Annotated in this window: 57 protein-coding genes and 1 riboswitch (2 of these 58 only partly in view); of the genes, 22 read left to right on the forward strand and 35 right to left on the reverse strand. The window is 59.3% G+C overall.

Annotation, left to right across the window (positions count from 1 at the left end):
• From rseP to rpsB, 7 genes are all read right to left on the reverse strand, one after another.
• Positions 1-819, reverse strand: the 5' portion of a protein-coding gene (rseP, locus tag C4S72_RS14095; protein ID WP_104003774.1) for a sigma E protease regulator RseP. 537 nt of this gene lie to the left of the window's left edge; 819 of the gene's 1356 nt are visible here — the first part of the coding sequence; it begins with the start codon at positions 817-819; its stop codon lies off the left edge, out of view.
• 16 nt (positions 820-835) lie between these two features.
• A complete protein-coding gene (locus C4S72_RS14100) occupies positions 836-1639 on the reverse strand; it encodes a phosphatidate cytidylyltransferase (RefSeq protein ID WP_104003775.1) in 804 nt (267 codons plus the stop codon).
• Complete coding sequence (gene uppS, locus C4S72_RS14105; protein WP_104003776.1) at positions 1632-2396, reverse strand: polyprenyl diphosphate synthase; 765 nt, start codon at positions 2394-2396, stop codon at positions 1632-1634. The genes C4S72_RS14100 and uppS overlap by 8 nt, the downstream gene beginning before the upstream one ends.
• A gap of 48 nt (positions 2397-2444) precedes the next feature.
• Positions 2445-3002: a ribosome recycling factor gene (gene frr, locus C4S72_RS14110; protein WP_104003777.1), complete on the reverse strand. Its 558-nt coding sequence runs from the start codon at positions 3000-3002 to the stop codon at positions 2445-2447.
• A 1-nt stretch (position 3003) separates the two neighbouring features.
• On the reverse strand, positions 3004-3750 hold the full coding sequence (gene pyrH / locus C4S72_RS14115; protein ID WP_104003778.1) for a UMP kinase: 747 nt from the start codon (positions 3748-3750) through the stop codon (positions 3004-3006).
• 86 nt (positions 3751-3836) lie between these two features.
• Positions 3837-4697 (reverse strand): translation elongation factor Ts, encoded by an 861-nt coding sequence (gene tsf / locus C4S72_RS14120; RefSeq protein ID WP_104003779.1) that lies wholly within the window; start codon positions 4695-4697, stop codon positions 3837-3839.
• Positions 4698-4804: 107 nt separating this feature from the next.
• Positions 4805-5542 carry a 30S ribosomal protein S2 gene (rpsB, locus tag C4S72_RS14125; RefSeq protein WP_104003780.1) on the reverse strand — a complete coding sequence of 246 codons (738 nt, stop codon included), beginning with the start codon at positions 5540-5542 and terminating at the stop codon, positions 4805-4807.
• Positions 5543-5800: 258 nt separating this feature from the next.
• Here rpsB and map point away from each other — a divergent pair, with 258 nt between their 5' ends.
• From map to C4S72_RS14140, 3 genes are read left to right on the forward strand one after another with little or no spacing between them, the layout of a single operon-like run.
• On the forward strand, positions 5801-6571 hold the full coding sequence (gene map / locus C4S72_RS14130) for a type I methionyl aminopeptidase (protein ID WP_104003781.1): 771 nt from the start codon (positions 5801-5803) through the stop codon (positions 6569-6571).
• A gap of 34 nt (positions 6572-6605) precedes the next feature.
• Positions 6606-9302 (forward strand): [protein-PII] uridylyltransferase, encoded by a 2697-nt coding sequence (locus C4S72_RS14135; protein ID WP_104003782.1) that lies wholly within the window; start codon positions 6606-6608, stop codon positions 9300-9302.
• A gap of 41 nt (positions 9303-9343) precedes the next feature.
• Entirely contained in the window at positions 9344-9637 is a 294-nt protein-coding gene (locus C4S72_RS14140; protein WP_104003783.1) for a DUF1244 domain-containing protein, read from the forward strand.
• Positions 9638-9654: 17 nt separating this feature from the next.
• On the opposite strand, the gene C4S72_RS14145 is transcribed toward C4S72_RS14140, so the two are convergent.
• Together C4S72_RS14145 and C4S72_RS14150 are read right to left on the reverse strand one after the other, a co-directional pair.
• Positions 9655-10122, reverse strand: a complete 468-nt coding sequence (locus C4S72_RS14145) for an LPP20 family lipoprotein (RefSeq protein ID WP_104003784.1) — start codon at positions 10120-10122, stop codon at positions 9655-9657.
• 19 nt (positions 10123-10141) lie between these two features.
• Entirely contained in the window at positions 10142-10822 is a 681-nt protein-coding gene (locus C4S72_RS14150) for a FlgO family outer membrane protein (RefSeq protein ID WP_235009148.1), read from the reverse strand.
• A gap of 194 nt (positions 10823-11016) precedes the next feature.
• Here C4S72_RS14150 and C4S72_RS14155 point away from each other — a divergent pair, with 194 nt between their 5' ends.
• The 3 genes from C4S72_RS14155 (at position 11017) to C4S72_RS14165 (ending at position 13352) form a co-directional block, all read left to right on the forward strand.
• Positions 11017-12231 (forward strand): flagellar assembly protein T N-terminal domain-containing protein, encoded by a 1215-nt coding sequence (locus C4S72_RS14155; protein WP_104003786.1) that lies wholly within the window; start codon positions 11017-11019, stop codon positions 12229-12231.
• Between the two features lie 157 nt (positions 12232-12388).
• On the forward strand, positions 12389-12583 hold the full coding sequence (zapB, locus tag C4S72_RS14160) for a cell division protein ZapB (RefSeq protein WP_104003787.1): 195 nt from the start codon (positions 12389-12391) through the stop codon (positions 12581-12583).
• 43 nt (positions 12584-12626) lie between these two features.
• Positions 12627-13352, forward strand: coding sequence for a hypothetical protein (locus tag C4S72_RS14165; protein WP_104003788.1), 726 nt, complete (start codon positions 12627-12629; stop codon positions 13350-13352).
• Positions 13353-13423: 71 nt separating this feature from the next.
• On the opposite strand, the gene C4S72_RS14170 is transcribed toward C4S72_RS14165, so the two are convergent.
• The gene (locus C4S72_RS14170; protein WP_104003789.1) at positions 13424-14077 is read right to left on the reverse strand and encodes an OmpA family protein; all 654 of its coding nucleotides are present in this window, start codon (positions 14075-14077) and stop codon (positions 13424-13426) included.
• 314 nt (positions 14078-14391) lie between these two features.
• Between C4S72_RS14170 and C4S72_RS14175 the strand changes: the two genes are divergently transcribed.
• Entirely contained in the window at positions 14392-16302 is a 1911-nt protein-coding gene (locus C4S72_RS14175; protein WP_104003790.1) for a beta-ketoacyl synthase, read from the forward strand.
• Entirely contained in the window at positions 16302-16715 is a 414-nt protein-coding gene (locus C4S72_RS14180; protein ID WP_104003791.1) for a hypothetical protein, read from the forward strand. The genes C4S72_RS14175 and C4S72_RS14180 overlap by 1 nt, the downstream gene beginning before the upstream one ends.
• A gap of 18 nt (positions 16716-16733) precedes the next feature.
• Here the strand turns inward: C4S72_RS14180 and C4S72_RS14185 are convergent, their stop codons facing one another.
• From C4S72_RS14185 to C4S72_RS14195, 3 genes are all read right to left on the reverse strand, one after another.
• A complete protein-coding gene (locus C4S72_RS14185; protein ID WP_104003792.1) occupies positions 16734-17525 on the reverse strand; it encodes a TatD family hydrolase in 792 nt (263 codons plus the stop codon).
• A 73-nt stretch (positions 17526-17598) separates the two neighbouring features.
• Entirely contained in the window at positions 17599-19182 is a 1584-nt protein-coding gene (locus C4S72_RS14190; RefSeq protein WP_104003793.1) for a peptide chain release factor 3, read from the reverse strand.
• A gap of 101 nt (positions 19183-19283) precedes the next feature.
• Entirely contained in the window at positions 19284-20900 is a 1617-nt protein-coding gene (locus tag C4S72_RS14195; RefSeq protein ID WP_104003794.1) for a methyl-accepting chemotaxis protein, read from the reverse strand.
• 254 nt (positions 20901-21154) lie between these two features.
• Here C4S72_RS14195 and C4S72_RS14200 point away from each other — a divergent pair, with 254 nt between their 5' ends.
• A complete protein-coding gene (locus C4S72_RS14200) occupies positions 21155-22444 on the forward strand; it encodes an ATP-binding protein (RefSeq protein ID WP_104003795.1) in 1290 nt (429 codons plus the stop codon).
• On the forward strand, positions 22441-22971 hold the full coding sequence (locus C4S72_RS14205) for a response regulator transcription factor (protein ID WP_104003796.1): 531 nt from the start codon (positions 22441-22443) through the stop codon (positions 22969-22971). The genes C4S72_RS14200 and C4S72_RS14205 overlap by 4 nt, the downstream gene beginning before the upstream one ends.
• Before the next feature lie 10 nt (positions 22972-22981).
• Here the strand turns inward: C4S72_RS14205 and C4S72_RS14210 are convergent, their stop codons facing one another.
• The 13 genes from C4S72_RS14210 to C4S72_RS14270 all read right to left on the reverse strand — a co-directional run bounded on the left by C4S72_RS14210 (position 22982) and on the right by C4S72_RS14270 (position 35999).
• A complete protein-coding gene (locus C4S72_RS14210; protein WP_104003797.1) occupies positions 22982-23902 on the reverse strand; it encodes a LysR family transcriptional regulator in 921 nt (306 codons plus the stop codon).
• Positions 23903-23906: 4 nt separating this feature from the next.
• Positions 23907-25325, reverse strand: a complete 1419-nt coding sequence (locus C4S72_RS14215) for an amidase (RefSeq protein WP_104003798.1) — start codon at positions 25323-25325, stop codon at positions 23907-23909.
• Positions 25322-26596, reverse strand: coding sequence for a Zn-dependent hydrolase (locus C4S72_RS14220; protein WP_235009149.1), 1275 nt, complete (start codon positions 26594-26596; stop codon positions 25322-25324). The genes C4S72_RS14215 and C4S72_RS14220 overlap by 4 nt, the downstream gene beginning before the upstream one ends.
• 21 nt (positions 26597-26617) lie before the next feature.
• The gene (locus C4S72_RS14225) at positions 26618-27310 is read right to left on the reverse strand and encodes an ABC transporter ATP-binding protein (protein WP_104003799.1); all 693 of its coding nucleotides are present in this window, start codon (positions 27308-27310) and stop codon (positions 26618-26620) included.
• Positions 27307-28062: an ABC transporter ATP-binding protein gene (locus C4S72_RS14230; protein ID WP_104003800.1), complete on the reverse strand. Its 756-nt coding sequence runs from the start codon at positions 28060-28062 to the stop codon at positions 27307-27309. The genes C4S72_RS14225 and C4S72_RS14230 overlap by 4 nt, the downstream gene beginning before the upstream one ends.
• Positions 28062-29072, reverse strand: a complete 1011-nt coding sequence (locus C4S72_RS14235) for a branched-chain amino acid ABC transporter permease (protein WP_104003801.1) — start codon at positions 29070-29072, stop codon at positions 28062-28064. The genes C4S72_RS14230 and C4S72_RS14235 overlap by 1 nt, the downstream gene beginning before the upstream one ends.
• Entirely contained in the window at positions 29072-29929 is an 858-nt protein-coding gene (locus tag C4S72_RS14240; protein ID WP_104003802.1) for a branched-chain amino acid ABC transporter permease, read from the reverse strand. The genes C4S72_RS14235 and C4S72_RS14240 overlap by 1 nt, the downstream gene beginning before the upstream one ends.
• A 63-nt stretch (positions 29930-29992) precedes the next feature.
• The gene (locus C4S72_RS14245) at positions 29993-31180 is read right to left on the reverse strand and encodes an ABC transporter substrate-binding protein (RefSeq protein ID WP_104003803.1); all 1188 of its coding nucleotides are present in this window, start codon (positions 31178-31180) and stop codon (positions 29993-29995) included.
• Between the two features lie 98 nt (positions 31181-31278).
• Positions 31279-32025: a FadR/GntR family transcriptional regulator gene (locus C4S72_RS14250; protein ID WP_104003804.1), complete on the reverse strand. Its 747-nt coding sequence runs from the start codon at positions 32023-32025 to the stop codon at positions 31279-31281.
• A 259-nt stretch (positions 32026-32284) separates the two neighbouring features.
• Entirely contained in the window at positions 32285-32953 is a 669-nt protein-coding gene (locus tag C4S72_RS14255; protein WP_104003805.1) for an energy-coupling factor ABC transporter permease, read from the reverse strand.
• 86 nt (positions 32954-33039) lie between these two features.
• Positions 33040-33489 (reverse strand): ribosomal protein S18-alanine N-acetyltransferase, encoded by a 450-nt coding sequence (gene rimI, locus C4S72_RS14260; RefSeq protein WP_104003806.1) that lies wholly within the window; start codon positions 33487-33489, stop codon positions 33040-33042.
• Complete coding sequence (locus tag C4S72_RS14265; RefSeq protein ID WP_146071910.1) at positions 33482-34444, reverse strand: uracil-DNA glycosylase family protein; 963 nt, start codon at positions 34442-34444, stop codon at positions 33482-33484. Before C4S72_RS14265 ends, rimI begins: the two co-directional genes overlap by 8 nt.
• A 13-nt stretch (positions 34445-34457) precedes the next feature.
• The gene (locus tag C4S72_RS14270) at positions 34458-35999 is read right to left on the reverse strand and encodes a 2-isopropylmalate synthase (RefSeq protein ID WP_104003808.1); all 1542 of its coding nucleotides are present in this window, start codon (positions 35997-35999) and stop codon (positions 34458-34460) included.
• Between the two features lie 181 nt (positions 36000-36180).
• On the opposite strand from C4S72_RS14270, the gene C4S72_RS14275 reads away from it, so the two are divergent.
• On the forward strand, positions 36181-37335 hold the full coding sequence (locus tag C4S72_RS14275) for a MalY/PatB family protein (protein WP_104003809.1): 1155 nt from the start codon (positions 36181-36183) through the stop codon (positions 37333-37335).
• 46 nt (positions 37336-37381) lie between these two features.
• Here the strand turns inward: C4S72_RS14275 and epmA are convergent, their stop codons facing one another.
• Complete coding sequence (gene epmA, locus C4S72_RS14280) at positions 37382-38353, reverse strand: EF-P lysine aminoacylase EpmA (protein ID WP_104003810.1); 972 nt, start codon at positions 38351-38353, stop codon at positions 37382-37384.
• A gap of 62 nt (positions 38354-38415) precedes the next feature.
• Positions 38416-38492: riboswitch (cyclic di-GMP riboswitch) on the reverse strand.
• 212 nt (positions 38493-38704) lie between these two features.
• Entirely contained in the window at positions 38705-39268 is a 564-nt protein-coding gene (gene efp / locus C4S72_RS14285) for an elongation factor P (protein ID WP_104003811.1), read from the reverse strand.
• Positions 39269-39496: 228 nt separating this feature from the next.
• Between efp and epmB the strand changes: the two genes are divergently transcribed.
• Positions 39497-40498: an EF-P beta-lysylation protein EpmB gene (gene epmB / locus C4S72_RS14290; protein ID WP_104003812.1), complete on the forward strand. Its 1002-nt coding sequence runs from the start codon at positions 39497-39499 to the stop codon at positions 40496-40498.
• Positions 40499-40629: 131 nt separating this feature from the next.
• Positions 40630-41181 carry a hypothetical protein gene (locus C4S72_RS14295; protein ID WP_104003813.1) on the forward strand — a complete coding sequence of 184 codons (552 nt, stop codon included), beginning with the start codon at positions 40630-40632 and terminating at the stop codon, positions 41179-41181.
• A gap of 5 nt (positions 41182-41186) precedes the next feature.
• Here C4S72_RS14295 and C4S72_RS14300 read toward each other — a convergent pair whose 3' ends face one another.
• On the reverse strand, positions 41187-41507 hold the full coding sequence (locus C4S72_RS14300; protein WP_104003814.1) for a DUF1820 family protein: 321 nt from the start codon (positions 41505-41507) through the stop codon (positions 41187-41189).
• 173 nt (positions 41508-41680) lie between these two features.
• On the opposite strand from C4S72_RS14300, the gene miaB reads away from it, so the two are divergent.
• The 5 genes from miaB to lnt are packed head-to-tail and all read left to right on the forward strand — an operon-like array spanning position 41681 to position 46897.
• Positions 41681-43024 carry a tRNA (N6-isopentenyl adenosine(37)-C2)-methylthiotransferase MiaB gene (gene miaB / locus C4S72_RS14305; RefSeq protein WP_104003815.1) on the forward strand — a complete coding sequence of 448 codons (1344 nt, stop codon included), beginning with the start codon at positions 41681-41683 and terminating at the stop codon, positions 43022-43024.
• Between the two features lie 49 nt (positions 43025-43073).
• Positions 43074-44084 carry a PhoH family protein gene (locus C4S72_RS14310; protein WP_104003816.1) on the forward strand — a complete coding sequence of 337 codons (1011 nt, stop codon included), beginning with the start codon at positions 43074-43076 and terminating at the stop codon, positions 44082-44084.
• Complete coding sequence (gene ybeY / locus C4S72_RS14315; RefSeq protein WP_104003817.1) at positions 44084-44542, forward strand: rRNA maturation RNase YbeY; 459 nt, start codon at positions 44084-44086, stop codon at positions 44540-44542. The genes C4S72_RS14310 and ybeY overlap by 1 nt, the downstream gene beginning before the upstream one ends.
• 19 nt (positions 44543-44561) lie before the next feature.
• The gene (locus C4S72_RS14320) at positions 44562-45404 is read left to right on the forward strand and encodes an HlyC/CorC family transporter (RefSeq protein WP_104003818.1); all 843 of its coding nucleotides are present in this window, start codon (positions 44562-44564) and stop codon (positions 45402-45404) included.
• A 2-nt stretch (positions 45405-45406) separates the two neighbouring features.
• A complete protein-coding gene (gene lnt, locus C4S72_RS14325; RefSeq protein WP_104003819.1) occupies positions 45407-46897 on the forward strand; it encodes an apolipoprotein N-acyltransferase in 1491 nt (496 codons plus the stop codon).
• Here the strand turns inward: lnt and C4S72_RS14330 are convergent.
• Together C4S72_RS14330 and C4S72_RS14335 are read right to left on the reverse strand one after the other, a co-directional pair.
• A complete protein-coding gene (locus C4S72_RS14330; protein ID WP_104003820.1) occupies positions 46838-47395 on the reverse strand; it encodes a zinc ribbon-containing protein in 558 nt (185 codons plus the stop codon). The genes lnt and C4S72_RS14330 overlap by 60 nt on opposite strands.
• Positions 47396-47513: 118 nt before the next feature.
• Positions 47514-49295, reverse strand: coding sequence for a substrate-binding domain-containing protein (locus tag C4S72_RS14335; protein ID WP_104003821.1), 1782 nt, complete (start codon positions 49293-49295; stop codon positions 47514-47516).
• Between the two features lie 275 nt (positions 49296-49570).
• Here C4S72_RS14335 and leuS point away from each other — a divergent pair, with 275 nt between their 5' ends.
• Genes leuS through C4S72_RS14355 form a run of 4 tightly spaced genes read left to right on the forward strand, consistent with a single transcriptional unit; the run spans position 49571 to position 54044 of the window.
• Entirely contained in the window at positions 49571-52168 is a 2598-nt protein-coding gene (gene leuS, locus C4S72_RS14340) for a leucine--tRNA ligase (protein ID WP_104003822.1), read from the forward strand.
• 13 nt (positions 52169-52181) lie between these two features.
• Positions 52182-52667, forward strand: a complete 486-nt coding sequence (locus tag C4S72_RS14345; RefSeq protein WP_104003823.1) for an LPS-assembly lipoprotein LptE — start codon at positions 52182-52184, stop codon at positions 52665-52667.
• Positions 52668-52674: 7 nt separating this feature from the next.
• Positions 52675-53712 (forward strand): DNA polymerase III subunit delta, encoded by a 1038-nt coding sequence (gene holA, locus C4S72_RS14350; RefSeq protein ID WP_104003824.1) that lies wholly within the window; start codon positions 52675-52677, stop codon positions 53710-53712.
• Between the two features lie 8 nt (positions 53713-53720).
• Complete coding sequence (locus tag C4S72_RS14355) at positions 53721-54044, forward strand: c-type cytochrome (RefSeq protein WP_104003825.1); 324 nt, start codon at positions 53721-53723, stop codon at positions 54042-54044.
• Here C4S72_RS14355 and C4S72_RS14360 read toward each other — a convergent pair.
• The 4 genes in view from C4S72_RS14360 to glnL are tightly spaced (at most 49 nt apart) and all read right to left on the reverse strand, a layout consistent with a single transcriptional unit that may run on beyond the window.
• Positions 54014-54361 (reverse strand): hypothetical protein, encoded by a 348-nt coding sequence (locus tag C4S72_RS14360; protein WP_146071911.1) that lies wholly within the window; start codon positions 54359-54361, stop codon positions 54014-54016. The two genes, C4S72_RS14355 and C4S72_RS14360, sit on opposite strands and share 31 nt — an antisense overlap.
• 17 nt (positions 54362-54378) lie before the next feature.
• On the reverse strand, positions 54379-54849 hold the full coding sequence (gene trmL / locus C4S72_RS14365; RefSeq protein ID WP_104003827.1) for a tRNA (uridine(34)/cytosine(34)/5-carboxymethylaminomethyluridine(34)-2'-O)-methyltransferase TrmL: 471 nt from the start codon (positions 54847-54849) through the stop codon (positions 54379-54381).
• Between the two features lie 49 nt (positions 54850-54898).
• The gene (glnG, locus tag C4S72_RS14370) at positions 54899-56335 is read right to left on the reverse strand and encodes a nitrogen regulation protein NR(I) (RefSeq protein ID WP_104003828.1); all 1437 of its coding nucleotides are present in this window, start codon (positions 56333-56335) and stop codon (positions 54899-54901) included.
• A protein-coding gene (gene glnL / locus C4S72_RS14375; protein ID WP_104003829.1) for a nitrogen regulation protein NR(II) crosses the window boundary here: on the reverse strand, positions 56319-56735 show its end. Its footprint extends 657 nt past the window's final position; only the last 417 of its 1074 coding nucleotides appear in the window; the start codon falls outside the window, past its right edge; it ends in the stop codon at positions 56319-56321. The genes glnG and glnL overlap by 17 nt, the downstream gene beginning before the upstream one ends.

Here is a 56735-nt window from a genome sequence, read left to right on the forward strand (position 1 = left end):
CCGCAGCAACTGACCTGGAGAAGAGCGCACTGTCTCAACCAGTGCACGCCAGTCTTCTACTGCTGCGCCGTTCACCGCGAGCACTTTGTCGCCGACCTGCAAACCCGCACTCTGTGCTGCACCGCCGTCGGTCAGCGCACCGATCACTGCAGGAATTTCCGGCTGATATGGCCGCAGCCCCAAGGCACCTATGGGCGACTCTTTCTCGAGATCCACACGCCAGTCAGACAGCTGAACGCTGTAATCCCGGGCTACGCCACGATCCGGCTCACCTGCGCGCAGCAGGATCGAGCCCGTTTCACCCACTCGCGCCGCAAGCCGCAGGTTAACTTCGTCCCAGGATTGGACTTCGTGACCATCCACGGCCATCAGCTCAACGCCCGGTGTAATTCCCGCCCGCGCCGCCAGGGAGTCGGTCTGAACACCCCCTACTACCGGGATAACAACGGTACTGCCCCAGAGAAACAGGAACCAGTACGCCAGCACCGCAAAAACCAGGTTAACAATCGGCCCTGCGGCGACAATCGCCATACGCTGCAGTACGGGCTTGTTGTTGAACGCCTGCGATCTAAGCGCCTCGGGGACATCGCCCTCACGCTCATCAAGCATACGTACATAGCCACCCAGGGGTATCATCGCCACCGAATACTCGGTGCCGTCACGACCTTTGCGCAGCCAGAGCGGTTTACCAAACCCCACAGAGAAACGCAGCACCTTGACGCCACAGCGGCGCGCCACCCAAAAGTGCCCCCACTCATGGATGGTAACCAATATTCCTAGGGTGACGAGCGTGGCAAGCAGCGTCTGCACAATACTCATTTAAATCTCCGGGGAGTTAAAACATCGGCGCCCAGTGCAGCCCCAGCATAAAGATCGGCGCCGCCGCGGTGAGACTGTCGATTCGGTCCAGTATGCCGCCATGCCCAGGCAGAATACGACCACTATCCTTAATGCCCCGCTCTCGCTTGAACAGACTTTCAAACAGATCACCCAGCACCGATGCCAGACAGGTCACCACTGAAAGCGCCACGAGGTAGACCAGAGCCGTCGCCGGAAGTTCGCGCCACAGCCCGATTACCAGACCGATAACAACACTGGTGGCCAAACCACCAAGCAAGCCTTCGACCGTTTTTCCAGGACTTACACTCGGAATCAGCTTGCGCTTACCCAATAGCTTACCGGCACAGTAAGCCCCCGTATCCGCACCCCAGACCAACAGCATAAGCATCACCAGGGCCAGCGTGCCCTGATCCATCGATTTGAGCAGCACCAGCGCCAGCCAAGCCGGCACGATCACCACCAACCCTACCAGCAGCTTCAGCTTCTGACAGTTCAGCTTTTTGGCGGGATAACTCACCACCAGGTAGCAGGCAAAGAGCCAGAAAAGGAACGCAAACACCAACACCGGGGTATAGATGGCCGACGCCGCGAAGTGCAGCAACGCCACCGCGGCCAGACATACCAGCATGTATAACCAGCGACCGGCAACTCCCAGGGAAGCGAAGTTACCCCATTCATGGGCTGCCAAGGCCACAACCCCAGCGGCACAGAGCGCAAAAGCAAGAGGAGAAAGATAGAAGACACCCAGCAGCACCAGAGCGGCAAGAATGACTCCGGTGATCAACCGCTGTTTAATCATGTTGTTCGGCCTTTAGCTGTTCGCTGGTTTTGCCAAATCGACGCTCTCTGGTACAAAAATCCAGGATCGCTTCGCGAATCTGCTCTTTACCAAAGTCGGGCCAGTAAAGCGGTGAGAAATAGAACTCGGTATAGGCAAACTGCCAGATAAGGAAGTTGCTGACGCGCTGCTCTCCCCCGGTGCGAATGCAAAGATCCGGTTTGGGAAGATCCGCCAGGCAGGTATGACGATCAAGCAGCTCCGCATCAATCTGATCCGGACTCAACTCGCCACGCACACAGGCTTCGGCCAGCTGTTTCGCGGCGTTACAGATATCCCACTGGCCGCCGTAGTTAGCCGCCACATTCAGCTGAAAGCCCGTACAGCCGGCGGTATCCTCTTCAGCCTGGGCGATCCGCTTTTGCAGATCCTTACTGAAGCGGCTGCGATCACCGATGATGCGCAGGCGAATATTATTCTTCACCAGCTTCGGTACTTCGCGAATCAGGGCGATACGGAACAGCTCCATCAGCCCGCGCACTTCCAGCGCTGGCCGCCGCCAGTTCTCGCTGCTGAAAGCAAACAGCGTCAGTGCTTCAACACCGTTCTCGATACAGCCCTCGATGACGCGTTTTACGCTGTTCACGCCGGCACGATGCCCCGCCAGCACACCCTTACGATGCAGCTTGGCCCAGCGATTGTTGCCATCCATGATGATTGCGATGTGACGCGGAGGCGCTTTCCCGTGCGGGAGATTTTTATTCGTTGCGTCGGACATGGTCACTCAACAAACAAATGGGGCGGCCAGGCCGCCCCATTTGTTGCATCAGATTTCCATCAGGTCAGTTTCTTTCTGCGCCAGCAGCGCATCGACTTCGCCGACGTATTTGTCGGTAATCTTCTGAACCTGGTCTTCACCACGACGGTTTTCGTCTTCGGTGATCTCTTTTTCTTTCAGCAGATCCTTGAAGTCGCCGTTGGCATCGCGACGGATGTTACGGATCGCCACGCGAGCGTTTTCCGCTTCCACACGCGCCTGACGGATGTAGCCCTTACGGGTCTCTTCGGTCAGCGCCGGCATCGGCACGCGGATCACGTCACCGCTGGTGGCCGGGTTGAGGCCCAGGTCGGATTTCATGATCGCTTTTTCGATCTCCGGCACCATTTTCTTTTCCCAGGGGTTGATCATCAACGTACGCGCATCTTCGACGGTAACGTTGGCCACCTGCTGAATCGGCATCATGGAGCCGTAGTAAGAGACCTGAACTGAATCCAGAATCGCCGGAGTAGCACGTCCCGTGCGGATCTTTTTGAAATGCTCGGTCAGAGACTCGATACTTTTCTTCATACGCGCTTCGGCGTCTGACATTATCTCACTGATCATCTTATTCTCCAGCGGTTGTGCCGCAGTCTATCAGGGTGCCTTCGTCACCGCCGACAACCAGGTTGACGAGCGCACCGTGCTTATTCATGTTGAACACGCGTACCGGCATATTGTGGTCGCGCGTCAGGCAGATGGCTGTCATATCCATGACGCCCAGCTGCTTTTCCAAAACCTCATCAAAGCTCAGACGGGTGTAACGCTCAGCCTTGGGATCCTTCATCGGATCGGCGGTGAACACACCATCCACTTTGGTTGCCTTCAGCACCACGTCGGCCTCGATCTCGATACCGCGCAGACAGGCTGCCGAGTCGGTGGTAAAGAACGGATTACCGGTTCCGGCGGCAAAGATTACCACATCTCCCTGATTCAGGTAGCGCATGGCGTTACGGCGATCATAGTGATCAACCACACCGCTCATCGGAATCGCGGACATGACGCGGGTAGCGATATTGCAGCGCTCCAGCGCTTCACGCATCGCCAGGGCATTCATCACTGTCGCCAGCATCCCCATATGGTCGCCTGTGACCCGATCCAGACCGGCCGCGCTCAGCGCTGCGCCACGGAAAAGGTTACCGCCACCAATCACCATACCAATCTGCACGCCAATCCCGACCAACTGCCCGATCTCCAGCGCGACACGATTGAGCACCTTCGGATCGATACCGAAATTCTCATCGCCCATCAGCGCTTCGCCGCTCAGCTTCAGCAGGATACGTTTATATTTTGCGTGTTTATCGGTAGGAGGCATGAGTGGATTCTCCAAAGAGGGTGGGGACAGAGAGAGTGTAAAGCATCAACACGGGCCAGGCGAAGCCCAGCCCGCGGTGTTACCGATCAGCCTTTCAGCTGTTCAGCAACCTCTGCAGCGAAGTCTTTAACTTCAACTTCGATACCTTCACCGACTTCAACGCGCACGAAGGACACGAGCTCGGCACCAGCTGCTTTAACCAGCTGACCAACGGTCTGGTCCGGGTTCTTAACGAACGGCTGCTCAACCAGGCTGTTTTCGGACAGGAATTTCTTCAGACGGCCACCAGCCATCTTTTCCTTGATCTCTTCCGGCTTGCCTTCCATATCCGGCTGAGCCTTGATGATCTCTTTTTCGCGATCCAGCTCTTCCTGCGGCATATCTTCCGGCTTGGCTACACGCGGGTTAACCGCTGCAACGTGCATAGCAACGTCACGAGCCAGTTCAGCGTCACCAGCGGTCAGAACAACCAGGGAAGCGATGCGGTTGTTGCTGTGAACGTAGCCATCAACAACAGCGCCTTCAACAACCATGATGCGACGTACGGTGATGTTTTCGCCGATCTTCTGTACCAGCGCTTCACGAGCGGATTCCAGGTCGCCAGCCATCAGGGCAGCAACGTCGTCCTGCTTGTCAGCGAAAGCCTTGTCGACAACCTTGGCAACGAAGCCCAGGAAGTTGTCGTCGCGGGCAACGAAGTCGGTTTCGGAGTTAACTTCAACCACAACAGCGTAGCTGTTGTCGTCTGCAACCTTGACAGATACCACACCATCAGCGGCAACACGGCTGGCTTTTTTAGCCGCCTTCATACCGGAGGATTTACGCAGATCGTCGATCGCTTTATCGATATCGCCTTCAGCCTCGACCAGTGCTTTCTTGCACTCCATCATGCCCAGACCAGTACGTTCGCGCAGTTCTTTAACCATCGCTGCGGAGATGTTCGCCATGTCGGTTACCCCTATAAATATTTCGCGTTAATTCTGAATCCAAAAAAGGGGAGCCAGGCTCCCCTTTACGAATCGCTCAAGCTTAGCAGTCGCCTTTGACAGCCCGATTACTCGGCAGCGTTCTGCTCTTCAACTTCTACGAATTCGCTTTTATCTCCAGCGTTTTCGCCAGCGCCTTCGACACAGGCATCAGCAACAGACTGCGCGTAGATCTGGATCGCACGCAGCGCATCGTCGTTACCCGGGATAACGTGATCGATGCCGTCCGGGTTGCTGTTGGTGTCGACGATACCGATAACCGGGATACCCAGTTTGTTGGCTTCGTTGATAGCGATACGCTCGTGATCAACGTCGATGACGAACAGCGCGTCAGGCAGACCGCCCATGTCTTTGATACCGCCGATAGACAGTTCCAGCTTTTCCATTTCGCGAGTACGCATCAGCGCCTCTTTCTTGGTCAGCTTGTCGAAAGTACCATCCTGAGACTGAGCTTCGAGCTCGCGCAGACGACGGATAGACTGACGGATAGTCTTGTAGTTGGTCAGCATACCGCCGAGCCAGCGGTGGTTGACGTAAGGCATGCCAGCGCGGGTAGCTTCTTCTTTCACGACCTTAGCGGCAGCGCGCTTGGTACCGACGAAAAGAACCTTGTTCTTGTTGGCAGCCATACCTTTGACCACGTCCAGCGCAGAGTTCAGCGCCGGCAGAGTGTGCTCAAGGTTGATGATATGGATTTTGTTGCGTGCGCCAAAGATGAACTGAGACATCTTCGGGTTCCAGTAACGGGTCTGGTGACCGAAATGAACGCCTGCCTTGAGCAGGTCACGCATGCTTACTTTAGCCATTCTGATATTTCCTCTGAACGGGTTAAAACCTCCACATATCCCACCGTCCAACCGCGTCAGCGGCACCCAGGAGCGGCGTGTCGACATGTGTGTGTTTTGTAATGTGCCAGGGGCACGGGATTTTGGGAGCGCTTTTATACCACAAAGCACCGCCCGATTGAAGCCGCCTTTCTATGCGACGGCGTTTTTCGCTACAATTTGGGTTTCTCGCCTACCTGATAATCAGGCCACCCAACTCCACCCAACACCCGGAGCCCTATGAGCATCATCATTAAAACCCCGGAAGAGATCGAAAAAATGCGCGTCGCCGGCCGTCTGGCCGCTGAAGTTCTCGAGATGATCGAACCGCACATCCAGCCGGGCGTCACCACCGAGGAACTCGACCGCATCTGCCACGACTACATCGTCAATGAGCAGAAGGCGATCCCGGCGCCGCTCAACTACCACGGTTTTCCCAAATCAATCTGCACCTCGGTCAACCAGGTGGTTTGCCACGGCATCCCCGGACCGAAAAAACTCAAGCAGGGCGACATCCTTAATATAGACATTACCGTCATCAAGGATGGCTACCACGGCGATACCAGCAAGATGTTTTTTGTCGGTGAAGTCGCTCAGCACGCCGAGCGCCTGTGCCAGGTAACTCAGGAGTGCATGAACCTGGGTATCGCACTGGTCAAACCGGGCGTACACCTGGGCGATATCGGCGCGGTGATCCAGAAGCACGCCGAAAGCCACCACTACTCTGTCGTACGTGAGTACTGCGGCCACGGCATCGGCGCCGGCTTCCACGAAGATCCGCAGGTGCTGCACTACGGCCGCGCCGGCACCGGTGAAGTACTCGAAGCAGGCATGTGCCTGACCATCGAGCCGATGATCAACGCCGGTAAGCGCCACGTAAAACTGAATAAGCGCGATGGCTGGACAGTGGAAACCGCGGATCGCCGCCTCACCGCCCAGTACGAGCACACGATTCTGGTCACCCCAGAGGGTCACGAGATTCTGACCCTGCGCACCGAAGAGAAGCTCTGATCGCCCTGTCCGCAGTAACGGAGTAAACCGCGTTATGACAACCCGTACCCAGCCAACCGAGCAGTTCGCCCGCTATCTGGACGTCGCTTCGCTATCCCAGGAGCTTGAACAGAAACCACCGTTCAAGGTTCTCAAAAAGGCACTGCACGACTCCCAGGAGACGATGAACGAGGCCTTCCGCCAGGGCGAGGATATTCGCCACCTGGTGTATGGCCGCGCCTGGGTACTGGATCAGATTCTGACGCTGGCCTGGCACCGTTTCGAATGGCCCGACGCCAACAGCGTCGCCCTGGTCGCCGTGGGTGGATACGGCCGGGGCGAGCTGCACCCGTTTTCGGATGTGGACATCCTGATTCTGGTCGACGGTGTCGAGGCGGAGAGTTTCGAAGAGAGCATCAGCAGCTTCCTGACACTGCTCTGGGATATCGGCCTGGAGATCGGCTCCAGCGTGCGCACCATCGACGACTGTTACCAGGAGTCGCGCAACGATATCACCATCGCCACCAACCTGATCGAATCACGCACCATCGTCGGTAGCGAAAAGCTGCAGCAGCAGATGTACGAACGGGTGACCTCCGAAGGCGCCTGGACCGACAAGGAGTTCTTCCGCGCCAAGTATGCCGAGCAGAAAGAGCGTCATGAGAAGACCAACAACACCGAGTACAACCTTGAGCCAAACCTGAAAAACTCACCGGGAGGCCTGCGCGATCTGCAGACCATCGGCTGGGTCGCAAAACGCCACTTCGGTGCCACTTATATCCGTGACCTGGTAGCCCACGGTTTCCTGACCGAGTCGGAGCTGGATACGCTGAACAGCGGCGAACTCTATCTCTGGACTGTGCGTTACGCCCTGCACATGATCAGCGGCCGTCGTGAAGACCGCCTGCTGTTCGATCATCAGCGCTCCCTGGCGGACTTTTTCAAATACCAGGATGACGACAGCGCCCTCGCCGTCGAACAGTTCATGAGCAAGTACTACCGTGTCGCCAAGGCGATGTCGGAGTTTAATGACATGCTGCTGCAGTACTTCGACGAGGTGATCCTGCGCGCCGAGGAAGAGCAGCATATCCGTCCGCTCAACAACCGCTTCCAGGTGCATAACGACTACCTCGAAGTCACCTATGACAAGGTGTTCGAGCACCATCCCTTTGCGCTGATGGAGCTGTTCGTGCTGATGGCGCAGCACGAAGAGATCAAGGGCGTGCGCGCCTCCACCATCCGCCTGATCCGTAACCATCGCCACCTGGTGGACGACACCTTCCGCAACGATATCCGCAACACCTCCCTGTTCATGGAGCTGCTGCGCTCACCCGAAGGCGTTTCCACCGAACTCAAGCGGATGAACCGTTACGGCATCCTGGGTCGCTACCTGCCCGAGTTCGGCCGCATCGTCGGCCAGATGCAGCACGACCTGTTCCATATCTACACCGTGGATGCGCACACACTGAAAGTGATTCAGATGATGCGCCAGTTCCGCCACCGCGATCACCGCGACAGCCTGCCGGTAGCGCACCGGGTGGTAAACCAGCTGCCGAAGATCGAGCTGCTCTACATCGCCGGCCTCTACCACGATATCGCCAAGGGGCGCGGCGGCGACCACTCGGAACTGGGCGCCGATGACGTGATCGCCTTCTGCCGTCGTCACCATATTGCCCAGTGGGACACCCAGCTGATCGCCTGGCTGGTGCGCAACCACCTGAAGATGTCGATGACCGCCCAGCGCCGCGATCTGTCAGACCCTCAGGTGATCCATACCTTCGCCGAGCAGGTCTGCGACAGCATCCATCTGGACTATCTCTACGTGCTCACCGTGGCCGATATCAACGCCACCAACCACACGCTCTGGAACAGCTGGCGAGCCAGCCTGCTGCGCCAGCTCTACATGGAAACCAAGCGTGCCCTGCGTCGCGGTCTGGAAAATCCGGTCAACAAGACCGAGCGTATCGCCCAGGTGCAGCACGAAGCGCTGCAGGCGCTGTCACGCATGGGGGTCACCTCCAAGGCCGCCCGCGAGCTGTGGGAAACCCTCGGTGACGACTACTTCCTGCGTGAGGAGCCGAAAGCGATCGCCCATCACACCCAGGCGATCCTTGAGCACCCCCACACCGACATTCCGCTGGTTACGCTGGAGAAAACCTCCTACCGCAGCCACGAGGGCGCCACCGAGATCTTTATCTACACCCAGGACGCGCCGAACCTGTTCGCGGCCACGGTATCCACTCTGGACCAGCTGCAGCTCAGCGTTCAGGACGCACGCATCATCGTCAGTGAAAATGGCTACGCGCTGAACAACTACACCGTTCTGACCGATGATGACCAGCCGCTGTCGGACAACCCTGATTACCTCAACGCGATCCGCCAGCGCCTGATCGAGGAACTGGACGATCCGGATGACTACCCGGATATCGTGCAGCGTCGGGTACCGCGCCAGCTCAAGGCGTTTGCCACCAAGACCCGCGTCCTGGTCAGCAACGACCCCAACCTGCAGCAGACCGTGCTTGAAGTGATTACCGCCGACCGTCCAGGGCTGCTGGCCCGTATCGGCCATATCTTCGTCGAGTTCGGCATCACCCTGCGCAAGGCGAAGATCGCCAATGTGGGCGAGCGCGTAGAGGACTTCTTCTTCATCACCGATATGAATGATCAGCCGATCAGCGATCCGGTGCTTTGCGAACGCCTGCAAAAGGCGATCTGCGAACAGCTGGACGAACACGTCCAGCACAGCCAGTAACCCACTATAAGAAACAAGCTAGCCAGTAACGGGATAACAGAATGAACGAAGCAAAACGTACCGAAATCGAAGCCGCCGTATTCCGCCGCCTGCTGCAGCACCTGGATGAGCGCAAGGATGTACAGAACATCGACCTGATGAACCTGGCCGGATTCTGCCGCAACTGCCTGTCCAAGTGGTACTCCGCCGCTGCCGAGGAGCGCGGTGAATCAGTGGACTACGAGCAGGCCCGCGAACTGGTGTATGGCGAGCCGTACAGCGACTGGAAGAAGAAATATCAGCAGGAGGCAACCGCAGAACAGCTGGCTGCCTTCGAGAAAAGCCAGGAGAAATGAATCAGGAAAGGTAAGCCTTACTCGGCGGCGCGTACCCAGGCGCGCTGCACCTGGTTCATATCCACCTCAAGCACCGTGGCGTAGGTATCATCCTGTACCGGGTAGGATTTCACCACCCGGGCGCCACGCACGATGCCCGCCACCGCGGTTTTAAAGCGGTCATTACTCACCACCATGTCGTTCACCTGGGTAGTGCCGTACAGGTACTGGCCATGAATCACGCCAGCCAGCTCCTGATAAGCGCGCAGCTTTGATGCCCGCATCGCCATCAGTACTTTCTGCTGTGGCGTTTGCCCTGGCTGCAGGCTGATCGGTGCGTAGCCGGTGGCACTGACCCAGTGTGGCTGGGCCGCCTTTTCGATCCGCGGCGTATGATCCACATCCGGCATCGCATCCACCGTATCGGAGAAGCCCTGGGCGATGGTTTCGCAGCCACTCAGCAGCACCACGGTGCACAGAGCGAATAGGATATTGAGTCTCTTCACGGTTCGGTTCCTGCCTGGCTCAGCGGTCTAGGCCCACCGGGCCCTGTCTGTTTTCGATAATCATACCGGATTGCAACGCCTGCAGCGGGTCATAGCCGGGCCACTGCCCTTCCAGCCGTTCGTTGGAGATATGGGTCTGCCCCGAGGCGAGCACCTGCCGCGTCGTGGTATCCAGAACCCTCGCGTTGATGACCAGACCATTTGGCTGGCGCGCATAGGTGCCTGTGAGTACAAAGTAGATCCGATGCGAGTGCCGCAACAGCGACAGCGATGCCGGGTCCAGCTCCGGCTTGGCGGTGGTGGTCAGGCTGACGGCGCGATAATCCACCAGGTTGTAGCCCAGGTGCTCCATCTGAAAGATGAAGCTGTCGCTGAGACGCTCCCCCATCGGCCCCACCTGGTCGCGCTGCATCAGGTTATGAAATTTGAGTACCGCCATCGGCAGCCGCCGGATACGGTTTTCATCCAGCCCCGATACCAGTTGCCCCGCCATCTGCTGCACTGCTTCACTGACCGGATCCATCGCGCCATCGGCCTCGCCGACCTGGGCCAGCGCCGCCGTACGTCCTACACGACCACTTTCGGCACCGGGATTGACCACCGATTCAATCTGGGACAAAGCCTCGGGACCAAAGCGCTCCACCTGCACAGGCTCCAGCGCGCCTTCCTGCGATGCGCAGCCCGCAAGCAGAGTCAGCATCAATGCTGCTGTTGCACCTGTCACCCTGTTTATCGGCGAGATCATCGGCGAGTTACCTTTCCTGTTTAAACCCTTGCTCTTCGCGCCCGCGCTCTTAACACGCTCAGCCCGGGGGCGCGACATTCCTATCCGAAACAGCTCTATGCTACATTCTCGCAAGTCCTGTCACTACTTGTATCGGTCAGCCTCGGTCTATGTTGAGTATTCTTCGCCATCTGCTGGTTCTTATGACACTGGCCATCGCCCTGCCTGCCCAGGCCATCCCGGTCGAAGCCGAAGGGCGCGCCCTGGTGGTCAACGGCGATATCACTTCGGCCCGCAAACAGGCGATCGCCGATGCCCGCCAGGCGGCGTCTCTGCAGGCGGCAGCCTATATCTCCACCACCCAGGAGATCCGCGATGGCGTGCTTGAAATTGACGACATGAAGCTCCAGACCTTCGGCACGGTCAGCAACGTGGAGGTGCTGGATGAGCGGATCGAGAACAAGATGCTGATCGTGCGAATCAGCGCCGATGTGATGGAAAACGCTTCCTGCCCTTCACCCGGCGCCCTCGATCATCGCAAGCGCGTGGCACTGACCCTGTTCCCTCTCAGCGAGCCTCGCCAGGCCAGTACCGGAGCCCTTGGCGAGATCCAGTCACGCCTGCCAAGCCTGCTCGCCCAGGGACTGCAGCAGAGCAGCGCCATCGAACCGCTGGACTTCAGCCGCAGCAACCTGATCAGGGACGTAGCCACCGCCCCGACCAATCAGCTGCCCGACGGTGGCCTCAGCAATGCACTGCAGAGCAGCGGCGAACCACTCAAGGCTCAGTTCATTATCTCCGGCGTAATCCGCGATATGTCGATGCGTACGCCGGTGGGTCCGTCCGAGCCCAATATTATCGTCGACCTGTATAACGAAGCCGACTACAAGGCCAAACGCCACCTGCGCAACCTGGCACTGGAGCTGTTTATCTATGACGGGCTCAGCGGCCAGCTGCTCGATCGCAGGCTGTTCACCACTCAGGGCCGCTGGACCCGCCCGCGTGAAGAGCGCACAGGTTTTGCCAGCGCCGCGTTCTGGCAGCAGGATTACGGCCAGCAGGTTCAGGCGCTGATAGCCGACACCTCCAACTGGCTGGATGAACGCCTGCGCTGCGAGCCGCTGGCAGCCCGCATCAGCCGTACCAGTGGCGACCAGATCTGGATCGAGGCCGGCAGCACCCAGGGCGTCGAAAAAGACGATAACTTCACGATACTGCGCCGGATGACCTTCTACGACGATCAGATGCGTACCTACTCGGAGCTAAACGACACTCAGGTCACGCTGAAAATCGAGTCGGTGCAGCCCGGTTTCGCTCGCGGTCGTATCGTCGGCGACAGCCTCAGCCACAACATCCAGAGTGACGATATTGCTGTACTGAGGTAGTGCAGAGACAGTTCAACAATAGTCAGGATATGAACAGGCGAGGCAGAGACGCTATATACTTGTTCACAGCATACTAGAACCCGATTGACACCCGACCTCCCCCCTCTTAGTCTGCGCTCCGGACTATTGCTGCGTGTTACTGATGGGAGTGTTTTTGATGTCAAACGAGATCTTTTCCGAACTGGAAAACAAACTGGATTCTCTGATCGAGGAAGTGGAAACCCTGCGCCTGGAGATCAGCGAACTGCGCGAAGTGCGTGATGGCCTGAAAGCGGAGCAAAACGAGGCTGAAGATCGCCTGAAGAAACTGCTGGGCATGTTTGACCGGCTTGAGGAGAGCGCGGCCATTTAACGTGAGACGCCGACGACCCCGGCGTTCCAGGTGGGAGTTCACCATGAAGGCAAGAACGCTGTTACTGTTGTCGGCCGACATTGCCGGCGCCACCGCCTACAAAGAGGCGCATAGCGCCGGCGACACCACACCGGAGTGGCTACTCCCTTTCACCGCTTTTTTCCGCGAAGCCCCCGCCGTACTGATGGGCAAGCTTGCCCTGGCCTTTATCGAATACGATGATCTACCCGCACTGCGCGTCTGGCGCGTCGCCGGCGACGAGATCATTTTCCTGGCAGAACCCCGCAACGCCGCGGAAGCGCTCGGCATCGTCGAGGCCTTTGCCGCCATGGTGGCGGACTACAATGCGCGCCTTGCCGATCTACACGGACTTTACCTGCGCGGCGGCGCCTGGGCCGCACCGATCGGCACGCAGAACATAGAGATAGAGATTCTTGAGATCCCCTCAGCTACCGAAGCCGGCGAGGCCTACAAGGAGTATGTGGGTCCAGATGTGGACAGCGGTTTTCGCCTGCTGAAAAACGCCCCCAACGGCCATATCGTGCTGTCACTGAAACTGGCGGCGGCACTGGCGGCGGGCGGCTGCCTCGGGCAGCTCTGCATCGGTCATGTGGATAACCAGCCCCTGAGGGGACTGTTCGGCGGTAAGCCCTACCCTATTCTGATTGCGGGCAAGGGAACACTGGACTGCGGCGCATTGATCGCGTTGGAGGAAAACTTTATTGCAACCTTCGCACGCCGCCCCCAGGTGCTTCGCTTCAGCAGCTAGCTTTAGCGGCTGACTTTTACACCCAAGGGCGATCGTTCAGCACTCATCGGGCGATGAGTGCTGTCTCTGCATCAGCGCTGGGTACCGCGGATACGCACTTCAACACGACGGTTGATGGCACGGCCGGATGCACTGCCGTTGTCTGCGATCGGGTTACGCTCACCGTAACCACGCGCATTCAGACGCAGTCGATCCACGCCCACTGACATCAGGTACTGCGCCACAGATTCGGCACGACGCTCTGACAGCTGCTGGTTGTAGTCTGCACTACCGGTGGAATCGGTATAGCCTTCCACATCCACCTGGGTCTTGTTGAACTTCATCAACACCTTGGCCACGGAGTCCAGCACCGGGTAGAAACCGGAATCGATCCGCGTGCTGTCGGTAGCAAAGGTAATATTGCCAGGCATCACCAGGCGGATATCGTCGCCCATACGCTCAACCCTTACGCCTGTGCCTTCAAGTTCCTGGCGCAGACGCATCTCCTGCTGGTCCTGGTAATAACCGATGCCGCCGCCAATGGCCGTACCAAGCGCTGCGCCCGCGAGCGCACCTTCACTGTCATCAGCGATCACCGCGCCCAGTATCGCTCCACCCAGGGCGCCAATACCGGCTCCCTTGGTGGCCTGAGAAGTCTTGCTCTCCTGGGTGTAGGGGTCCAGCGTGGTGCACCCTCCCAGCAGGGCAAGAGACAGGATCGATACCGCAGTTGCTTTATAAATCATTGTATTGCTCCTACAGTCATTCCAGAAAACATCCTGTTGCAGACCGGTAAACGTCCGTGCGGTTCCTTCCGCTGCCTAACATTCAAACACTAATTTAACTTCCAATTCTATTTAGCCCAGCATAGCTTAACGGCGCATGAAAAAAGTGAACAACCCGACAAACAAACACAAGCTATACCGAAGTTGCAGGCTCTCTCGCCCCAGACTGGCCCAAAGCGCACCCGTGTGCACTGGCCTAGAGCCTTGAGTCCCGATAAAATATCCACAGACTTAATTAGTATTATTCTATCGCGTGACAGCCCGAGGAGTTCCCCTTGCCCCATCTTCCCGTCATAGTCGGCTTCGGTGGTATCAGCCCGGCCGGAAGAGCGTCTTTCCATCATGGCTATCGCCGCCTGATCATGGACAAGCTCGACCCTGAGACGCGACAGGAAACGGTCATCGGCCTCGCCACACTGATGGGCCTGGCCAGTTTCGAGGACGGCAGTTACCTCAACGCCGACGGCCAGCGGGTCAGCGAAGCTGAGCTGGCGAAAGCGGTGGAACCGGCCGTGATGGACAACACCCTGATCCGTCGCATCCACCCCGACTGGTTTGACGTCAACGCGGTCACTTTCAACCGCCCCGCCGATATCCGCGGCGAAGACGATGTCCTGACGTTCCAGCTGCGCCGCCGCCACCTGCCCGCCACCCTGCCAGATAACTGGGAGGTCACCGAGCTTGAAGGCGGCCAGGCACAGGTCCGTGTCAGCGGTCAGTGCAGCCTGATCTTCCCCGACACCCGCGAGGCCCAGGTACAGAGCGCCGGCATGCTGCCGACCGGTTTTCATCCGGGCACCCTGTACCAGTCACGCAACCATCCGCGCGGACTGCAGATGGCCGTCTACGCCGCATCCGATGCGCTGAGTTCAGTGGGTATCGGCTTTGAAGAGATCATGAGCCACCTGGCTCCGGATCAGGTCGCAGTGTTCGCCAGCAACTCCATCGGCCAGATGGACGACCTCGGCTTCGGCGGCCTGACCAAATTCCCGGGCCTGGGCAAACGCACCACCTCCAAGCAGATGCCGCTGGGCTATGCCCAGATGCCTGCCGACTTTATCAACGCTTACCTGCTGGGCAACGTGGGCACCACCGGCGGTGCGCTCGGCGCCTGCGCCACCTTCCTCTACAACCTGAAGAACGGTGTCGAGGCGATCCGCAGCGGCCAGTGCAAGCTGGCGATGATCGGCGGATCCGATGCGCCGGTAACCCCGGAGATCATCGAAGGCTTCCGCGCCATGGGCGCACTGGCGGAAGATCGTCAGCTGGCGGCTCTTGATGGTCTCGACCAGCTCAGCGAAGAACATTACCGCCTGGCCTGCCGCCCGTTCGGCGAGAACTGCGGTTTCACCATCGGCGAATCCAGCCAGTTTCTGGTGTTGATGAGCGACGATCTGGCGCTGGAGCTCGGCGCCGATATCCACGGCTGCGTGCCGGACGTTTACGTCCATGCCGACGGCCACAAGAAGTCGATCTCCGCACCCGGCATCGGCAACTACATGACGCTGGGCAAATCTGCATCGCTGATTCGCAGCATGCTCGGCGAAGACTCCCTGCGCCAGCGCAGCTATGTGCAGGCCCACGGCACCAGCACGCCGCAGAACCGGGTCACCGAATCCCACGTGATCAATGAAATCGCCCAGGCGTTCGATATCTCCGACTGGACGGTATCCGCGGTCAAGGCGTTTATCGGTCACTCCCAGGGCACCGCCGGCGGCGACCAGATCGCCACGGCGCTGGGCCTCTGGCGCTATGGCATCATTCCGGGCCTGACCACCACCAAGGCGATCGCCGAGGATGTGCATCAGACACGCCTGCACATTCCGCTGCAGCATCTGGAGAGCGGCAGCGACAGCATGGATTCCGTGCTGATCAACGCCAAGGGGTTTGGCGGCAACAACGCCACGGCCACCCTGTTCTCGCCGCAGATCACCGAGCAGCTGCTGACCCGCCGTCACGGCGAAAGCGCCATGACCGACTGGCGCAAACGCCGCGAGGAAACCCGCGAAAAAGCGGCAGAGTACGATCTGAACGCCACACGCGGCCTGGTTCGCCCAACCTACCTTTACGATCACCAGGTGCTCACCGGCGAAGACCTGAAGATCAGTGAACATCAAATCGAGCTGCCGGGTTACAGCAACCCGATCAGCCTGGATATGGATAACCCTTACAAGGACTTGAGCTGATGCGCATCGGAAGCAAGACAAGAACCGCACTGACGGCAGGCCTGATCACTCTTTCACTGGCCGGCTGCGGTGGGGATTTCCTCAAGCAGGACCCGACCGTGGATCAGTTTTACACCCTGGACAGCGAAAAGCTGATGCTCTGCCGTGGCCTGACACGCGAATGCCGCGACCTGATTCCGATCGCCTCGGCCCAGCATCTGGCCCCAAAAATCGAGCGCGCCTACGGCACTGACCTCAAGGGCCCGAACTATCCGCTCAACCTGACCCGGATGATGATCAATCCGCCGGATGGCAGCTACAAGGCCTCACCGGTGGATGAAAACGGCCGTTATATTCGCCTGCCGATTAACGAGCAGACCGACCTGGTCTGGGACGTACTGCAAGAAGCTCACGACTCGATCTACGAAGACTGAGGACCAAGTCACACGGGCTCAACGCTTGGGCTCAAGCAGCTCAAGCAGCTCAAGCACTGTGCGGGAGGTGGTTTCAGCCACCTCCTCCACAGAGATCCCGCGCAGCTGAGCGATAATCCCTGCCACATCCGCCACCCGCATCGGTTCATTGGGCGCATCGCGCCAGTCACTCAGCGCCATATCGGGTGCATCGGTTTCCAGCACTATTGAGGTCAAAGGCAATTCAGCGGCCAGACGGCGCAGTTTGGTGGCCCGGCTGTAGCTGATCGCACCGCCGAAACCGAGCTTGAAGCCCAGTTTCAGGTACTCCTGCGCCTGCTGTTCACTACCGGAGAAGGCATGAACAATGCCCGCCCGCGGTAACGCGAAACGGCGCAGCTGTTTCAGCATCTGATCATGCGCCTTGCGCACATGCAGCAGCACCGGCAGGTTGGCGGCTTTAGCGATCTTCAGCTGGGCTACCAGCAGTTCGGTCTGCGCCTCGGGGTCGAAACCGTCGATTTGGAAATCCAGGCCGATCTCACCGATCGCCACCAGCGCTTCACGGTGCGATTCAACTTCGCTGGCCAGGCGCTCGATATCCACCGGGCGATGCTGGTCCATAAAGCAGGGATGCAGCCCCAGCGCGGGATAGAGCGAGACGCCTTCAGCACCCCTGGTACTGAGATCAAGGCAGCGCTGCCAATGTTCAGCGGTGACGCCGGGTACGACTATGGCACCGATGCCTGCCTGCCGGGCAGACTCGACCACCTGCTCGCGACGGGCGTCGAAAACGGGAAAATCCAGGTGGCAGTGAGAATCGATCAGCATGGACCGCAGTATGGCACAGATGGAGATGCGGGCCGTCCAGAAAAGACGGCCCGAGTGAAGGCAAAGAGCGGGATCAGTGCTCCCGGGTGGCGCGGAAGGCGATATCCGGCCAGCGCTCTTCGGTCAGCGACAGGTTAACGCGGGTCGGCGCCAGGTAAGTCAGCAGACCTGAACCGTCATACGCCAGGTTGTCGTAGGCCTTGCGCTCAAACTCATCGAGCATCTTGTTATCTTTGCACTCAACCCAGCGCGCTGTAGCCACGCTGATCCCTTCGTAGACGCACTCCACCTTGTACTCGTCCTTAAGGCGGAACACCACCACTTCAAACTGCAGCTGACCTACGGCGCCGAGAATCAGGTCGTTGTTCTTCATCGGCTGGAACAGCTGCACCGCGCCCTCTTCGGACAGCTGCTGCAGACCTTTCTGCAACTGCTTCATCTTAAGCGGATCGGTGGGACGCACACGACGGAACATCTCCGGCGCAAAGTGAGGAATACCGGTGAACTTAAGCTGCTCGCCCTCGGTGAAGGTATCGCCGATCTGGATGGTGCCGTGGTTGTGCAGACCGATAATATCGCCAGACCAGGCGGTATCCACGTTCTCACGGTCGCCAGCGAGGAAGGTCACCGCATCGGCGATCTTTACATCCTTGCCGATACGCACGTGCTTCATTTTCATGCCGCGGCTGTATGCACCGGAGCAGATACGCATGAAGGCGATACGGTCGCGGTGCTTGGGATCCATGTTCGCCTGGATCTTGAAGACGAAACCGGAAAACTTCTCTTCGGTGGCTTCCACATCTCGGGTTTCGGTGCTGCGAGCCGGAGGCGCTGGCGCCCAGTCAACGAAGTCGTCGAGCATTTCGCGCACACCGAAGTTACCCAGTGCGGTACCGAAGTAGACCGGCGTCTGCTTGCCCGCCATGTACGCATCCTGATCCCACTCGTGGGTAGCGCCGCGCACCAGCTCGATCTCATCGACAAACTCGTCGTACTCATCGTCCAGCAGAGCCTTAGCCTCGTCGGAGTCCAGCCCTTTGATCAGTTTTTCTTCAGCCAGGGTGTGACCCATGCCCGGGGTGAACAGATGCAGGGTATCGGTGTAGAGGTTGTACACGCCCTTGAAGCGCTTGCCGGAAGCGATCGGCCAGTTGATCGGCGCCGCCTCGATCTTCAACACCTCTTCGATCTCGTCGAGCAGCTCGATGGGATCACGGATATCGCGGTCCAGCTTGTTGACGAAAGAGAAGATCGGCGTGTCGCGCAGACGGCAGACCTCCATCAGCTTGATGGTCCGTTCCTCGACACCCTTGGCGCCGTCCACCACCATCAGCGCGGAGTCCACCGCGGTCAGGGTGCGGTAGGTATCCTCGGAGAAGTCCTCGTGCCCCGGGGTATCGAGCAGGTTAACGGTCCGGTCTTTGTAAGGGAACTGCATCACGGAGGAGGTGATGGAGATACCACGCTCCTGCTCCATGCTCATCCAGTCGGAGGTGGCGTGCCGGTCACTGCCCCGCCCTTTCACGGTGCCCGCCACCTGAATCAGCTGTCCGATCAACAGCAGCTTCTCGGTGATGGTGGTCTTACCGGCGTCGGGGTGGGAGATGATCGCGAAGGTGCGGCGCTTGGCCACTTCCTGCTGAACGTTCTGAGACATGGGTAGGGAATTTCCAGCTTTCAGGGCGGCTGCCGGATAATCCGGCAGCCTGGATTCGAAAAGGCGTTATTCTCGCCGATCAGAAGCCGTACGACAATCGATCAGACCTTGAAACGCCCGACGAGCTCGGAGAGCTGCTGCGACAGGCGGTTGATATCCGCCGCCAGCGCCTCGTTTGCCTCGGCCACCTCTGCAGCGGAGGCGGTCTGGTCATTAAGCGAGGAGAGATTCTGGCCGATCTCATCGGATACGGCGCTCTGCTCCTCTGTGGCCTGGGCGGTCTGTACCGACAGGTCGCTGACACGGGTAAAGGACTCGCGCAGAGAACCGAACATCTGGTTCAGCTCGCCCAGGCTGATCATGGAATCATCCGCAGAGGCCTTGCCTGCATCGATCACCTTCACCGATTCGGCGACGCTTTTCTGCAGCCGCTCAATCATCCCCTGGATACGGCCGGTGCTCTCCTGGGTACGGGTAGCCAGCACCCTCACCTCGTCGGCCACCACCGCAAAGCCGCGTCCCTGTTCACCGGCGCGGGCCGCTTCGATCGCCGCATTCAGCGCCAGCAGGTTGGTCTGCTCGGCAATATCGCCGATGACGTCGACCACGGAGGCGATCTCGTTGGACTCCTTCTCCAGCTCATCGGAACGGGAACGTGCCTGCTCCATCTCCGAGGCCAGCTCGGCGATCTGGTTGTTGGTCTGCTCCAGCACCGTTTCGCCTTTTTCCACCAGTTCGGTGGAGGTTTCGGCTTCCTGGGCGGTGCCGTTGGCCACCGTTGCCATCTCCTTGTTGGCCAGGCTCATCTCATGCACGGCGCTGACAATGGAGTTGGAGGCGTTACCAAGGCTGCCGGTGATTTCACGGGTACGGTCCGAAGACTCGGACAGTGTCTCGATCAGGCGCCCGAATTCGTTGGACTGGCTCATGATAGAGCCCACCAGCGCCTGCAGTTTGTCGAGGAAGTGGTTGAACTCACGGCCCAGGTCACCGAGCTCATCATGGCTGCGAGCATCAACGCGAGCGGTCAGGTCACCATCGCCCTCAGCAATATCACGCACGCTGGCGGTGAGATCCGCAGTCTGACGCGCGAGCCGTTTAGGCACCAGGTAGCTGACGATCAGTGCGATCAGCACGGCAATGGCGATCACAATTCCACGCAGCAACTGCGCTGATTCCACCCTCTCCTGAATATCGGCTTGTTCCTCAACCGCTGTTGCCTGCGCCGCTTCACCCGCCTTGTCGAGGATGCTGCGCAGGCGACTGAACGCTTCGCCGGCCTGCTTTTCAGCACTGGCTAGCTCCGAAGCCGAAGCGTCCGCACTGGCTACGACGCGGTTGGAAGCAGCCAGCCACTCACTGAAGGCACGGTCAAAATCACTGAAGCTATTCACCAGCTGCGGATATCCGGCCATGGTTTCCCGGTATATCTGGAAACGATCCTTGACCTGGTTGGCATTCTCCTGACGATCCGCCTCCAGTTTCGCCATATCGCCCTGGCCGTAGATCTGCTGAAGCTCGGCTTCGCGGGCCTGGTAAAGGTCACGATCCGCATTCAATACTGTGGAGATTGCTGGCATAAAAGTACCGGTCTGGTGCTCATATCCCTGCTGCTGGAGATCAAGCAAGCGTGAAGAGAGAACCAGAGAGATCAGAATAGCTACAGTGAGTAGCACACTGGGGATAGAGCTTTTTACTCGGATACTGCGGATGTTCATGCGGAAAAAGCCTCGACAGAGAGTATTTTTATAGTGTCCACGCATCCTGCCTGGATGCAGATCATCCCTGTTTTTTTGGGGAACTCACATTACCCGTTAATTATTATGGAATATATCGACCGGCAAAAAAATCACTTAAAAATTTTAATGTCTCTTTTTTGATCCACTTTTATTATTAGATGCGACATTCTGCCCTATCAGCAGAGGCTGACCGAAGCGCTACAATAGCCCATCCTTAATCAAGCAAGCCTACCATGCCCGGTTATCACGAAACCCTGTTACAGCTGACCTACACCCGCGTGCTGATCCTGTTCGGTCTCAGCACCCTGGTACTTGCCGCCATCTACGTAGTCGGCGCCGGCGTCGACGTCTGGCTGATCTGCGCTACCCTCGGCATGATGGCGCTGATCAACCTGTTTACCTACGCACGCCTGCACTCTCACTGGCCGGTCACCGAAAGTGAGCTGTTTTCCCAGCTCTGCGCCGACGCCATTCTTTACGGTGCGCTGATCTACCAGACCGGCGGTGCGACCAACCCGTTTATTTTTCTGCTGCTGATACCGCTGCTGATTTCGGCGGCGACGCTCTCCGGGCGCTTTACCTGGCTGATGGCGGTGATCGTCGTGCTGTTCTACAGCTCGCTGCTGCGCTACTACCTGCCGGTACTGCCACCCCAGACCGAGCACCATTTCAGCCTTGGCGCCCTGTTCGATCTGCATATCATCGGCATGTGGATGAACTTCCTGCTGACAGTCCTGCTGATCACCTGGTTCCTGGTCCGTATGCAGCACTCCATGCGCCAGCAGGAACGGCGCCTGAGCCGGGAGCGTGAACGCCGCATCCGTGACCAGCAGATGGTGTCTCTGGCCACCTTTGCCGCCGGCACCGCCCATGAGCTGGGCACGCCGCTGTCCACCATGAGCGTGATCCTCAAGGATATGGCGCTGACCCATAAGGACCCGGAAACGGCCGAGGATATCGCCCTGTTGCAGCAGCAGGTGGGAGCCTGCTCTGACCGGCTGCAGGCGATGGCACGCAGCGCCCGCGATGCCGATGTAACGCAGAAAATGTCCGTAAGCCAGCTACTCGAAGAGCTGCTCGACGAGTGGCAGATCATCCGCCCCCAGGCCCGCTATCAGCGTCTCGACCTGCAACCAGGTAACGCACCGCAGCTGGCCACCAGCCCACAGCTGAAACAGGCGCTGACCAACCTGCTCAACAATGCCGCCGACGCCTCAGACGAGCCGCTGGAGATCGAGCTGGACTGGGACAAGAGCAATATCTGGCTGCGCATTCACGACCAGGGGCCTGGACTACCGCTGAGCAGCTCCGCCAACCTGGGGCGTCCGTTTGTCACCACCAAGGGCAAGGGGCTGGGTATAGGACTGTTCCTGACTGCCACCACCCTGGCCCAGCATGAGGGCGAGGTCAGACTGTACGACCACCCCAAAGGCGGTACACTGACCGAGGTGCGACTTCCCATCGCGGCACCCGATATCGCCAAAGCCGATATCGTCACACCTGATAACAAGGAGGCAGAGTGAGCGAGCAGTTCCTGGTGGTCGATGACGACCCCACTTTCACTCGGGTACTGGCGCGATCACTGACCCGCCGCGGCTTCAATGTCAGCGTGGCGCGCAATGTGGAGGAGGCGCTGATCCAGGCCAGGGAAGAGACTCCGGCACTGGCCAGCGTCGATCTGAAGATGGAGGGGCCTTCAGGGCTTGAGCTGATTGCCGGGCTGAGAGAGCTCAACCCGGAGATGAAGATCCTGATCCTCACCGGCTACGCCAGCATCGCCACCGCGGTGGATGCGATCAAGCTGGGAGCCACCAACTACCTGCCCAAGCCCGCCGATGCCGATCAGATTCTGGCGGCGCTGAACCAGCAGGAAGCGGACGCCGGCCAGCAGATCAGCTCCGATCCCATGTCGGTAAACCGGCTGGAGTGGGAGCATATCCAGAAGGTGCTGACCGAGCACGAAGGCAACATCTCCGCCACCGCGCGGGCGCTGGGGATGCACCGCCGCACCCTGCAGCGCAAACTGCAGAAGCGCCCGGTAAGGCGCTAAACCGGAAAGCTCATGCCTGAGCCTGGCCGAGCGCCAGCGCTTGCAGAAAGGTGTCCAGCACCATATTAGGCCGCACGCCCTTGCGGGTGATCGCCGCGTACTCCATCTCATAGCTCATCTGCCGAGGACACAGCGCCCGCATCTGGCCAGACTGCACCCAGCGCTCGGCATAATGATCGGGCAGAAAGCCCAGATAGAGGCCGGTCAGGATCATAAAGGCGATCCCCTCCCGATCCGATGCCCGGGCCGTGACATTGAGCTGTTCCAGCAGTTTCTTCATCTCGGGACTGGGCGCAAAGCTCTGCCCCACTGCTTCCTGCCGGGCCAACAGACCCAAGTCGATATCCGCATCGTCGCAGGCAAACAGCGGGTGCTCGGCACTGCAGTACAGGCTCGAGGTTTCGCTGTAGAGCGGATGGAACACCAGCCCGGAAACCTTTTGCACCTGGGGCACAACCCCCAGATGCAACTGCCCATCCACCACGCCGCGTTCGACGATGCCCGGCGAGAGCATACGGATATCGATACTGACCGCCGGGCCCTGCGCCTTCAGCGCCGCCAGCGCCCGTGTCACCGACATATGCGGCAGGGTGACCAGGTTATCGGTAATACCGATCACCAGCTCCCCCTTGAGCTGCTGATGGATGGAGTTGATCTCGGTGCGGAAGCCATCCAGTGCGGTATGCAGCTGCAGCAGCGCCTGGTACGCCTGGCGGCCCTCATCGGTGAGGGCAAAGCCGGCGCGGCCGCGCTGACAGAGTCTCAGCCCGAGCCGCTTTTCCAGGTCCGCCATGCTGGCACTGATCGCTGAACTGCTGACGTTGAGCTCCACCTCCGCCTGGGCAAATCCCCCCGCCTCCACCACGGTGCGGAACACTTTCAGCAGACGCAGATCGATATCACTGATCTGCCCAAGCAGGTTTTTACTCATCGTATCAGCCTCTGGATCCCGCTTTCGGGCGGCTCAGCCACTGCATCGGCAGCGCTCGCTCGAGACGACGGCAGGCGTTCAGCACCAGCGCATCAGCGCCCTTGGCGCCAACGATCTGCAGACCGACCGGCAAGCCATCCACCAGGCCGCAGGGTGAGGTGGATGCAGGCTGCTGCGTCAGGTTGAACGGGTAGGAGAACGGCGTCCACTCCATCCAGTATTTCTGACTGTCGTCGGTGGTATCCCGGCCCGCGTCGAAGGCGGTGATCGGCAGAGTCGGCGTCACCAGCAGGTCGTACTGCTGATGGAACTCGCCCATCTTGATGCCCAGGGCAGCTCGCGCATCGACCGCTTTCATATAATCGACGATATCGATCTTCATGCCCTGTTCTCCGATGGCGCGAAAGCCCGGGTCGAGAAGATCCCGCTGCGCCTCGCTCATACCGCTGACCACCTTACCGGCACCGGCAAACCAGAGTGTGGAGAACATCTCCAGCGGATCGCTGAAACCGGGATCCACCTCTTCCACCTCGGCACCCAGTTCGATCAGCGTGGCCACCGCCCGGTCGACACAGGCGCGCACACCCGGATCCACATTCACGTAGCCCAGGGTCGGGCTGTAGGCGACCTTCAGCCCTTCCAGCGGGCGGTCGAGAATATCGATCCAGTAACCGTCAAATTTGCGGTCGGAGTACCAGTCGCGGTGATCCGGCTGCGCCACCGCATCCATCATCAACAGGCTGTCTTCAACGGTGCGGGTCATGGGACCTAAGTGAGACAGCGTCGTCATGGCGCTGGCCGGCCACTGCGGGATGTAACCGAAGGTGGGCTTGATACCGAATACGCCACAAAAGCCGCCGGGAATACGGATAGAACCGCCGGCATCGCTGCCCTGGTGTAGCACCCCCATGTTCAGCGCCGCTGCCGCCGCGGCACCGCCGGAGGAGCCGCCCGCGGTTTTTCCGGTATCCCAGGGGTTGCGGGTCACACCGGTGGCACGGCTGTCGGTGACGCCCTTCCAGCCAAACTCCGGTGTAGTGGTTTTACCCAGGATCACGGCGCCGGCCTCGCGCATGCGGGCACTGAACGGCGCATCCTCGGTGGCCAGCTCATCGGTGCTGGTCAGGGAGCCGCTGCGGATCGGCATGCCGGCCACTTTGGTCAGATCCTTGATCGACGAGGGCACACCATCGATGGGCCCCAGCGCTTCACCCTTGAGCCAGCGCTGCTCCGAGGCCTTGGCGCTTTCCAGGGCTGATTCCTCGGCCACATGGCAATAGGCATTCACTTCGCTGTTGCAGGCTTCAATCCGCGCCAGCGCCGCACGGGTGGCGTCCAGCGGAGAGAGTTCGCCAAGACGGTAGAGACGCCCCAGCTCCATAGCTGTCAGGTCGGCGATCTCTTCGTATCCGTTGTTGCTCATTTGGCCTCCTCAATGCCTGCCGCATTCACCAGCGCAGTCAGCAGCACCGATGCACCGGCCGCCAGATCATCGGCGTCCGCGCGTTCCATCTCGTTATGGCTGATACCGCCCTCGCAGGGTACGAAGATCATCCCGGCGGGTGCTTTCTCCGCCAGGAAGATGGCGTCATGACCTGCGCCACTGACGATATCCATATGCCCGTAGCCCAGCGCTGCTGCCGCATCACGTACGTAGGAAACGCAGTTATCCGCAAAATAGAGCGGCGCAAAATCGGCCGTGGGCGTCAGGCTAACCTGAACGCCATGCAACGCTTCGAGCTCGGCGATTTTCGCTTTCAGCCCGCTCACCATGGCATCCAGCGCATCCGCTTCCAGGTGGCGGAAGTCGACGGTCATGTTGACCTGGCCGGGAATCACGTTACGTGAGCCGGGGAACAGATCCAGGCAGCCTACGGTCCCGCGTCCATGAGGTGCGTGTTCCAAAGCAGTGCGGTTCACGAAGGTGATCAACTCAGCCGCCACCAGGCCCGCATCGTGGCGCAGTGACATAGGCGTGGGCCCAGCATGGGATTCAACCCCCTGGATGCTGAGATCAAACCACTTCTGGCCGAGGGCGCCGATCACCACACCGATGGTTTTCTCGGCATCTTCCAGCACCGGGCCCTGCTCGATATGAGCCTCAAAGTACGCACCCACCTGATGGCCGGGTACCGACTTTTCGCCGGCGAAGCCGATCTTGGTCAGCGCTTCACCCACAGAGATGCCCTCGGCATCGCGGATCGCCAGGGTCGGCTCCAGCTCAAACTCACCGGTGAACACGCCAGAACCCATCATGCAGGGCGGAAAACGGCAGCCCTCTTCGTTGGTCCAGGCGACCACTTCCACCGGCGCCTGGGTTTTGATGCCGAGATCGTTCATGCGGCGGATCGATTCCAGGCCAGCCATGACGCCAAAGCAACCATCAAACTTGCCGCCGGTGGGCTGGGTATCGATGTGGCTACCGGTCATCACCGGCGGCAGCGAGTTATCCACACCCGGGCGGCGTACAAAGATGTTGCCGATCTGGTCGATGGAAACCTCGCAACCGGCCTCCTTGCCCCAGCTGATAAAGAGTTCACGTACCTGGCGGTCCAGGTCGGTGAGCGCTTGGCGATTGAGCCCGCCTTTGTCGGTTTCGCCGATCTTTCCCTGTTCCATCAGACTGTTCCAGAGACGATCGCGGTCTACGGTCAGGAGCCCATCCAGCGGCATCCCTTGAGTTTTCATATCCATTATCTTGTCCTGTTTGTCGCGTTAAACCGCCAGGTAGCGATCCTTGACCGCCTGCTCCTGCCGGAACTGCTCGCCGGTGCCGCTATAAACCACCTGGCCCTGTTCGATGACGTAATGTCGATCTGCCAGCTTTTCACACACCGCCAGGTTCTGTTCCACCAGCAGTACCGATACGCCGGCCTCGCGGATTTTGCCGAGAATGCGCACGATCTCGTCGACGATCACCGGCGCCAGGCCCTCGGTGGGCTCATCCAGCAGCAGCAGTTTGGGGTCGTTCACCAGTGCCCGGGCGATGGCCAGCATCTGCTGTTCACCACCGGAGAGCGCATTGCCGCCGTTTTTGCGGCGCTCATAAAGGCGCGGGAACATTTCGTACACATCGCTGAGGCTCCAGCGGCTGCTGGCACGCACGGCGATAGCCAGGTTCTCTTCGACGCTGAGCAGACCGAAGATGCCGCGATGCTCGGGCACCAGTGACACGCCGCGGCGAGCGATCTCGAACACCTCTTTGCCGATCAGCTCTTCGCCATCAAAAACGATGGAGCCCTCAGCCGGGCGCACGATGCCGGCGATACTGCGCAGCGTTGTGGTCTTGCCGGCGCCGTTACGCCCCAGCAGCGTGACCAGCTCCCCCGGGTTAACCTCGAGGGAGACACCTTCGAGCACATGGCTTTTGCCGTAGTAGGAATGAATCCTGTTGATTTCGAGCTTCATGACCCGCTCTCCCCCAGATAGGCTTTCTTGACCCGCTCATCGCCGCGCACCTCTTCAGGCTCACCCTCGATCAGGATGTTGCCCTGGTGCATGACGGTGATACGGTCCGAGATCGACATCACCAGCTTCATGTTGTGCTCGATCAGCATCACGGTGTGGTCCTTGCCGAGCTCGGAGATCAGCTTCGTCATCACCGGAATATCGTCCACCCCCATGCCGGAGGTTGGCTCGTCGAGCAGCAGCAGCTCGGGGTCGCTGCACAGTGACATGCCTACTTCGAGTACCCGCTGCTGACCGTGAGAGAGATCCCCCGCATCGGTATTCGCCAGGTGCGTTAGCTTGATCCGCTCCAGTACCTCATCGGCTTTCTCCAGGTGCTTGGATCTGTGCGTATCTGAGTACCAGAACGCCAGCGCTCCCAGCCCATCACGGCCCTGGGCGGCAAGACGCAGGTTCTCGCGCACGCTCAGGTTCTGGAACAGGCTGGTGATCTGGAACGAGCGCGACATGCCGGAGGAAACCCGCTTGTGCGCCGGCTGGCGCGTCAGGTCCTTGCCATCAAAACGGATCTTGCCGCTGGAGGGACGACGCTCACCGGTGAGGCAGTGAAACAGGGTTGTCTTGCCCGCACCGTTGGGGCCGATCACGGTATGGATGGTGCCGCGACGGATCTTCAGATCCACGCTACCCAGCGCGGCAAAGGCGCCGTAACGCAGGCCAAGCTGTTCGGTTTCGAGAATGTAATCGCTCATCACTTCGCCTCCGCTTCTTTAGCCGCTTTTTCAGAGCCGCCGCTACGGCGCTCTTTCCAGCGTTTGATCAGCGACTCAACGCCTCCCCAGAGACCGGACGGCATGAACAGCACCACGGCGATCAGGGCGATACCCAGGATGATCATCCAGCGCGGCCAGACCGAAGAGAGCAGATCGCCGAGCATGACGATGGAACCTGCACCCAGCAGCGAGCCCAGCAGCGAACCGGTGCCACCGATGATCGTCATGATCAGGATGTTCTCGGACATCAGCAGCTCAATGTTGGAGAGCGGCGCGAAGTTAAGCAGCATGGCGTAGAGCGCACCGGCGATACCGGTGATACCGCCCGAAATAACGAACGCCAGCAGCTTGAAGTGGTTGGTGGAGAAACCCACTGCAGAAGCGCGGCCTTCGTTCTCGCGAATCGCCACCAGCGTGGTGCCAAAGGGTGAATGGATCACCCGGCGGGCAAACACGAAGATCAGCATGAACATCACCGCCACGAAGGTGTAGAAGGCGTAGCTCGAGGTCAGGTCCGATATTTCAAAGCCGAACAGCGTCAGCGGCGGACGCGGTACATCCAGCAGACCGTTATCACCGCCGGTCCAGTCACTCAGCGTGTAGGCCAGGAAGTAGGCCATCTGTGTGAACGCCAGCGTCAGCATGACAAAGTAGATACCGGTACGACGGATCGCCAGCAGACCCACCAGCGCCGCCAGCGCAGCACCGGCAATCATCGCTGCGAACAGCGCACCGAGCAGACCAAAACCGAGATGGATCATGGTCAGCGAGGCCACATAGGCGCCACCGCCAAAGAAGATTGCCTGACCGAATGACAGCAGGCCGGTGTAACCCAGCAGCAGGTTACAGCCCAGGGCCGCCAGGGCGAAGATCAGGATTTCGGTCGCCAGCGTCGCCGACGGCAGCAGCAGCGGCATCAGCACCACCGCAGCGAGGGCCGCCAGGGTAACGCCACTGAAGATGGAGGCTTGTTTCTTGGATCTATTCATTACGCCCTCCCGAACAGACCGTAAGGTCTCAGCAGAATCACCACCGCCATGGCGCCATAGATCATCAGGCTCGCACCCTGGGGCCATATGGTGGTCATCATGCTCTGCACCAGACCAACCAGCAGACCGCCCACCAGCGCACCGCTGAAGGAGCCCATACCGCCGATCACCACGACCACGAAGGCAAGACCGAGCACCTCAGGTCCGATAAACGGATGCACGCCTCGGATCGGCGCCGCCAGCACACCGGCAAGACCTGCAAGGCCGACACCCAGCGCGAAGGTCAGTGCGAACAGCTTGTGAATATGGGTGCCCAGCAGCGACACGGTTTCGGCGTCTTCACTACCGGCACGTACCAAAGCGCCGAAGCGGGTGCGCTCAAGCAGCAGCCACAGGCCCACCGCGATCACCGCGGTGAACAGAATCACGAACAGGCGGTACTTGGGATAGAAGAAGTCGCCCATGCGGAACACGCCGCTCAGCGCTTCGGGCACAGCCACGGTTTTACCGATCGGCCCCCAGACAGCGATGCTCAGCTCCTGGATGATCAGTGCGATCCCCAGCGTAATCAGGATGTGGAACGTATGCGGCAGGTGGTAGGCACGACGGATCAGCGTCTTTTCCGTTACCCAGGCCAGCATCGCCACGGCCACCGGCGCCACCACCAGCGCCAGCCAGAAATTGCCGGTCAGCGAGACCAGCGTAAAACAGAGGTAGGACCCCAGCAGGTAATAGGCACCGTGGGCGAAGTTCACGAAGTTCAACAAGCCGAAGATAATCGTCAGACCGACCGAAATCAGGAAGTAGATCATCCCCAGCCCGATGCCGTTCAGCGCCTGAAATAGATACAGACTCATCGGGTTTGCTCCTGCAACAGAGAAGGTAGTCGCGCCCGGCCGCGGCCGGGCGCGTTAAGCGGCTTAGCTACGCGTGCAATCCAGTGAGGATTCGTCCGGGAAGGACTCGCCGGAGCTGATGATCTCGGCAAAGTCGTCTTCGTCCTGCATCTCGGATGCAGCTTTGCCTTCCAGCAGGTAGTAGTCTTTCAGCACCTGGTGATCCGCCGCACGTACTGTTTCTTCACCGGTCGGGCCCTGGTAGACGCTGCCTTCCAGCGCCTTGGCCACGGCTGCACCATCGGTGCTGCCCGCTTTGGCGATCGCATCGAGAATTACCTTGGTACCGATGTAATCGGCGGCCATCGGGTAGTTTGGCGCCATGTCGTAGGCTTCACGAACGCGTTTCACCAGTTCGTTGTTCATCGGTGTATCCACGGTGTGCCAGTACTGAGCACCGAAGTAGACACCCTCTGCCACATCCGGGCCGAGCTCCTGCAGCTGATCCAGACCGGAAGACCAGGCCACCAGGATCTTCATCTCGTTTTTCAGACCGAAGTTAACCGCCTGGCGCAGCGCGTTGCTGGACTGACCGCCGAAGTTGAGCAGCAGCAGGACATCGGGCTTGGCCGCCATGGCGTTGGTCAGGTAGCCGGAGAACTCCTGCTCCTGCAGCGAGTGGTAGCTATTACCCACGTGCTCGACACCTTGCGCTGCAAACACCTCTTTGGCGTTTTCCAGCAGTGCTTCACCGAATACATATTGCGGCGTGATGGTGTACCAACGCTTCCACTCCGGATGCGCCTTGATCAGCGGCTCAACAGTTTCGTGGATCGCACCGTAAGTGGGTACTGACCAACGGAAGGTCGCCATGTTGCAGTCGGTACCGGTGAGTTCATCGGCACCGGCCGGGGTCATGAAGACACCGCCCGCCTTATCAACCTCTTTACCGATCGCCAGTGCGGTAGAAGAGAGAGTCGCGCCGTTAAAGAACAGAGCCCCGTCCTGGCTGATCGCTTCCTGCACCTTGCGCACCGCCTTGCCGGCGTTACCTTCGGTGTCGATCGCTTCGTACTTAACCGGGCTACCCAGCAGGTCGCCGTATTCCTCGACCGCCAGCTTAGATCCCATATCGGCGAACTTGCCGTAGCTGGCGAAGGAACCCGAGAGGGATTTCACGCCGTAAATGGTGACTTCCTCAGCTGAGCAAACCGCTGTCGTAGCTGAAAGTACGGCTACCGATAGAAGCTTTTTCCATGTTGTCACTTGCATTCTGTTTACCTCTTTTTCGGGCTTTTAATGTGTTGTTATTTTTCGCTTTGAGGTTGGGCACTGGCGATCCTGTGGGCAGGATCTGATTGTTATCGGTGTTACATTTTTCGGGAGATCTGGCCGTCAAGCGCGACAAAGTGCTCTTCGGCTTCGCACATGTGTTCGCCCATCAGGCGACGCACAGCAGCCTCATCCGCATTGCGGTAGGCCGTTACCAGCTCCACGTGGTAATCCACGTTTGAGCGGGTGAATTCGTAGGCATCGATCTGGTAGGACTTTTTCAGCACCACCAGATCGCGCAGGGTTTCGTTGAGAAAGCGACCGATAAATCCGAGCACCGGGTTCGGGCAGGCATCCGCCAGTACGTTGTGAAACTCCAGCTCGGCGATACGCTGCTCGCGCTGCTCCTCTTCGGAAACCGGCGGTTCGCTGCAGGCGCGGATATATTCATCCAGCAGTTCGAACTCTCGCTCCTTGAGATGCCCCACCACCGACACGGCCAGCTCGACCTCGATCAGCTTGCGCATCTGGTACACCTGTTCCGCCGACAGGTGCTTGAAGTAGAGGTAGTTGCGCAGCGCCTTGCTGGCAGGCTCAGTGCCCACCTCCGAAAGCCAGGCACCGCCGCCAGGACCCGGGCGGGTCCAGATCAGCCCCTCGACCTCCAGCGCCTTCTGCGCCTCGCGCACCGTTCCCTTGGAACAGCCGAACTCTTCGATCAGCTCTTTCTCGCTCGGCAGGCGATCACCCGGCAGCAGTTTTTCCGCCACAATCATCGCCTTCACCTCATCAACGATCAGGTCGGACAGTTTCTGCTTGCGTCTTCTTTTGATAGGTCCGGCCATCTGCGCTCCTGAATTCAGGCAATTAATATAAATAATTATGATTAATTATTAGAGCCTGAAAAAACGGCAGTCAAGCTGCCGTCTCTGTAAGTTCAGATCGAGTATCCATAACCGGGGCAGGGAAATAAACAGTGCAGAGCTAAACTTTATTCCAGCATTTGCTCAACAATAAAACGTACTCACTACAGTCTGGATGTAAGTAAGAGCACTGGACTTTACGAGGCACGTTAACGGTTTTTAGCCGAAGAAGAACACAGAATCACTGTTCATCGATATAGCGACGGGCATCGAAGGTCCGGATCCAGTCGGGGTGAAACACCATCATACCGGTCATGATGATGCCGTTAAGCAGACCTTCCGGGAACATGATCAACGGCAGATAGCGCACATATTCGTGGTAGATCTTGCTCCAGGGATAGACATCCGCGAGCCAGAGCAGCGAGCCAATAGACAGGCCTCCGGCGGCGGCGGAAAGCCCACCACCGAGAAAGGCGCAGAGAAACAGGTAAACGAAAAAGTTACGCGGCAGCTTCGCTTCGACGACGCGCAAAACCGTCAGACTGACCAACGAGGGTATAACGACCCAGCAGAGCCCGTTCAACGGTAGATCCTGCCCGGCTTCGCGACCGATCAGGGTCAGGCCGATCAGCGCCGCACTGCCGGCGCAGATCGCCAGGTCCCAACCGAACATCAGTGTCAGCGTGGTCATGCCGACGAAATGGATCGACAGCCCTGGCGACAACCCGGCACGCAGCGTCCACATCAACATCAGCACCACCGCCGCACCGAACAGCAGGTGCTGGATCCCCCTCTCCCGCTTGAGCACACTCCAAGGCAGCCGCCAGAGCGCGAATGCCATAATGCCGGTATAGATCAGTGCGGAGATGCCCAGCCAGATTCCGGACACCAGTCCTTCGTTTGGGGTCATTGGCCGATTTCCAGTGCGCGAGTAAGGAAGTTACGTCTAGTGTAAGACATTGGATTGGCGTGGCCTGGCAATACCACTGATCCAGATCAATCCAGATAGCGGCTAAAGAGCAGCGCATCCTCGCTGCCCTCTTCATCGTTGTAATAGTTGCGCCGGCGACCCGTCTGCTGCCAGCCGCAGCGCTGATAGAGATGCTGAGCCACATGGTTGGATTCGCGCACCTCCAGGTGAAAGGAAGCAACCCCTTCCGCTTCCAGCAGGGCTTGCCCCTTTTCCAGCATGGCGGTCGCCCGTCCTTCGCCCTGGTGTGCCGGATCCACACCGATACGTAGTAACTCCGCCTCGTCCAGCACTACGCCAAAGAGAAGGAAACCCAGCGGCCGACCATCCAGATCCTGTAGCCAGCAACGGAAACGTTTGGGGTTTGAAAGCATGCCGTGCCACTGTTTTTCAGACCAGGCTTCATGAAAGCTGCGGTCATCCAGTTTATGGATAGCCTCAAGGTCGGCCAGACTGGCCCGGCGCAGTTCAACCATGAGTCGCTTTGCTCAATAGCGGCTGGAGATCGCGCCAGATATCCGCCTTCATTTCGGGTACCTGTAACGCCTCACTGAGGCTGTGACTGGCGACACAGGCAATACCAGCCTGCAGCGTAAAGCGGATGCCACGCAGTGCGTCCAGCTCCTCTTCTCGCCCCAGCAGCCACTGCGCTGCGCTTTCACCAAACAGCAGCGCCCGGGTGACCGGTTTGACTGACAGGGTGTACTCAAGCTTGCGCGCCACCGCCTTGGCCAGTTCGTCCGGGCCTTGATTCAGGGAGGCACCGGCCAGAACAGGCCAGGAGAGAATAGCTGCGTCACTGGCCGCTTCGTTCTGCCCCAGCGAGGCGAGAATACCCTGCAGCAGGCGCTGATGCTGACGACCGAAGCCCTGACGCCCGGCGGGCGGCAGGCTATCCACAATCAACAGATCACCCGCCAGCATGAACGCCAGCTTCACCCGAGGCGCTTCCACACGCGGGCCGGAGCGCGGTGTCACGGAAACCTTATCCGCCTCATCGGACTGCGCGCCCTGCTGAGCCGCTTTGGGCTTGGGCCTGCTGGCCGATTTGGGATCGGAGGGAAGCTCCAGCTCCAGTGACGCACGGGCAGCAGCTCGCGCATCCTGGTTAGCCGGCGTGACGGAGGGCGCCACCGGTGCCGCCGGCGCGGACTCTGTTGCGGAAACGGATGCGGGCGCAGGCTTGGCCGTATCCAGTGTGGCGATCGCTTCCCTGGCGCTCTGGGCAGCAGGCTGCTGATCCAGATCCAGATCGATATCATCCGCTCCCCAGGCATCATCCTGGCCATGGACGAACCCGGCCACCCAGTCAGCAGACGCCGCCGCCCCCGGTAGTTCGGTGCGCGGCAGCCAACTGGTGATGCCTATGGCGCTTAGATAATCGTGGCGCTGCTGTTCCTGCTGAAATCTCTGCTGCTGGGTAGAACTCACAAACAACTAACCTTCACACCTGCGGATGTGCTTTCTGGATATTGGCATCAAGCATGTTCAGAGCATGCAGGTAGGCTTTACCTGAGGCAATGATGATATCGGTATCGGCGCCCAGGCCATTAACGATACGGCCGCCCTTTTCAAGACGCACGGTCACTTCGCCCTGGGAATCGGTGCCTTCGGTCACCGCGTTTACCGAGTAGATCAGCAGGCTGGCGCCAGACTTGGCCACCTGCTCAATCGCCTTGAAGGTCGCATCCACAGGGCCGCTGCCTTCGGACTCTGCAGCGTACTCTTCGCCATCGATCATCACCTTGATACTCGCCACCGGCGTCTCGCCGGTCTGGGAGGTGACGCTGAGGCTAGTGAGACGATACTTCTCGCTGGCGGCCTCGGCGCGGGCGTCGCTGACCAGCGCCATCAGATCCTCATCGAAGATCTCATGCTTTTTGTCCGCCAGTTCCTTGAAGCGGGTAAAGGCGGTGTTGAGCTCAGCATCGGTAGCAAAGGTGGTACCCAGCTCTTCCAGACGGGCGCGGAACGCAGCACGGCCTGAGTGCTTCCCCAGCACCATGCGGTTAGTGCCCCAACCTACATCCTGTGCGGTCATGATCTCGTAGGTTTCACGATGCTTTAGCACGCCATCCTGGTGAATACCGGACTCATGCGCAAAAGCGTTGGCACCCACAATCGCCTTGTTCGGTTGCACCGGGAAGCCGGTGACGCTGGAGACCAGGCGCGATGCCGCAACGATCTGGGTGGTGTCGATAGCGGTTTCCAGACCAAGCATATCCTTACGGGTACGCAGCGCCATGACGATCTCTTCCAGCGCGGCGTTACCGGCACGCTCGCCCAGACCATTGATGGTGCACTCCACCTGACGCGCGCCGGCACTTACCGCCGCCAGGGAGTTGGCCACCGCCAGACCCAGGTCGTTATGGCAATGAACGGAGAAGATCGCCTTGTCGGCGTTGGGAATACGCTGGATCAGTTCGCCGATGCGCTGACCGAACTCTTCCGGCACCGCATAACCCACGGTATCCGGGATATTGATGGTGCGCGCACCAGCATCGATCACCTGTTCGATGATGCGACACATGAAATCCATCTCGGAGCGGCTGGCGTCTTCGAGCGAGAACTCAACGTCGTCGATCAGGCCGCGGGCTCGCTTCACCGCACGTACGGCGTTTTCAACCACCTGATCCGGCTCCATCTGCAGCTTGTACTTCATATGGATCGGCGAGGTGGCGATAAAGGTGTGAATACGACCGGAGTTAGCGTCGCGCAACGCTTCACCGGCACGATCGATATCACCATCCAGCGCGCGGGACAGGGAGCAGACGGTGCTGTCCTTGATGGTACGGGCGATCGCCTGTACCGATTCGAAGTCGCCAACACTGGCGATCGCAAAACCCGCTTCGATTACATCGACACGCATCCGCTCCAACTGCCGGGCAATGCGTAGCTTTTCATCACGGGTCATCGATGCGCCCGGGCTCTGTTCGCCGTCACGCAGAGTGGTATCAAAAACTATGACTCGATCCTGGCTACTCATGCTGTTCTCCGAATTCCTGGACGTGGGCGTCCGATAACGATCAGGGCTATAGTATACAGCCCATGGCAGGGGGATGCGGCGCTAATATAGCGCCTGAATCACCGCTTTAACACCCGCTGCTGCGAACCATTTTTCCAGGACCATCCTGGGCCAACACTCACCAGCTAAGTGAAGGGGAAACATGGCTCCAACCGATTTCGACCGCCTGATCGACCGCCGCGATACGGCAAGCCAGAAGTGGGAAAAATACCGTGATCAGGAGATTCTGCCGATGTGGGTCGCGGATACGGATTTCATGGCGCCAGCGGCCGTGCTTGAGGCTCTGCATGAGCGCGTCGACCACGGCGTATTCGGCTACACCAATACGCCTGCTGTACTGAATGAGCAGGTGTGCGAGCGGCTGCAAAGGCTCTACAACTGGTCGGTCAGTTCCGATGAACTGGTCTGGCTGCCGGGGCTGGTGTGCGGTCTGCATCTGGCCTGTCGCACAGCCGCAGGGCCAGGCGAAGCGGTCATGTCGCCGCAGCCGATCTACCCCCCGTTCATGTCGGCGCCAAGGCTTTCCGAGCGGGAGCTGATCACCCTGCCGATGACTCATGTCGAGGGCCGCATGCGCATCGACTTCGATGCCCTGGAGCAGGCGATCACCGCGCAGACCCGGCTATTGCTGTTCTGCAACCCACATAATCCGGGCGGCACCGTTTACCGTCGCGAAGAGCTGGAGCAGCTGGCCGAGATTCTGATCCGCCATGATCTGCTGGTCTGCTCCGACGAGATCCACTGCGACCTGATCCTGGAGCCGGGCCTGACTCATATCCCATTGGCTTCGCTGAATGACGAGATCGCCGCGCGCACCATCACGCTGATGGCGCCCAGCAAAACCTACAACATCGCGGGGCTTGGCTGCTCCTTTGCGGTAATCCAGGAACCACAATTGCGTCGCCGCTTCCAACGCGCCCGTAAGGGCATAGTGCCCGACGTCAATCTGATGGGTTACACCGCTGCCCAGGCGGCCTACGCCGATGGCGATGAGTGGAACCGCGCCCAGCTGGACTACCTGCGTGAGAACCGCGATTACCTGATTGAGCAGATCAACGCCCTGCCCGGCCTGAAGCTGAACAATATAGAGGCGACCTACCTGGCCTGGATCGACGTTAGCGGTGCAAAACTGGAAAACCCGGCCTACTTCTTTGAGCAGGCCGGCGTCGGCATGTCGCCAGGACGGGACTTTGGTGACGACCGCTATATGCGCTTGAACTTTGGCTGCCCAAGGGCTCGACTCGAAGAAGCGGTGGAGCGGATCCGCCGCGCCTTGCTGAATTCCTTGCCGGCTTAAGCGTTAAGGCTTTTCAGTGTTAAAGCCTTGAGCGCGACCTGAGCCTTCAGGCGCGCTCAAAGCTGAACGGAATTACCTCGTCGATGCGCGCAGCATTCAGCGCCAGCATCGCCAGGCGATCAAACCCCAGCGCCACTCCGGCACAGTCCGGCATCCCCGCTTCCAGCGCGCTGACCAGGCGATGTTCCAGAGGACGCTCCGGCAACCCGAGCGCATTGCGTTTCTGCTGATCCAGTTCCAGTCGACGCGCCTGTTCCGGTGCATCGGTCAGTTCCTGGTAGCCGTTCGCCAGCTCGATTCCGCGGACGAAAAGCTCAAACCGGGTCGCCACCGGCGTGCCGGTTTCATCCTCGACCACCTGCGCCAGCGCCGCCTGGGTCGCCGGGAAACTGTGCACAAATACCGGCGCCTGCAGACGCGGCTCGATCACTTCGGACATCAGCAGGTTAAGCCAGGTATCCCGATCGTCATCTTCAAACGGCGCATCCACATGCTGACGGCAAAGCGCAGCCAGCTCGTCCACTGTTGCTACATGAGTATCCACGCCAAGCTCACGCAGGAACAGGTCGCGATAACCGATCCGCTCTGCCGCAAAACCCGGTATCGCCTCGGTCACCAACGCTTCGACCTCGTCCATCAGCGCCTGTGCATTCCAGCCCGGCCGGTACCACTCCAGCATGGTGAATTCCGGGTTATGGCGGCTGCCGCTCTCACCGTTACGGAACACCTTGCCAAGCTGATAGATTGCGCCAGCGCCTGCCGACAGCAAACGCTTCATGGCATATTCGGGAGAGGTCTGCAGGTAAAGAGACACACCTTCCTGACCCGGCGCGGGCCGGTAGGTGGCTTCGATGGAATCGATAAAGGGATCACTGACGGCGCAATGTGAAAGCAACTGGGTATCTACTTCCATGACATCGCGCTGGTAGAAAAACTCACGCACAAGGCGTAGCAGTTGGGCACGCGCCCGAAGACGCTCGATTGACGCACCGGGGCGCCAGTCTTCAATAGCAATCATTGAGGAACTAACATTTGGAAACCCATAGAAGAAGAGCAGAGTGCGATGGGGTGAATCTCTCTTTCGGTAGCCCGGCGGTCTAATCCGATTAAACCCGTGGCTTTGCGCGCCCGGTAAACCGGGTTTGCCTTTTCGAGAGAGACTCGTTCGCTGGAATGCGGAAACGATATTTGGGTGACGGGCAGGTTGGGCGACCTGTTCCGTCTATCGATATCCGTAAAGACATGCTAGCAACAAAAAATCGCCGATGCCATCCCCTGCGGAACGATTAATCTCTATTCAGCCAGAATCCAGCGCCTCAAGGCTTCTGGATCTAACGCCGGCCCCGCTACACGGGGCCGGTGAGGTCGATCAGGCGCGGCTGACGTATTCGCCGGTACGGGTATCGATCTTGAGGGTTTCACCCCGTTCGATGAACAGCGGTACACGCACCATGGCGCCGGTGCTCAGGGTTGCAGGCTTGGAACCGCCCTGAGCAGTATCACCCTTGAGACCCGGATCGGTTTCAACCACTTCCAGCTCAACGAAGTTCGGCGGAGTCACGGCGATAGGGTTGTCGTTCCACAGGGTGACCATGCACTTGTCAGTCTCTTTCAGCCACTTGCCGGCATCGCCAACAGCGTTGGCATCGGCAGCGAACTGTTCGAAGCTGCTCGGCTCCATGAAGTGCCACATTTCACCGTCGCTGTAGAGGTATTCCATGTCACGATCCATGACATCGGCGCTTTCGACAGATTCGTTGGACTTGAAGGTACGTTCCCAGATACGGCCGGTCAGCAGGTTACGCAGGCGCACACGGGTGAATGCCTGACCCTTGCCCGGTTTAACGAAATCAACATCGACCATGGAGCAAGGATCGCCTTCGATCATCACCTTGAGGCCGTTTTTGAACTGGTTGCTGGAATAAGTTGCCATTGGATGGGTCCGCTTTATGTAAGGAAGCCCCGAACGCTCAAAACGCCCCAGACTTGAAAACTTGCAAACACGCCGGAAAAGCCGGCATAAAAAGTGCGCTAAAGTTTACAGGGGAGGCTCACGGCAAGTCCACTGGCAAGCTTTGATAGCCTGTGCACTGCTTGATACCGGGATGCCAACTTGGGCAGAATGCCGCTCTGACATCCATCCCCGTTGAAGAACCGATACATGACCTCATGCTGGCCCGCCGCCGATGCCTGGCAACAGTCGTTGCGCAACGTCATTACCGACCCCAATGAACTGCTGGCAAAACTGGCGCTCCCCGTGCACCTCGGCGACACCTCAGCCCAGGCGCAATTTTCGCTGCGCGTACCCAGAGAATTGGTGGCCCGCATCCACCCCGGGGATGCCCAAGACCCCATTCTGCTGCAGGTGCTGCCACAGCAGCGTGAAATGACACCGGTAACAGGATTCAGCGCCGACCCGCTGGCGGAGATGGGGTCCAACCCGGTTCCTGGCGTTGTCCATAAGTATCGCGACCGGGTGCTGCTGATCGGCAGCGGCGGCTGCGCCATCAACTGCCGCTACTGCTTCCGCCGTCACTTTCCCTACCAGGACAACCAACTCAGCGGCGAGCAGTGGCAGCAAGCACTTGACTACATTGACACTCACCCTGAGCTGGAAGAAGCAATCCTCTCCGGCGGCGATCCGCTGGTGACACCGGACAGCCGCCTGCAGCGCATGATCGCGGATCTGGCCCAGCGTCCACAGCTGAAGCGACTGCGGGTGCATACGCGCCTGCCGATCGTGATTCCCGACCGGGTGACCGAAGGGCTGGTCAAGGCAATGACCGCTACCCGCTTGAAGCCGGTACTGGTGCTGCACTGCAACCACCCTCAGGAAGTCGATGCCAGCGTCCGCGACGCGATTTCGCGACTTATTCAGGCTGGCATCACCGTACTGAACCAGGCGGTTCTACTGCGAGGAATCAACGAAACTGTCGAAACGCAAAAAGCGCTGAGCGAAACCCTTTTCGACTGCGGAGTGCTACCCTACTATCTGTTTGTACTCGACCCGGTGGCAGGCGCTGCGCATTTCGATGTAAGCGATGCTGAAGCGAAGCAACTGCTGGCGGAACTTCAGGCGTGCCTGCCCGGTTATCTGGTGCCACGATTAGCCCGTGAGATTCCCGGAAAACCGTCAAAAACATTATTAATGCCAGGCCGTTGAGCACTTATTATTAAACGGATGTTTGCAGCCGCCCCTGAAGTTTTATACAACACGCATATGGATATGCATCCGCCCAGAAAAGCTGTCCTCTGGGCACGACACTAAATACCCAAAAGGCCCGGAGCCCGTTAATGAAACCTCAGAATAACTCCCGCCGGAGCACCGTTCGCTTTGCCATTCCTGTTGTCGGCGCCATGTTACTGGCCGCCTGTGCCGAAAAGCCTCAACCGGTCGTGCAACAGCCGCCGCCAAAAATCGTAGAGCCGCTGCCCGTTCTGGTAATCAATGGTATGCATCCGGGAACACCGGAAAAAAACAAGATCGTCGCCGCCCATATCGACTTCAGTAACGGCACAAAAAACACGCTTGAATATGTGATGTTTAAAACCACCGCTTATACCCACGGTGGCGAAGTGGTGAAATCGAAGAAAAGCGGCCGCGATCACGCCTGGCTGCGTGTCGCTGGGCCGTTTTCTCCGGGTGAAGGCAGCGGCGACAAGCGCTGGGACAAGGTGTGGCAGAACGATAAAATCGCCTGCTTCCGCATCGACGGTGCCGAAGTCATCGATATCCAGGGTGTTGTAGAGTATTACAAGGCCGACCAGATCCAGCTGTCACCGGCGGTTGCGGCTCTGGGCCTATGTGGCGGCGCCGTCGGCCAGAATAACCTGGCCGCGCAGTAAACCGTTTATTGGCGCTTGGGCGGGATGGTCGGAAAGGCCGTCACCGTCCCCTTGGCATCGCTGATCTTGGCGGTGCCTTCCTGACGCACCTCGTCGATGCGAATGATCGCCTGCATCGGCACCAGTGAACGCTTCACATCGGCAAACTGCTGCTTCAGTTTCTCTTCACCCGGGTCGACCAGCAGTTCGGAACGGGAACCGAAGATAAATCCCTCCAGCTCGACAAATCCCCACATATCGCTCGGATAAACATGCCGTACGTAAAGCTCGTAAACCTTGTCCTGGTTCAGAAAGGCAACACGGTAAATAGGGTCTTCACTGGCCATGGCCTGAAGTGTCTCCTGCGTAATTAAAATCCTGCCTCGAATATAGGGTCATAGCGACCGAAAACAAGGCTCACCCGGGGCGTTTCCACTGTTCAATTTCTGGTCTGCGGCTATGCTCTCACGTATAATGTGCGGTCCTTAATTCTATACCCTCCCGAAGTAACAGGTGATTCATGGCGAAAAAGCTGTTTATCAAGACACATGGCTGTCAGATGAACGAATACGACTCGGCCCGCATGGCGGATCTTCTCGGCGAGAGCCATGCGCTCGAACTGACCGATGATCAGGACGCTGCCGACGTACTGCTGCTGAACACCTGTTCCATCCGGGAAAAGGCTCAGGAGAAGGTGTTCCATCAGCTGGGCCGCTGGCGCAAGCTGAAAGAGCAGCGCCCTGACCTGGTGATCGGTGTCGGTGGTTGTGTCGCTTCCCAGGAAGGCTCCGCCATCCTCGACCGCGCGCCTTACGTGGATATGATTTTCGGCCCGCAGACCCTGCACCGCCTGCCGGATATGATCAACGAACGCCAGAACGGCGGTTCTGTCGGCATCGTCGATGTCAGCTTCCCGGAGATCGAAAAATTCGACCACCTGCCCGCCCCGAAGGTGGAAGGCGCCGAGGCGTTCGTCTCCGTCATGGAAGGCTGCAGCAAGTACTGCACATTCTGCGTCGTGCCTTACACACGTGGTGAAGAGGTGAGCCGCCCGCTGGATGACGTAATCGCCGAGTGCGTCGAACTGGCCGAACAGGGTGTCCGTGAGGTCAACCTGCTGGGCCAGAACGTCAACGCTTACCGCGGCGCCACCTCCGATGGCGATGTGGCAGACCTGGCGGAGCTGATCCGCACCGTCGCCAGCATCGACGGCATCGACCGTATCCGTTTCACCACCAGCCACCCGGTGGAGTTCAGCGACTCGCTGATCGAGGTATACGGCGAAGTCCCCGAACTGGTCAGCCACCTGCACCTGCCGGTACAGAGCGGTTCTGACCAGGTACTGATGGCGATGAAGCGTGGCCATACCGCACTGGAGTACAAATCGAAGCTGCGTCGTATCAAGAAACTGCGCCCGGATATCAGCTTCTCCTCCGACTTCATCATCGGCTTCCCCGGCGAGACCGACCGTGACTTCGAGCAGACCATGAACCTGATCGCCGACGTGGGCTTCGACGCCTCGTTCAGCTTTATCTACAGTCGCCGTCCGGGCACGCCGGCCGCGGATCTGCCGGATGATGTCTCCGAAGAGACCAAGAAGGCACGCCTGAAGATTCTGCAGGACCGCATCACCGCCCAGGCGATGCAGATCAGCCGCCGCATGGTCGATTCGACCCAGCGCATCCTGGTCAACGGCTACTCGAAGAAGGATCCGGGCCAGCTGTCCGGACGCACCGAAAACAACCGCGTGGTCAACTTCCGCTGCGACAACCCGGACCTGATCGGCCACTTTGCCGACGTGAAGATCGTCCAGGCCTATGCCAATTCCCTGCTGGGTGAACTGGTATCTTCAGAGCTCGATTGAGCCCAGAAGCACACCAAGCACACAAACAGATTACGACTGATAGCGACTTATGACTGATAGCGACGACGCACCGGCCCTTCCCTCCATGAAGCTACACCTGGAGCCGGAAAACCCGGAAGCCCTGGCCAATCTCTGCGGCCAGTTCGACGAGCACCTGAAACTGATTGAACAGCGCCTGGGTGTTGAGATCCGCAACCGCGGCAGTGCTTTCCAACTGCTCGGCGATCTCGAACTGATCCGCGCCGTTAGCGACATTCTGCAGCAGCTCTACGCCGACGCCGTCAAAGGCGAGACGATCACGCCAGAGCGCGTGCATCTGAACCTGCAGCAAGCGGGTATCGAGCAGCTGCAGAGCGAACTGCTGAGAGAGGACAAAGAGGTCAGCATCCGTACCCGCAAGATGCTGATCCGCCCTCGTGGTGAAAACCAGCAGAAATACGTGCGCTCCATCCATCAGCACGATGTGAACTTCGGTATCGGCCCCGCCGGTACCGGCAAGACCTACCTGGCCGTAGCCTGCGCCGTGGAAGCGCTGGAGCGTGAAGAGGTCAGCCGCATCCTGCTGGTACGTCCGGCGGTGGAAGCTGGCGAGAAACTGGGCTTCCTGCCCGGTGACCTGGCACAGAAGGTAGACCCTTACCTGCGCCCGCTGTACGACGCACTCTACGAGATGATCGGCTTTGAGAAGGTCGCCAAGCTGATCGAGAAGAACGTGATTGAGGTCGCTCCCCTGGCCTACATGCGCGGGCGCACCCTGAACGGCTCCTTCGTGATTCTGGATGAAAGCCAGAACACCACCCGAGAGCAGATGAAGATGTTCCTGACCCGTATCGGTTTTGGCTCCACTGCCGTCATTACCGGCGATGTCACCCAGGTTGACCTGCCCAAGGGCACCCGGTCCGGTCTGCTGCACGCCATGGAGGTGCTCAAGGGCGTCAAGGGGATCGGCTTTACCCACTTCACCGCCCGCGACGTAGTGCGCCACCCGCTGGTTCAGCATATCGTGCAGGCCTATGAAAGCTTCGAGAAGCGGGAAAATGCCCGTAAGGACGAGCACTGATGAACTACAGCGTCGACCTGCAGATCGATGTGGATAACGCCGACCTGCCATCCGCAGAAAGCATCGAGCGCTGGGTCACTACAGCGCTGGAAGGACGCAGGGATCGTGGCGAAATCTGCATCCGTATCGTCACCCCTGAAGAGAGCCAGACGCTGAACCGCGAATACCGCGGCAAGGACAAGCCAACCAACGTGCTCTCTTTCCCGTTCGAGGTTCCGCCCGGCATTCCCATGGATCTGCTGGGCGATCTGGCGATCTGTGCCGAGGTGGTCGCAGAGGAAGCTGTGGAGCAGGAAAAATCGCTCGAAGATCATTGGGCGCATATGGTGATTCACGGCACCTTGCATCTGCTCGGTTTCGATCATATAAATGACGACGAAGCCGAAGAGATGGAAGCGCTGGAACGCGATCTGCTCGCCCGGCTTGGCATCAGCGACCCTTATGCCGAACCTAATTGAACGTCCCTAGAGGAACAAAATGAGCGAAGATCGATCGGGAAGCTCGTCAAAAAGCTGGTTGGAAAAGCTGACCAACGCTTTTTCTGACGAACCCCGGACCCGGGCTGATGTCCTGGAAGTGCTTTATGAAGCCGGCGAAGAGGGCATCCTCGACCAAGATGCGGTGAGCATCGTTGAAGGTGCCATGCAGGTATCCGACATGCAGGTGCGCGATGTGATGATCCCGCGCTCACAGATGTCGGTGGTGCACATCGACCAGTCCCCCCGCGATTTCATGCCCCTGATCATCTCCAGCGCTCATTCCCGCTTCCCTGTCTGCGGCGAGAACCCTGACGAGATTGTTGGCGTTCTGCTGGCCAAGGACCTGCTGCCCTACCTGCTCGAAGGACGCCTCGACGAGTTCGACCTGAGCACCTGCATCCGTAAAGCCACCATGATCCCCGAGAGCAAGCGCCTTAACGTGCTGCTGAAGGAGTTCCGCGGCACCCGTAACCATATGGCGGTCGTGGTCGACGAGTACGGCGGTATCGCCGGCCTGATCACCATCGAAGATGTGCTTGAGCAGATCGTCGGCGAGATCGAGGATGAACACGACGCCGATGATGACGAGGGCAACATCAAGGCGTTTGACGATGACGGCTATATCGTCAAGGCTCTGACCCCGATCGAGGATTTTAACGAATACTTCGATGTGGGCTTCCCCGATAACGAGTTCGATACCATCGGCGGTATCGTGACCCAGCACTTCGGCCACCTGCCGGACAAGGATGAGTGTGTTGAGTTTGACGGCTTCAGCTTCAAGGTGCTGAGTTCCGACAACCGCCGCATCCGTCTGCTGCAGGTCAACCGCAACAAAGACTGAGTATGCACAAACTCACCTCGCTGCTGCCAGGGCTGGCGGCGCTGCTCTTGGGCGCCAGCGCCAGCCTGGCGTTTGCGCCCTTCTCGCTGCCCCTGTTCGCCATCCTTTCCGTTGCCGGTTTCTGGTTAACCCTGAGGGGAAATACACCGCGCCAGGCCGCACGCCGCGGCTGGCTCTACGGCCTGGGCTTTTTCGGCGCCGGCACCTCCTGGATCTACGTCAGCATTCACACCTACGGCAACGCCTCGGTGCTGTTAGCAGGCGGGCTGACATTTCTTTTCTGTGCCGCCCTGGCACTGCTGTTCGCCATTCAGGCCTGGATGGGCGCCCGCTGGTTCCGCGGCAAAGGCGCCTGGATCGGTTTTATCGCGCTCTGGTGGCTGTTCGAGTGGCTGCGCAGCTGGTTTCTCACCGGTTTTCCCTGGCTTTATCTGGGCTACGCCTGGACCGACTCGCCGCTCAAGTCGCTGGCGCCGGTGACCGGAGTCTGGGGCCTGACATTCCTGACACTGCTGATGGGTGCAGGCGCGGTTGAAAGCTTCCTGCAGCGCCGAATCAGGCCGATCCTGCCCGCCACTCTATTGGTTGCCCTGACCCTGCTGCTACCCACCCAGTGGACCATAGAATCCGGGGAGCCGATCAAGACCGCAGTGATGCAACCCAACGTGCCCCAGCTGGAAAAATGGAATCCGCAGCGACGCGATGAAATTCTGGATCAGCTGATCGAGATGACCCGCGCCCATCCCGAGGCGGAACTGGTGGTCTGGCCCGAAAATGCGATACCCGCCTTCTACTACCAGGTTGCTGACCGGCTGCAGCCACTGCTCACCGAGCTCGGCAGCCGCACCCTGCTGGCAGGATTACCTACCAGCGAACCAGACCCGAATGACAGTCAGCGCAGGCTCTACCACAACAGCGTCGCAGCCCTGGGCAACACTCCAGGCGTCTACCACAAGCAGCGCCTGGTGCCCTTTGGCGAATACGTACCGATGGAATCCCTGCTGCGCGGACTGATCGAGTTTTTCAACCTGCCAATGTCCAGCTTCAGCCTGCCGCGCCAACAACAGGGAACACTGCAGGCGGGGCCCTACGAACTGGGCGTGGCGGTCTGCTACGAGATCGCCTACCCGGAACTGGTGCGCGAGTCTGCGCTGCAGAGCGATATTCTGCTGACGGTATCCAACGACACCTGGTTTGGCCGCTCCATAGGGCCGGATCAGCATCTGCAGATGGCAAGGATGAGGGCGCTGGAAAATGGCCGCTGGGTGATGCGCGGCACCAATAACGGCATCACCGCGCTGATCGATCCCCAGGGACAGATCAGCGCAGAGCTACCTGTGGATAAAGCCGACGTTCTGACCGGGGAGGTCAGACCGATGCAGGGGCGGACACCTTATCAGCTTGCCGGCGTCTACCCCTTGCTGATGCTGAACTTACTGCTGCTGGCTGGCCTGCTGTTCCGTCACATCCGTACGCCGCAGGAAAACCACTGAGCCGCAGCTGCAGGGCTCTATCGCCGCGGTAGCTGTCAGACACTGGGTTTCGCCGCAGACGGCGCATTCCAGCGTACCGGGAATGGTAATCTCGCCGGCGATATATTCGTTTTCACCATGGTCGAGCTGCTCGCGCAGCAGCTCCAGCCCGACACGGGTGCGATCCGCCAGATCCAGCAGTCGATCCATGGCGGTACGCTCCAGCACATCCAGATCGAAATGCAGCCAGGAGGCCACCCCCGCTCCGGTCTCGTGAATGTAGTAGCCAAGCTGCACCAGGTCACGACGGATATAGGCCTTGAGCAGGTCCATCTCGTCGCGGGTCATCTCCTCGGCGGCCAGCTCTATCTCCGCCGCTTCCTCGATCTGCTCCTGAATAAAGTCCCAGGAGTTCTCACCGGCCTTGTCGAGCCGCTCACGCAGTCTGTCCAGGATGCGATCATAGGCACTGGGCGCATCGGGTGAGTGATTAGGGGATTTCTTATCATCACTGCTCATCGGGGCACTCCTGTCATTGACAGCCTAGGGCCTGGCTGTCGGATACACTCTCAGTATACGCCGATTGAAGCAGAGGAAGCCTTCCCGGATCAATGAACTGCTACGGTAACCGGAGCGGCTAACGCAGCGCCACCGTATTACTGCCGCGTACCCAGACCTCTACCCTGCGGTTGCGCTCACGGCCCGCCGCCGTTTCATTGGAGGCCACCGGTGCCTGATCACCCAGGCCATGCACCTCAACCACATTGATCCCACGCGCCAGCAGCTCATCACGCACAATCTGCGCCCGCTGAAGGGACAGTTGACGGTTCCGGTCACTTTCGCCCACATTGTCGGAGAAACCGATCAGCACCACACTCTGACCCGGGTTGTTCTCGAAAAAGCGGATAACCCGCGACATATCCCGCTGCGCCTTGCTGTCGAGCACAAAGGTGCCGCTGTTAAAGCGGAAGTTCAGCGACAGACGACTGCCACCGCCGGCAATATCCAGATACTCAAGCGGCAGCTCTTCGTTAAGCGCCGGCTGGATGCGGCGAATATTCTGCGAGACGAAACCGGTTTCGCGCACCACATCCTGCCCCGCCTCGGAACCGACAAACTCGACAAAGCGATGCGCCAGGCTGTCGAGCGGCAGATTGGTCGGCTCGTAGATATAGAGCCGCCTGGTCAGCGGGTAATCCTCGGTGGAAATGGTAAAGCTGGTGGGAAAAACAGGCAAAGCCCCAGTTTCGTCAGCGATGGCCAGCGCCTTGGCCCGCTGCACATAGGGCAGGCCGATAAAACCTATCGCGCCCGGCTCCTGGCTGACCCGCTCTGACAGCTCACTGCTCGACTCCAGCCGCAACGCACCGGGGTCCAGCGTCGCACCATACTTTTTCAACACCATGGAATCGAACGAGTCCCAGGTTCCGGAGTTACTGTCGCGGCTATAAACATGCACCGGCAGATCCGGCCCGCCCAGTTCACTCCAGTTACGGACCTGGCCCGAGAACAACTGCGCCAGCTGCTCAGTTGCCAGGCTGCTCAACGGGTTTTCGGGATGCACGATAATCGCCAGCCCATCCATACCGATAACATGCTCAGCGTTGACACTGCCCAGATCGCCATAGAGAGGCTCCAGCGCCTGACGCTCCTTCTCCTTGATGCGCCGGGACGCCATGGCGAGATCCGCCTGCTGCTTGGCCAGCCCTTTAAAACCGGTGCTGGAGCCATGGGCCTTGAGCTCGATTCGCAGCGGCTCGGAATCTTCACTCCTGCGCACAAGCAGGTCGCGCTCCACATCGTTATCGAGTTGCTTGAGATCGATATCGCTGGCCCCCTCGCGCTGCCAGAACGCCTTCAGCAGCGCCGGCGCCAGTGATTCACCGATGGTGTTTGAACCATGCAGACGCAGCAGCGTTTCTACCGCTGAGTCAGCGCCGACCACCACCGCAGCATCCGGCGCTACCGGACTCGAACTCATGCGCAAGGGCGCGGGCACCGCATTGGCAGCCAGCCGCTCAGGAACCTCCCCGAAGCCGGACAACAACTGCTGCCCCATCAGGCCGATACCTGCCAGCACCGCAACCAGTGCAAACATAACCAGCATCAACCCGGAAGAACGTTTCTTCGGCTTGCTCGCCGGGCTCTTCGCTTTTTCTCTGCCAGCCTCATCCAGGCGCGCGGCGGCGCTAGCGGAAGAAAGCTCCAGCGACTGACTGATATCCAGGGTTCCAGGAGTATCCAGGTAGGGAATAAGAGACTTAAGCTCGAGCGGCAACTCGGCGGACGCCAATCGCGCGACCACCTGCTGGCGATAGGCCGGGTCATCGATCAGCTGCGGCAGTTCAACGCGTTCGCCACCATCCTTTTCCAGCTCCCGCTTTAATCGCCATAACAGATCAAACAGTGTCGTACTCACCTGGCCTATCCCTAATCACTTATGCCTGATAACCAGCGCCGTTCTACGTTGAACGCGCATTCAACAGGCGGGCGAGACTAACTGATACCGATTGCAGCCAGATTACAATTCTATGTGGCCTATTCTGAGTAGCCTCGAGCCCCTGTTGACAGCTGAGCGAATATTGTATGCTATGCGCCTTTCGTCTTTTCTCTATGGCCCTGATCGACGCTGTCCAAATTCCAGTCCGTCGCGTTCAGGCCTAGCCTTATTCAAACGAGTTACTAGCGGCCAGAATGAACGAACAATATATCCCGAAGGACATCGAGACCAACGCCCAGCAGTACTGGGTGGAGAACGACAGCTTCAAGGCGAAGGAAGACCCGAGCCGCGAGAAGTTCTACTGCCTATCCATGTTCCCCTACCCCAGCGGCCGCCTGCACATGGGGCACGTGCGTAACTACACCATTGGCGATGTCATCTCCCGCTACCAGCGGATGCAGGGCAAGAATGTGCTGCAACCGATGGGCTGGGACGCCTTCGGTCTGCCGGCGGAAAACGCCGCGATCAAGAACAACGTACCGCCGGCGAAGTGGACCTACGAAAACATCGATTACATGCGCGATCAGCTGCGCCAGATGGGCTTCGGCTACGACTGGGACCGCGAGCTGGCCACCTGCCACCCGGAGTACTACCGCTGGGAGCAGTGGTTCTTCACCCGCCTGCTGGAAAAAGGCCTGGTCTACAAGAAAGAAGCCGAGGTTAACTGGGACCCGGTCGATCAGACCGTACTCGCCAACGAGCAGGTGATCGACGGTCGCGGCTGGCGTTCCGGCGCCATTGTCGAGCGCAAGAAGATCCCGCAGTGGTTCCTGAAGATCACCGACTACGCCGACCAGCTGCTCGACGATATCGAGAAGCTGGAGCACTGGCCCGAGCAGGTGCGCACCATGCAGCGCAACTGGATCGGCCGCTCTGAAGGTGTCGAACTGAACTTTCATGTCGATGGCTGGGGCGATCTGGACGTATTCACCACCCGTCCGGATACCCTAATGGGCGTTACCTACGTGGCCGTTGCCGCCCAGCACCCGCTGGCGATCAAGGCCGCCGCAGATAATCCGGAACTCGCCGCGTTCATCGAGGAGTGCCGCCACACCAAGGTTGCCGAAGCTGATATGGCCACCATGGAAAAGAAAGGCATGGCACTCGGCATCGAGGCGACTCATCCGCTGACCGGCCAGAAAGTGCCGGTATGGACGGCCAACTTTGTATTGATGGATTACGGCTCAGGCGCGGTTATGTCCGTACCTGGCCACGACCAGCGTGACTGGGAGTTCGCACGCAAGTACGGTCTGCCGATCAAGCAGGTCGTCGCACCTCTGTCCGCCAAGGTCGAAGTAGACCTGGACAAGGAAGCGTTCACCGAGAAGGGCGTGCTGGTTAACTCCGGTGATTTCGACGATCTCGAGTTCGATGTCGCCTTCAAGGCGATCGCCAAGGAGCTATCCAACAAGGGCCGCGGTGAAGTGACCATTCACTTCCGCCTGCGCGACTGGGGCGTTTCCCGTCAGCGTTACTGGGGTGCACCGATCCCCGTGATCAACTGCGCCAGCTGTGGTTCCGTGCCGGTACCTGCCGATCAGCTGCCGGTACTGCTGCCGGAAGAGGTGGAGTTCGACGGTGTCGGCTCACCGATCAAGAAGATGGACAGCTTTATCCACACCGAGTGTCCTAAGTGTGGCGGCGCTGCCGAGCGCGAAACCGACACCTTCGACACCTTTATGGAATCGAGCTGGTACTTCGCCCGTTATGCCAGCCGTTTCAGCGCCGACAAGATGCTCGATCCGACCGCCGCCAATTACTGGCTGCCGGTGGATCAGTATATCGGCGGTATCGAACACGCCATCCTGCACCTGCTCTACTCGCGCTTCTACCACAAGCTGTTGCGCGACGAGGGTCTGGTGAACTCCGATGAGCCGTTCACCCGCCTGCTCTGCCAGGGCATGGTGCTGGCAGACAGCTACTACTACGAAGACGACAACGGCGGCAAGGTATGGGTCTCCCCCACCGAGGTGGAAATCGATACCGACGACAAGGGCCGCATCACTGCAGCGCGTCGCAAGGAAGACGGTCTTGCCCTGTTCCATGACGGCATGTCCAAGATGTCCAAGTCAAAGAACAACGGCATCGACCCGCAGGTGATGATCAACCGTTACGGTGCCGATACCGTGCGTCTGTTCATGATGTTCGCCGCACCGCCAGAACAGTCTCTGGAGTGGTCTGACTCAGGTGTTGAAGGCGCCAACCGCTTCCTGCGCCGCCTCTGGAAACAGGTTCACGATCATCTGAGTGCCGGCTCTCCTGTCAGCACTGCATTGAACCAGGCCGACCTCAATGACGCCCAGCGTGAGCTGCGCCTGAAGGTGCACGAGACCATTCAGAAAGTCAGCGACGATATCGAGCGCCGCCAGACCTTCAACACCGCTATCGCTGCAGTGATGGAGCTGTCCAACAGCATCGGTCGTTTCGTCGACGTCAGTGATTCCGGCCGTGCCGTGATGCAGGAAGCACTGGAGACCGCCGTTCTGCTGCTGTCACCGATCGTACCGCACTTCAGCCATGAACTCTGGCAGCAGCTGGGTCACGACGGCGCCATCATCGCCGCCGACTGGCCGAGTGTGGACCAGAGCGCCCTGGTACGCGCATCGCTGGAGATGGTGGTTCAGGTCAACGGCAAGCTGCGCGCTAAGATCAACGTGGCGGCGGATGCCGATGAAGACGTGATCCTGCACCTGGCGCTGGCCGAAGAGAATGTGCAGAAACATATGGAAGGCAAAACCCTGCGCAAGAAAATCGTGGTACCGGGTAAACTGGTAAACATCGTTGTTGGCTAGGCTGGGAGGCCCAATGCTGAAACTACGCGCCCCGCTTTTTGCTCTGCTGGCCTCGCTGCTGGTCAGCGCCTGCGGTTTTCATCTCGCCGGTTACTATGAAGTACCGGCAGAACTGCGTCAGGTGCATCTGGTGATCCCGTCCGACCGTCCCAGCAACGTGCGGACCCACCTCTCCAGCCTGCTGGAGATCAACGGCATCGAGATTACCAATAAGGCCGACTACCGCCTTGAGATTCATGACGAACGCATTCGCCGCCGCAGTCTCTCAACCAGTATCCGGGCTGACACCGTTGAGTATGAGCTGATCGCCAGGGCCCACTTCAGCGTCAGCAACCGCGCCGGCGAGTTGCTGATCGACAACCGCGAGGTACGTGCCGAGCGTGTTTTCAACAACAACGAAAACACCACCGCCCGGGATGCGCTGCAGGACCAGATCGAACGCGCTCTGGAAGAGCAGCTGGCGCAGCAGATCGTGCGTCAGTATCTCAGCCTGAAATAACTCTGCGATGAAGCTCAAACCCGAGCAGCTTGGCAGCCAGCTCAAGCGCCAGCAGGAGGCGTTGCCGGTCTATCTGGTCACCGGCGACGAACCTCTGCTGTGCGGTGAGAGTATCGATGCGATCCGTGCCCATCTGCGTCATCTAGGCTTTACCGAGCGCGAAGTGATGCATGTGGACGCAGGATTCAGCTGGGACAGCCTGCTGGAAAGCGCCAACGCCTTGTCTCTGTTTGCCGAACGCAAGATCATCGAGATCCGCCTTGGCAGCCAGAAACTCAACAAGGCCGCCAGCGATCTGCTGCAGAAGTACCTGGCGAACCCCGCACCCGATAATGCCCTGCTGATCGTCTGCGATCGTATGGACCGCTCCGTCAAACAGAGCGCCTGGTTCAAAAAGGTCGAGCAGTGCGGCGCTGTCGTGGAAGTCTGGCCCATCGAAGCGGACCAGCTGGTACAGTGGCTGGGACAGCGCGCCGCCAGCCAGGGCGTACAGTTGGAACCCGAAGCTCTGCAACTGATGGCTGACCGCATCGAGGGCAACCTGCTAGCCGCACGCCAGGAGCTGGATAAGCTGGCCCTGCTTTACCCGGGCCAGCGCCTCAACGCCGAACAGGTGGTACAGGCGGTCAGCGACAGCTCCCGTTTCGATATTTTCGCCCTCACCGACGCCGCACTCCAGGCCGATGCCGGTCGCTGCCAGCATATCCTTCAGGTATTGCGGCAGGAGGGGAACGAGGCTCCGGTCGTACTCTGGGCGCTGACACGCGACATCCGCATGCTGCACCGGGTGATTCGCGGTGTCGCCAACGGTCAGGCCTGGGATACCCTGTGCCAGCGTGAGCGTATCTTTGGCAAGCGCAAGAATCTGGTACGCAATGCCACCCGGCGCCTACGACCGGAACAGCTGGAACAGCTGCTGGATCTGGCCTCCGACGTCGATATGGCGATCAAGGGACAACGGCCGGATGACCCCTGGCTGCTGCTGAACCAGATCACCCTTGCACTGGGTGGCTGCCAGCTTCCCTGGCGCCAGGCCCTGGATTAACCCGGTCGGTGCGCACATCCAGACCGCTGTTACTGCTCTCCAGCCTGCTACTTATGAGCGGCTGTAGCAGCAAGGATCCGGACCGACTATCCAAGGGTGACGATCTCTACGATTACTATTGCGCCGCCTGCCATGAAGAGAACAACCTGGGCCGTTACCTGGAGCAGGTTCCGCTGCACCAGCGTCAGATGCAGGCGTATGAGATCGTACTGATGCTGAAGCAGGGCTACAGCGGTGCACACCCGGAGTTTTCCCTGCCGCAACTGAGCGATGAGCAGGCCGATGCTGTGGCCCGGTTTGCTTATTCGCTGCCCGCTTCAGCCGACAACTGATCCTTCACCGCATCCCTGAGCTGATCGCCCTCGCCCTGCTCAAGCAGCGCACGGACCTGATCCGCAGGAATCGGCACCACCGCCACCAGCGCGTCGGCCGGCACCTGCTGTATGCCGGCAAACGGCTGTAACAGCCGATCGGTCAGCAGCACCAGCGGCGTCTGTTGAAACTCCAGCGCCAACAGGTTGATACGCTGCTCGGCACAGCTCTCGAAGCTGACCGCCTGACCATCATGGGTAACAGCACTAAGACGCGCCAGAGCGCCAGCAGCGTCTTTCTCCGGTATAAGCCGATTGATTATCAGAACCTGTTGCATCAGTTTACTCTCCCACATCAACCGGATTTTCCTACGCTACTGCCCGCGAATCCCAACTGTCGCCAAGCCTCAAATACAATGACCGCACAGGCGTTGGAGAGGTTCATACTGCGACTTCCCTCAAGCATAGGCAGCCTGAGGCTGTCGTAGCGCTCACGCACGTTCTGAGGCAAACCCCGCGTTTCAGGACCCAACAGCAGAATATCGCCGGCGCTGAACTGAGCCTCGGTATAACAGCGCTCGGTTTTGGTGGTCAGCGCCCAGACCCTGGACGGCTGTACCGCTTCGACACAGGCTTCCAGTGATGGCCAGGTACGCACATCGGCATACTCACCATAATCCAAACCGGCGCGACGCAAGCGCTTGTCATCGAGCTCGAAGCCAAGAGGTTCAATCAGATGAAGGTTGAAGCCGGTGTTCGCGCAGAGGCGGATGATGTTACCGGTATTGGGGGGGATTTCTGGTTGGTAAAGTACGACGTTAAGCATTTTGTCCGGCTCCCGTGCTCTGGGAGCCGGATCTTAACCCGCGAGGGTCTCAGTCGTCACTGTCCTCGTCGCCCATATCCTCGCTATCCATACCCAGCTCCTTGATCTTGCGAGTCAGGGTATTACGCCCCCAACCCAGCAGCTGAGCGGCATCGCGACGACGGCCGGCGGTATGTTTCAGCGCCACCTCAATCATCACTTTTTCGAACTGAGGCACCGCTTCATTGAGGATACCCTGCTGACCACGAGTGAGCTGCTGATCGGCCCAGAGACGCAATGCCTGCTCCCAGCTACCGCTGACCGGTACGCCCTCCTCCTGGGATTCGATCAGCTCGGTAGGCAGATCAGAGATCAGAACCTCACGGCCTGATGCCATAACGGTCAACCAGCGACAGATGTTTTCCAGCTGACGCACGTTACCCGGCCAGGGCAGATCGCAGAGGAACTGCTCGGTATCGGTCCTGAGCATCTTCGGCTCCACTGCCAGCTCTTCGGCAGAGTGGGCCAGGAAGTGGCGCGCCAGACGCGGGATATCTTCGCGACGTTCAGCAAGCTTGGGAATATGGATACGGATGACGTTGAGGCGATGGAAAAGGTCTTCACGGAAGCGACCCTCTTTTACCAGTCGCTCCAGGTTCTGGTGAGTCGCCGCGATGATGCGAACGTCCACCTTAACCGGGGTATGACCACCAACACGATAAAACTCGCCATCGGCCAGCACACGCAGCAGTCGGGTCTGGGTATCGGCCGGCATATCACCGATCTCATCCAGAAACAGGGTGCCGCCATCGGCCTGCTCAAAACGACCGCGACGGGCAGCTTGGGCACCGGTAAACGCCCCCTTTTCATGACCGAACAGCTCAGACTCGATCAGGTCCTTGGGGATCGCCGCCATGTTCAAAGGGATAAACTGACCGGACGCCCGTGGGCTGTGGCGATGCAGCGCATGAGCGACCAGCTCCTTACCGGTACCGGACTCACCGTTGATCAGCACAGTAATGTTGGAGTGGGACAGACGCCCAATGGCACGGAACACCTCCTGCATTGCCGGTGCTTCACCGATAATCTCGGCACTGGGATCGTCCTGCTGCTCGGTGACCTTCTCGCGGCGCTCGTGAGCATGCTCAATGGCGCGCTTAACCAGGGCGACGGCTTCGTCCACATCAAACGGCTTGGGCAGGTATTCAAAGGCGCCACCCTGGTAGGAAGCGACTGCACTGTCGAGGTCGGAATGCGCCGTCATAATAATGATCGGCAGATCCGGGTTTACCTGCTGCAGATGATCTAGAAGCTCGAGACCGCCGGTGCCGGGCATGCGGATATCGCTGACCACCGCATCCGGCTGTTCGCGCTCCAGCCGGCGCATGAGGTCATCCGCGCTTTCAAAAACCTGGGTTTCCACACCCGCCGAAGACAGCGCCTTTTCCAGCACCCAGCGAATTGAACGGTCGTCATCGACAACCCAGACGTTACCTGAGGTTTTCATGATTCTGCTCCAGCGGTATTAACAGTTGGAAGCGGGTCTCGCCCGGCTCCGTGTTACATTCGATCAAACCATGGTGGCGGTTCACGATGGACTGGGCGATCGACAGGCCCAAGCCTGAGCCGTCGGCGCGCCCCGTCACCATGGGATAAAAAATGGAAGAGAGAAGATCGGCGGGAATACCCGGCCCGTTGTCGATAATTTCCACCGAACACACCAGCCTATGGCGCTCGGTGCCCAGCGTGATCTGACGCAGGGCCCTGGTGCGCAGGACAATCTGCGCGTGCGGAGTTTTCGACTCCTGCAGCGCTTCCATGGCGTTACGCGTTATATTCAGCGTCGCCTGGATCAACTGCTCACTATCGCCTTCAAACTCAGGAATGCTTGGGTCGTAATCCCGTAC

Source organism: Marinobacterium lutimaris, from assembly GCF_900108065.1.
GTDB lineage: Bacteria > Pseudomonadota > Gammaproteobacteria > Pseudomonadales > Balneatricaceae > Marinobacterium_D > Marinobacterium_D lutimaris.

Bases quoted from the DNA above. Each gene is read 5' to 3' on its own strand.
- epmB (WP_104003812.1), top strand. From the start codon at position 39,497: ATGACCTCATGCTGGCCCGCCGCCGATGCCTGGCAACAGTCGTTGCGC.
- C4S72_RS14140 (WP_104003783.1), top strand. From the start codon at position 9,344: ATGAACGAAGCAAAACGTACCGAAATCGAAGCCGCCGTATTCCGCCGC.
- C4S72_RS14155 (WP_104003786.1), top strand. From the start codon at position 11,017: ATGTTGAGTATTCTTCGCCATCTGCTGGTTCTTATGACACTGGCCATC.
- leuS (WP_104003822.1), top strand. From the start codon at position 49,571: ATGAACGAACAATATATCCCGAAGGACATCGAGACCAACGCCCAGCAG.
- C4S72_RS14320 (WP_104003818.1), top strand. From the start codon at position 44,562: ATGAGCGAAGATCGATCGGGAAGCTCGTCAAAAAGCTGGTTGGAAAAG.
- C4S72_RS14345 (WP_104003823.1), top strand. From the start codon at position 52,182: ATGCTGAAACTACGCGCCCCGCTTTTTGCTCTGCTGGCCTCGCTGCTG.
- zapB (WP_104003787.1), top strand. From the start codon at position 12,389: ATGTCAAACGAGATCTTTTCCGAACTGGAAAACAAACTGGATTCTCTG.
- C4S72_RS14135 (WP_104003782.1), top strand. From the start codon at position 6,606: ATGACAACCCGTACCCAGCCAACCGAGCAGTTCGCCCGCTATCTGGAC.
- C4S72_RS14220 (WP_235009149.1), bottom strand. From the start codon at position 26,596: ATGGATATGAAAACTCAAGGGATGCCGCTGGATGGGCTCCTGACCGTA.
- epmA (WP_104003810.1), bottom strand. From the start codon at position 38,353: ATGATTGCTATTGAAGACTGGCGCCCCGGTGCGTCAATCGAGCGTCTT.
- rimI (WP_104003806.1), bottom strand. From the start codon at position 33,489: ATGGTTGAACTGCGCCGGGCCAGTCTGGCCGACCTTGAGGCTATCCAT.
- C4S72_RS14215 (WP_104003798.1), bottom strand. From the start codon at position 25,325: ATGAGCAACAACGGATACGAAGAGATCGCCGACCTGACAGCTATGGAG.
- C4S72_RS14250 (WP_104003804.1), bottom strand. From the start codon at position 32,025: ATGGCCGGACCTATCAAAAGAAGACGCAAGCAGAAACTGTCCGACCTG.
- ybeY (WP_104003817.1), top strand. From the start codon at position 44,084: ATGAACTACAGCGTCGACCTGCAGATCGATGTGGATAACGCCGACCTG.
- C4S72_RS14100 (WP_104003775.1), bottom strand. From the start codon at position 1,639: ATGATTAAACAGCGGTTGATCACCGGAGTCATTCTTGCCGCTCTGGTG.
- pyrH (WP_104003778.1), bottom strand. From the start codon at position 3,750: ATGCCTCCTACCGATAAACACGCAAAATATAAACGTATCCTGCTGAAG.
- trmL (WP_104003827.1), bottom strand. From the start codon at position 54,849: ATGCTTAACGTCGTACTTTACCAACCAGAAATCCCCCCCAATACCGGT.
- frr (WP_104003777.1), bottom strand. From the start codon at position 3,002: ATGATCAGTGAGATAATGTCAGACGCCGAAGCGCGTATGAAGAAAAGT.
- efp (WP_104003811.1), bottom strand. From the start codon at position 39,268: ATGGCAACTTATTCCAGCAACCAGTTCAAAAACGGCCTCAAGGTGATG.
- miaB (WP_104003815.1), top strand. From the start codon at position 41,681: ATGGCGAAAAAGCTGTTTATCAAGACACATGGCTGTCAGATGAACGAA.
- C4S72_RS14295 (WP_104003813.1), top strand. From the start codon at position 40,630: ATGAAACCTCAGAATAACTCCCGCCGGAGCACCGTTCGCTTTGCCATT.
- C4S72_RS14310 (WP_104003816.1), top strand. From the start codon at position 43,074: ATGACTGATAGCGACGACGCACCGGCCCTTCCCTCCATGAAGCTACAC.
- rpsB (WP_104003780.1), bottom strand. From the start codon at position 5,542: ATGGCTAAAGTAAGCATGCGTGACCTGCTCAAGGCAGGCGTTCATTTC.
- C4S72_RS14185 (WP_104003792.1), bottom strand. From the start codon at position 17,525: ATGCTGATCGATTCTCACTGCCACCTGGATTTTCCCGTTTTCGACGCC.
- C4S72_RS14270 (WP_104003808.1), bottom strand. From the start codon at position 35,999: ATGAGTAGCCAGGATCGAGTCATAGTTTTTGATACCACTCTGCGTGAC.
- holA (WP_104003824.1), top strand. From the start codon at position 52,675: ATGAAGCTCAAACCCGAGCAGCTTGGCAGCCAGCTCAAGCGCCAGCAG.
- C4S72_RS14235 (WP_104003801.1), bottom strand. From the start codon at position 29,072: ATGAATAGATCCAAGAAACAAGCCTCCATCTTCAGTGGCGTTACCCTG.
- C4S72_RS14165 (WP_104003788.1), top strand. From the start codon at position 12,627: ATGAAGGCAAGAACGCTGTTACTGTTGTCGGCCGACATTGCCGGCGCC.
- tsf (WP_104003779.1), bottom strand. From the start codon at position 4,697: ATGGCGAACATCTCCGCAGCGATGGTTAAAGAACTGCGCGAACGTACT.
- C4S72_RS14245 (WP_104003803.1), bottom strand. From the start codon at position 31,180: ATGCAAGTGACAACATGGAAAAAGCTTCTATCGGTAGCCGTACTTTCA.
- C4S72_RS14275 (WP_104003809.1), top strand. From the start codon at position 36,181: ATGGCTCCAACCGATTTCGACCGCCTGATCGACCGCCGCGATACGGCA.
- map (WP_104003781.1), top strand. From the start codon at position 5,801: ATGAGCATCATCATTAAAACCCCGGAAGAGATCGAAAAAATGCGCGTC.
- C4S72_RS14300 (WP_104003814.1), bottom strand. From the start codon at position 41,507: ATGGCCAGTGAAGACCCTATTTACCGTGTTGCCTTTCTGAACCAGGAC.
- C4S72_RS14150 (WP_235009148.1), bottom strand. From the start codon at position 10,822: ATGCTGACTCTGCTTGCGGGCTGCGCATCGCAGGAAGGCGCGCTGGAG.
- glnG (WP_104003828.1), bottom strand. From the start codon at position 56,335: ATGAAAACCTCAGGTAACGTCTGGGTTGTCGATGACGACCGTTCAATT.
- C4S72_RS14240 (WP_104003802.1), bottom strand. From the start codon at position 29,929: ATGAGTCTGTATCTATTTCAGGCGCTGAACGGCATCGGGCTGGGGATG.
- C4S72_RS14195 (WP_104003794.1), bottom strand. From the start codon at position 20,900: ATGAACATCCGCAGTATCCGAGTAAAAAGCTCTATCCCCAGTGTGCTA.
- uppS (WP_104003776.1), bottom strand. From the start codon at position 2,396: ATGTCCGACGCAACGAATAAAAATCTCCCGCACGGGAAAGCGCCTCCG.
- lnt (WP_104003819.1), top strand. From the start codon at position 45,407: ATGCACAAACTCACCTCGCTGCTGCCAGGGCTGGCGGCGCTGCTCTTG.
- C4S72_RS14360 (WP_146071911.1), bottom strand. From the start codon at position 54,361: ATGCAACAGGTTCTGATAATCAATCGGCTTATACCGGAGAAAGACGCT.
- C4S72_RS14170 (WP_104003789.1), bottom strand. From the start codon at position 14,077: ATGATTTATAAAGCAACTGCGGTATCGATCCTGTCTCTTGCCCTGCTG.
- C4S72_RS14230 (WP_104003800.1), bottom strand. From the start codon at position 28,062: ATGAGCGATTACATTCTCGAAACCGAACAGCTTGGCCTGCGTTACGGC.
- C4S72_RS14225 (WP_104003799.1), bottom strand. From the start codon at position 27,310: ATGAAGCTCGAAATCAACAGGATTCATTCCTACTACGGCAAAAGCCAT.
- C4S72_RS14190 (WP_104003793.1), bottom strand. From the start codon at position 19,182: ATGTCTCAGAACGTTCAGCAGGAAGTGGCCAAGCGCCGCACCTTCGCG.
- C4S72_RS14330 (WP_104003820.1), bottom strand. From the start codon at position 47,395: ATGAGCAGTGATGATAAGAAATCCCCTAATCACTCACCCGATGCGCCC.
- C4S72_RS14255 (WP_104003805.1), bottom strand. From the start codon at position 32,953: ATGACCCCAAACGAAGGACTGGTGTCCGGAATCTGGCTGGGCATCTCC.
- C4S72_RS14180 (WP_104003791.1), top strand. From the start codon at position 16,302: ATGCGCATCGGAAGCAAGACAAGAACCGCACTGACGGCAGGCCTGATC.
- C4S72_RS14210 (WP_104003797.1), bottom strand. From the start codon at position 23,902: ATGAGTAAAAACCTGCTTGGGCAGATCAGTGATATCGATCTGCGTCTG.
- C4S72_RS14200 (WP_104003795.1), top strand. From the start codon at position 21,155: ATGCCCGGTTATCACGAAACCCTGTTACAGCTGACCTACACCCGCGTG.